Origin of the sequence: Coleofasciculus sp. E1-EBD-02 (assembly GCF_040218245.1) — a bacterium.
Taxonomy (GTDB): Bacteria; Cyanobacteriota; Cyanobacteriia; order Cyanobacteriales; family Coleofasciculaceae; genus Coleofasciculus.
Map to the genome: position 1 here is coordinate 1 of NZ_JAVJQN010000143.1, position 57671 is coordinate 57671.

General features: G+C 45.7%; 53 protein-coding genes, 1 tRNA gene and 1 pseudogene. 31 read left to right on the forward strand and 24 right to left on the reverse strand.

Annotation, left to right across the window (positions count from 1 at the left end):
- From RIC07_RS22525 to RIC07_RS22555, 7 genes are all read left to right on the forward strand, one after another.
- On the forward strand, window positions 1–251 hold a 251-nt coding region (locus tag RIC07_RS22525; protein WP_446396473.1), incomplete at its 5' end, for a zinc ribbon domain-containing protein.
- A 405-nt stretch (window positions 252–656) separates the two neighbouring features.
- Entirely contained in the window at window positions 657–2354 is a 1698-nt protein-coding gene (locus RIC07_RS22530) for a mechanosensitive ion channel family protein (protein ID WP_446396474.1), read from the forward strand.
- A gap of 336 nt (window positions 2355–2690) precedes the next feature.
- The gene (locus RIC07_RS22535) at window positions 2691–2933 is read left to right on the forward strand and encodes a hypothetical protein (protein WP_446396475.1); all 243 of its coding nucleotides are present in this window, start codon (window positions 2691–2693) and stop codon (window positions 2931–2933) included.
- A 359-nt stretch (window positions 2934–3292) separates the two neighbouring features.
- The gene (locus tag RIC07_RS22540) at window positions 3293–3559 is read left to right on the forward strand and encodes a hypothetical protein (RefSeq protein ID WP_446372960.1); all 267 of its coding nucleotides are present in this window, start codon (window positions 3293–3295) and stop codon (window positions 3557–3559) included.
- Window positions 3560–3631: 72 nt separating this feature from the next.
- Complete coding sequence (locus tag RIC07_RS22545) at window positions 3632–4003, forward strand: hypothetical protein (protein ID WP_006101408.1); 372 nt, start codon at window positions 3632–3634, stop codon at window positions 4001–4003.
- 154 nt (window positions 4004–4157) lie between these two features.
- Window positions 4158–4562 (forward strand): hypothetical protein, encoded by a 405-nt coding sequence (locus RIC07_RS22550; protein WP_006101499.1) that lies wholly within the window; start codon window positions 4158–4160, stop codon window positions 4560–4562.
- 646 nt (window positions 4563–5208) lie between these two features.
- Window positions 5209–5511: a hypothetical protein gene (locus RIC07_RS22555; protein WP_446378552.1), complete on the forward strand. Its 303-nt coding sequence runs from the start codon at window positions 5209–5211 to the stop codon at window positions 5509–5511.
- Window positions 5512–5980: 469 nt separating this feature from the next.
- Here RIC07_RS22555 and RIC07_RS22560 read toward each other — a convergent pair whose 3' ends face one another.
- On the reverse strand, window positions 5981–6589 hold the full coding sequence (locus RIC07_RS22560; protein ID WP_446396515.1) for a cupin: 609 nt from the start codon (window positions 6587–6589) through the stop codon (window positions 5981–5983).
- A gap of 285 nt (window positions 6590–6874) precedes the next feature.
- On the opposite strand from RIC07_RS22560, the gene RIC07_RS22565 reads away from it, so the two are divergent.
- From RIC07_RS22565 to RIC07_RS22575, 3 genes are all read left to right on the forward strand, one after another.
- Complete coding sequence (locus RIC07_RS22565; protein ID WP_446347319.1) at window positions 6875–7129, forward strand: hypothetical protein; 255 nt, start codon at window positions 6875–6877, stop codon at window positions 7127–7129.
- A gap of 464 nt (window positions 7130–7593) precedes the next feature.
- Entirely contained in the window at window positions 7594–7869 is a 276-nt protein-coding gene (locus RIC07_RS22570) for a hypothetical protein (protein ID WP_446396476.1), read from the forward strand.
- 152 nt (window positions 7870–8021) lie between these two features.
- Window positions 8022–8942, forward strand: coding sequence for an SPFH domain-containing protein (locus tag RIC07_RS22575; RefSeq protein ID WP_446396477.1), 921 nt, complete (start codon window positions 8022–8024; stop codon window positions 8940–8942).
- A 139-nt stretch (window positions 8943–9081) separates the two neighbouring features.
- On the opposite strand, the gene RIC07_RS22580 is transcribed toward RIC07_RS22575, so the two are convergent.
- The 7 genes from RIC07_RS22580 to RIC07_RS22610 form a co-directional block, all read right to left on the reverse strand.
- On the reverse strand, window positions 9082–10857 hold the full coding sequence (locus RIC07_RS22580) for an iron uptake porin (protein WP_446396478.1): 1776 nt from the start codon (window positions 10855–10857) through the stop codon (window positions 9082–9084).
- Window positions 10858–11334: 477 nt separating this feature from the next.
- Window positions 11335–11407, reverse strand: a tRNA-Met gene (locus RIC07_RS22585).
- 292 nt (window positions 11408–11699) lie between these two features.
- Entirely contained in the window at window positions 11700–14312 is a 2613-nt protein-coding gene (locus tag RIC07_RS22590) for a peptidoglycan DD-metalloendopeptidase family protein (protein WP_446396479.1), read from the reverse strand.
- Between the two features lie 993 nt (window positions 14313–15305).
- On the reverse strand, window positions 15306–15767 hold the full coding sequence (locus RIC07_RS22595) for a tRNA (cytidine(34)-2'-O)-methyltransferase (protein WP_446396480.1): 462 nt from the start codon (window positions 15765–15767) through the stop codon (window positions 15306–15308).
- A 179-nt stretch (window positions 15768–15946) separates the two neighbouring features.
- Window positions 15947–17092 carry a glutamate--cysteine ligase gene (gene gshA, locus RIC07_RS22600; RefSeq protein ID WP_446396481.1) on the reverse strand — a complete coding sequence of 382 codons (1146 nt, stop codon included), beginning with the start codon at window positions 17090–17092 and terminating at the stop codon, window positions 15947–15949.
- A 173-nt stretch (window positions 17093–17265) separates the two neighbouring features.
- A complete protein-coding gene (locus tag RIC07_RS22605) occupies window positions 17266–18180 on the reverse strand; it encodes a histone deacetylase family protein (protein ID WP_446396482.1) in 915 nt (304 codons plus the stop codon).
- A gap of 32 nt (window positions 18181–18212) precedes the next feature.
- Window positions 18213–18413 carry a hypothetical protein gene (locus tag RIC07_RS22610; RefSeq protein WP_446347333.1) on the reverse strand — a complete coding sequence of 67 codons (201 nt, stop codon included), beginning with the start codon at window positions 18411–18413 and terminating at the stop codon, window positions 18213–18215.
- Window positions 18414–18554: 141 nt separating this feature from the next.
- Here RIC07_RS22610 and RIC07_RS22615 point away from each other — a divergent pair, with 141 nt between their 5' ends.
- Window positions 18555–19622, forward strand: a complete 1068-nt coding sequence (locus RIC07_RS22615) for a DNA cytosine methyltransferase (protein WP_446396483.1) — start codon at window positions 18555–18557, stop codon at window positions 19620–19622.
- 27 nt (window positions 19623–19649) lie between these two features.
- On the opposite strand, the gene RIC07_RS22620 is transcribed toward RIC07_RS22615, so the two are convergent.
- From RIC07_RS22620 to RIC07_RS22630, 3 genes are all read right to left on the reverse strand, one after another.
- On the reverse strand, window positions 19650–20420 hold the full coding sequence (locus tag RIC07_RS22620; protein WP_446396484.1) for a hypothetical protein: 771 nt from the start codon (window positions 20418–20420) through the stop codon (window positions 19650–19652).
- Between the two features lie 269 nt (window positions 20421–20689).
- Window positions 20690–21832: a serine/threonine protein kinase gene (locus RIC07_RS22625; RefSeq protein ID WP_446396485.1), complete on the reverse strand. Its 1143-nt coding sequence runs from the start codon at window positions 21830–21832 to the stop codon at window positions 20690–20692.
- Between the two features lie 95 nt (window positions 21833–21927).
- Window positions 21928–22125 carry a hypothetical protein gene (locus tag RIC07_RS22630; RefSeq protein WP_446396486.1) on the reverse strand — a complete coding sequence of 66 codons (198 nt, stop codon included), beginning with the start codon at window positions 22123–22125 and terminating at the stop codon, window positions 21928–21930.
- A gap of 550 nt (window positions 22126–22675) precedes the next feature.
- On the opposite strand from RIC07_RS22630, the gene RIC07_RS22635 reads away from it, so the two are divergent.
- Window positions 22676–22978, forward strand: a complete 303-nt coding sequence (locus tag RIC07_RS22635; RefSeq protein WP_446396487.1) for a hypothetical protein — start codon at window positions 22676–22678, stop codon at window positions 22976–22978.
- A 313-nt stretch (window positions 22979–23291) separates the two neighbouring features.
- Window positions 23292–25076 carry a pyruvate kinase gene (gene pyk / locus RIC07_RS22640; RefSeq protein ID WP_446396488.1) on the forward strand — a complete coding sequence of 595 codons (1785 nt, stop codon included), beginning with the start codon at window positions 23292–23294 and terminating at the stop codon, window positions 25074–25076.
- 419 nt (window positions 25077–25495) lie between these two features.
- On the opposite strand, the gene RIC07_RS22645 is transcribed toward pyk, so the two are convergent.
- A complete protein-coding gene (locus RIC07_RS22645; protein WP_446396489.1) occupies window positions 25496–27103 on the reverse strand; it encodes an adenylate/guanylate cyclase domain-containing protein in 1608 nt (535 codons plus the stop codon).
- A gap of 363 nt (window positions 27104–27466) precedes the next feature.
- On the opposite strand from RIC07_RS22645, the gene RIC07_RS22650 reads away from it, so the two are divergent.
- Entirely contained in the window at window positions 27467–28975 is a 1509-nt protein-coding gene (locus tag RIC07_RS22650; RefSeq protein WP_446396490.1) for a protein kinase domain-containing protein, read from the forward strand.
- A gap of 25 nt (window positions 28976–29000) precedes the next feature.
- On the opposite strand, the gene RIC07_RS22655 is transcribed toward RIC07_RS22650, so the two are convergent.
- Window positions 29001–29177, reverse strand: coding sequence for a hypothetical protein (locus RIC07_RS22655; protein ID WP_446396491.1), 177 nt, complete (start codon window positions 29175–29177; stop codon window positions 29001–29003).
- A gap of 599 nt (window positions 29178–29776) precedes the next feature.
- On the opposite strand from RIC07_RS22655, the gene RIC07_RS22660 reads away from it, so the two are divergent.
- The gene (locus RIC07_RS22660; RefSeq protein WP_446396492.1) at window positions 29777–30745 is read left to right on the forward strand and encodes a glycosyltransferase family 2 protein; all 969 of its coding nucleotides are present in this window, start codon (window positions 29777–29779) and stop codon (window positions 30743–30745) included.
- Window positions 30746–30773: 28 nt separating this feature from the next.
- Here RIC07_RS22660 and RIC07_RS22665 read toward each other — a convergent pair whose 3' ends face one another.
- Window positions 30774–31952 carry an SGNH/GDSL hydrolase family protein gene (locus tag RIC07_RS22665; RefSeq protein ID WP_446396493.1) on the reverse strand — a complete coding sequence of 393 codons (1179 nt, stop codon included), beginning with the start codon at window positions 31950–31952 and terminating at the stop codon, window positions 30774–30776.
- A gap of 510 nt (window positions 31953–32462) precedes the next feature.
- Between RIC07_RS22665 and RIC07_RS22670 the strand changes: the two genes are divergently transcribed.
- Window positions 32463–32705, forward strand: coding sequence for a hypothetical protein (locus RIC07_RS22670; protein WP_446374024.1), 243 nt, complete (start codon window positions 32463–32465; stop codon window positions 32703–32705).
- Window positions 32702–34801, forward strand: a complete 2100-nt coding sequence (locus tag RIC07_RS22675) for an AAA family ATPase (protein WP_446396494.1) — start codon at window positions 32702–32704, stop codon at window positions 34799–34801. The genes RIC07_RS22670 and RIC07_RS22675 overlap by 4 nt, the downstream gene beginning before the upstream one ends.
- Here RIC07_RS22675 and RIC07_RS22680 read toward each other — a convergent pair.
- Window positions 34761–36086, reverse strand: a complete 1326-nt coding sequence (locus tag RIC07_RS22680; protein WP_446396495.1) for an RNA-guided endonuclease InsQ/TnpB family protein — start codon at window positions 36084–36086, stop codon at window positions 34761–34763. The genes RIC07_RS22675 and RIC07_RS22680 overlap by 41 nt on opposite strands.
- A gap of 54 nt (window positions 36087–36140) precedes the next feature.
- On the opposite strand from RIC07_RS22680, the gene tnpA reads away from it, so the two are divergent.
- Complete coding sequence (tnpA, locus tag RIC07_RS22685) at window positions 36141–36548, forward strand: IS200/IS605 family transposase (protein WP_446338167.1); 408 nt, start codon at window positions 36141–36143, stop codon at window positions 36546–36548.
- A gap of 105 nt (window positions 36549–36653) precedes the next feature.
- Here the strand turns inward: tnpA and groL are convergent, their stop codons facing one another.
- Together groL and groES are read right to left on the reverse strand one after the other, a co-directional pair.
- Window positions 36654–38282 carry a chaperonin GroEL gene (groL, locus tag RIC07_RS22690; protein WP_446374028.1) on the reverse strand — a complete coding sequence of 543 codons (1629 nt, stop codon included), beginning with the start codon at window positions 38280–38282 and terminating at the stop codon, window positions 36654–36656.
- A gap of 123 nt (window positions 38283–38405) precedes the next feature.
- Window positions 38406–38717 carry a co-chaperone GroES gene (gene groES, locus RIC07_RS22695; RefSeq protein WP_446339129.1) on the reverse strand — a complete coding sequence of 104 codons (312 nt, stop codon included), beginning with the start codon at window positions 38715–38717 and terminating at the stop codon, window positions 38406–38408.
- A gap of 169 nt (window positions 38718–38886) precedes the next feature.
- Between groES and RIC07_RS22700 the strand changes: the two genes are divergently transcribed.
- The 3 genes from RIC07_RS22700 to RIC07_RS22710 all read left to right on the forward strand — a co-directional run bounded on the left by RIC07_RS22700 (window position 38887) and on the right by RIC07_RS22710 (window position 40708).
- The gene (locus tag RIC07_RS22700; RefSeq protein ID WP_446396496.1) at window positions 38887–39075 is read left to right on the forward strand and encodes a hypothetical protein; all 189 of its coding nucleotides are present in this window, start codon (window positions 38887–38889) and stop codon (window positions 39073–39075) included.
- 104 nt (window positions 39076–39179) lie between these two features.
- Entirely contained in the window at window positions 39180–39722 is a 543-nt protein-coding gene (locus RIC07_RS22705) for a (2Fe-2S) ferredoxin domain-containing protein (protein ID WP_446396497.1), read from the forward strand.
- A gap of 335 nt (window positions 39723–40057) precedes the next feature.
- On the forward strand, window positions 40058–40708 hold the full coding sequence (locus RIC07_RS22710; protein WP_006101395.1) for a response regulator transcription factor: 651 nt from the start codon (window positions 40058–40060) through the stop codon (window positions 40706–40708).
- Between the two features lie 97 nt (window positions 40709–40805).
- On the opposite strand, the gene RIC07_RS22715 is transcribed toward RIC07_RS22710, so the two are convergent.
- Entirely contained in the window at window positions 40806–41417 is a 612-nt protein-coding gene (locus RIC07_RS22715; RefSeq protein ID WP_446396498.1) for a hypothetical protein, read from the reverse strand.
- Between the two features lie 19 nt (window positions 41418–41436).
- Between RIC07_RS22715 and RIC07_RS22720 the strand changes: the two genes are divergently transcribed.
- Window positions 41437–41637: a hypothetical protein gene (locus RIC07_RS22720; RefSeq protein ID WP_446396499.1), complete on the forward strand. Its 201-nt coding sequence runs from the start codon at window positions 41437–41439 to the stop codon at window positions 41635–41637.
- Here RIC07_RS22720 and RIC07_RS22725 read toward each other — a convergent pair.
- Window positions 41589–42119: pseudogene (locus RIC07_RS22725) on the reverse strand (RRXRR domain-containing protein); the annotation flags it as partial. The gene RIC07_RS22720 and the pseudogene RIC07_RS22725 sit on opposite strands and share 49 nt — an antisense overlap.
- A 243-nt stretch (window positions 42120–42362) precedes the next feature.
- On the reverse strand, window positions 42363–43556 hold the full coding sequence (locus tag RIC07_RS22730; protein ID WP_446396500.1) for a DNA double-strand break repair nuclease NurA: 1194 nt from the start codon (window positions 43554–43556) through the stop codon (window positions 42363–42365).
- 434 nt (window positions 43557–43990) lie between these two features.
- Between RIC07_RS22730 and RIC07_RS22735 the strand changes: the two genes are divergently transcribed.
- Entirely contained in the window at window positions 43991–45064 is a 1074-nt protein-coding gene (locus tag RIC07_RS22735; protein ID WP_446396501.1) for a radical SAM/SPASM domain-containing protein, read from the forward strand.
- Between the two features lie 339 nt (window positions 45065–45403).
- Here RIC07_RS22735 and RIC07_RS22740 read toward each other — a convergent pair whose 3' ends face one another.
- The 3 genes from RIC07_RS22740 to RIC07_RS22750 form a co-directional block, all read right to left on the reverse strand.
- Entirely contained in the window at window positions 45404–46285 is an 882-nt protein-coding gene (locus tag RIC07_RS22740) for a methyltransferase domain-containing protein (protein WP_446396502.1), read from the reverse strand.
- 137 nt (window positions 46286–46422) lie between these two features.
- Entirely contained in the window at window positions 46423–47211 is a 789-nt protein-coding gene (locus RIC07_RS22745; RefSeq protein WP_446396503.1) for an HAD family hydrolase, read from the reverse strand.
- 109 nt (window positions 47212–47320) lie between these two features.
- Window positions 47321–48640 carry a D-alanyl-D-alanine carboxypeptidase gene (locus RIC07_RS22750; RefSeq protein WP_446396504.1) on the reverse strand — a complete coding sequence of 440 codons (1320 nt, stop codon included), beginning with the start codon at window positions 48638–48640 and terminating at the stop codon, window positions 47321–47323.
- A gap of 276 nt (window positions 48641–48916) precedes the next feature.
- Here RIC07_RS22750 and plsX point away from each other — a divergent pair, with 276 nt between their 5' ends.
- From plsX to psbM, 5 genes are all read left to right on the forward strand, one after another.
- On the forward strand, window positions 48917–50014 hold the full coding sequence (gene plsX, locus RIC07_RS22755) for a phosphate acyltransferase PlsX (RefSeq protein ID WP_446374041.1): 1098 nt from the start codon (window positions 48917–48919) through the stop codon (window positions 50012–50014).
- 83 nt (window positions 50015–50097) lie between these two features.
- Window positions 50098–51096: a beta-ketoacyl-ACP synthase 3 gene (locus RIC07_RS22760; RefSeq protein ID WP_446396505.1), complete on the forward strand. Its 999-nt coding sequence runs from the start codon at window positions 50098–50100 to the stop codon at window positions 51094–51096.
- 437 nt (window positions 51097–51533) lie between these two features.
- Entirely contained in the window at window positions 51534–53000 is a 1467-nt protein-coding gene (locus tag RIC07_RS22765) for a DASH family cryptochrome (protein WP_446396506.1), read from the forward strand.
- 470 nt (window positions 53001–53470) lie between these two features.
- Window positions 53471–53767 carry a 2Fe-2S iron-sulfur cluster-binding protein gene (locus tag RIC07_RS22770; protein ID WP_446374051.1) on the forward strand — a complete coding sequence of 99 codons (297 nt, stop codon included), beginning with the start codon at window positions 53471–53473 and terminating at the stop codon, window positions 53765–53767.
- 176 nt (window positions 53768–53943) lie between these two features.
- The gene (gene psbM / locus RIC07_RS22775; protein ID WP_446374053.1) at window positions 53944–54060 is read left to right on the forward strand and encodes a photosystem II reaction center protein PsbM; all 117 of its coding nucleotides are present in this window, start codon (window positions 53944–53946) and stop codon (window positions 54058–54060) included.
- Window positions 54061–54150: 90 nt separating this feature from the next.
- Here the strand turns inward: psbM and RIC07_RS22780 are convergent, their stop codons facing one another.
- Window positions 54151–54999, reverse strand: a complete 849-nt coding sequence (locus RIC07_RS22780; RefSeq protein ID WP_446396507.1) for a universal stress protein — start codon at window positions 54997–54999, stop codon at window positions 54151–54153.
- Window positions 55000–55362: 363 nt separating this feature from the next.
- Here RIC07_RS22780 and RIC07_RS22785 point away from each other — a divergent pair, with 363 nt between their 5' ends.
- From RIC07_RS22785 to RIC07_RS22795, 3 genes are all read left to right on the forward strand, one after another.
- A complete protein-coding gene (locus RIC07_RS22785; protein ID WP_446374057.1) occupies window positions 55363–55926 on the forward strand; it encodes a tetratricopeptide repeat protein in 564 nt (187 codons plus the stop codon).
- 193 nt (window positions 55927–56119) lie between these two features.
- Window positions 56120–56716, forward strand: coding sequence for an SH3 domain-containing protein (locus tag RIC07_RS22790; RefSeq protein ID WP_446374061.1), 597 nt, complete (start codon window positions 56120–56122; stop codon window positions 56714–56716).
- Window positions 56717–56748: 32 nt separating this feature from the next.
- Window positions 56749–57432: a Crp/Fnr family transcriptional regulator gene (locus RIC07_RS22795; protein WP_446396508.1), complete on the forward strand. Its 684-nt coding sequence runs from the start codon at window positions 56749–56751 to the stop codon at window positions 57430–57432.
- Window positions 57433–57671: the final 239 nt, after the last annotated feature.

A 57671-nucleotide genomic window follows, 5' to 3' on the forward strand; every position in this document is an offset into this window, starting at 1 on the left:
ATATTCATCCGATAAAAGGAAAGTCTTACCGCAGTGGCAAGACTTTTAAATGTGGGCATTGTGGTTGGCATGGGGATGCCGATTTCAACGGAGCCAATAATATTGCACTTGTGGGGCTGTCTATAAACCAGCCTGGAGGCAAGGGGTTGTCGTGCAAGTTAAGTCGAACTGTTGAGTATGTTCAACTTGGCTTGTTCGATGACTTCAGGGCTACTGAAAACCCAGACCTCTGCGATAGCAGGTCTGGGTAGTTTATATAGTTAATCGTCCACTTCGCATCGGTTGACAACTCTTGATGGAGTTGTTTAAATACATCTTCAGTCACGGCTTCCGGTAAAAGCCGATTGAGCATGAGTATATATCGTCGCATCAATTCAACGAAATAGATAGTTGATGGATTAGGTTAGCACTGAGAGACTTCCCTCAAACTATCTCCTAAGATGGAGGATAATTTGAAAGTATCGATTGTTAGTATTTGCTTGTAACTGGCTCCAATCCTATAACTTTTTTTGATCAAGAATTTGTATCCGGCTCAAACACAGTCATATTGCCCATTTTGCTACCTTTTGCCTCCAATTCGCTCCTGTTAATTTTTTTTTTAGTCTATATACTTGGATGTTAAGAAAAGTAACAGGTAAACAATCAGGATGAAGAATATGCGAATTTCAGCTTGGACAATTGCCGGATCAATTGCGTTAGCCGGCTGGGTGATCTCTCCAGTTCAGGCTCAGATACCCGGTTTACCCAATGTGAACATACCGACTCCGAATCCCCTCAAGCAGTCATCCGAGGATGCCGTTATTTCCGAATGTGTCCGGCTCGACGGTCGCTGTTTATTCGAGATTGCCGCACCAACATCGCAGTTCCCCCAACGAATGCAAGAAATTGAACAACGGTTACAGGATATCAGCCAGACTTACTTCAAAAACGAGAGCGCTGAATTAGAGTTTCGCCAAGAACTAGACCAACAAAGCAATTTACCTGAAATTTACGTCTCTCTGCTAGATGAGCAAGACAATCGGTTCAAAGAAGTTCGTTTGATGAGCGTTACCGATCAAGACGCTGATCTCACAGGAGTGCCGATAGAGACTAGAGCCGACGAAATTATCGAACAGCTCGAACAACAACTACCCCAGGCAAAACAGGAACGGCAACCTGATGTTTTGACGGATCGAGTAGGAGTTGCCGTTGGTACTGGCGTAGCCATGATTGTTGCCAGCTTACTCATTTATCGTTGGGAACGCCGCTTAAAACGTTCCAAACAACTGTTAGAGCCTTCTGGATCGAACGCCGAACCAATATCCACTCAACTTACCCAAAATCAACAGCGAAATGTCAAAGAAGTTTTACATCGCCTGCTGCAACTGACGCAAGGGGTTATCTGGGTGGGGGGAAGTCTACTTATTTTAAGTCTATTTCCTTACACCCGACCCCTACAGGTTTTAATCCTTGCCAGTTTCCGAATTCCCGTGCGCGTGGGTATTGTCGGCTTAGGAACCTACGTGATCATCCGGCTATCTTATGCCTTAACCGATCGCTTCTCATCTGCCATTGCCAGAAATCATTTACTGACGCCAGAAAGCGCCCAGCGATCGCAGTTGCGTGTGTCAACGGTGTCTGGGGTAACCAAAAATATTATCACCTTGAGTTTTAGTGCGATCGGACTTTTAGTAGCGTTAGCGGCAATTGGGATTGACATTGGTCCCCTGTTAGCTGGTGCTGGGATCATTGGTTTAGGCTTGTCTTTGGCATCGCAAAATTTGATCAAAGATGCCATCAATGGCTTCTTCATTCTCCTAGAAGATCAGTATGCCGTTGGTGACGTGATTACCGTGGGAGATGTTGGCGGGTTTGTGGAAATGATTAATCTACGGATTACTCAGTTGCGGGATGCTGAGGGGCGATTAATTACGGTTCCCAACAGTGAAGTTAGAATTGTGGCAAATCTTTCAAGTAATTGGTCACGAGCAGATTTAAATATTCCCGTTACCTATCAAGCCGATGTTGATAAAGCATTGGATTTGGTCAGACAGGTGGCACACGAGATGCTTATGACCCAAATGTGGCGGGAGCGTATCCTGGATGAACCCGACATTTTAGGGGTAGATAATTTTGGCGATCGGGGTTTTATTATTCGCGTGTGGATTAAAACCCAGCCGTTGAAACAATGGGAAGTAGCGCGAGAGTTTCGCCGTCGTCTAAAAGCGGCATTTGATGAAGCGGGAATCCTGCTTTCAGTGCCGCAGCAAGCGCTCTGGTTTAATAACACGTTACCGATGCAATCGTTGTCGAATGGTCACTCAAATGGTCATAGTCACCACGACGTTCAGCCAGAGTATGCTGAAATGGAATAGAGTATCGATTCAGCAACACAATTAACGGTCAAAATACATCATTCATTCTTATACAGACGTAGCCATGCTACGTCTTTTATTTTTTTTATATAGCAACCGCCATCGCTGTTAGGACACATCCGCGTCGTAGAGACGTTGCATGCAACGTCTCTACCATGGTGCGGACAGTTCTAATCGATGTGTCTACTGCTATACAATGGAAAAACACACCCCCCAATATGGCTAAACGTAAACGCAATCTATTTCGCCTGTATGCGCTAATGCCCATACCCGCTACGCGAACGGCGACAAGCTTGCCCCTGCGGGGGGCTGGGTTCGTAGTCATGTCGAAAAGTTTTGAAAGAAGGTTGGTTTTCGGTGACTGTTATGGACAAAACTCACTTAAATAAAAAAGTGATAGCTAAGATAAAAATCTTTAGACAGTTTGGCTATCGTGACGTGTTTCTTGAAAGACCCGTTGAAGAAGGCACAACTGGCATAATAGTTGATTTTGGTGTTATAAGGGGCGACCCTTACGTGAAATGGGATACAGGGCAGGAGGGTTATGTCTCTTGGTTTTGGATTGCTCTGGTGAGTTAGTGCTTAGAAAGGTTTGTTTCATTCGTGGGACTAAGGCAAAACGGCAGATCTCAATCGCGATCCCGTAAGTTTTGTGCCTGGTCTAGAGCGCCAGTTCAGTACTTGAAATCGATACGAGAATCTCAAAAAAATCGTAACAAAAACGACAAAAATTACCCTTTAGTAGAGACGTTCCGGCGGAACGTCTCTACTAAATGATGTGTCCTAACCGCTTTGGCGGTTGCTATATCAGTGAAACCCGGCCCTACACCTCCAATCCCCAAAACCCCTCGCCATTACAGTACAAATGTACTATAATAGAACTATCAAAGATTTTACGCCGTGAACGCCTGATCCCTAAACCATTCAAGATTGTCGCCATGATTAAGCATTACATCCTCAGCATCAACCCCAACGCCGAGTACGAGTGGGAACAGCGCATCCTGCGTCACCCGATCACCGCAGAACGCCCGGATTTTGCCAGTTTAATCGCCCAAGCCGTGGGAGATGAAGCGGGATCGTACTTAGTGGAGGTGAATATTGAAGTCAACCTTTTAGAGAAAGCCCCAAATCCTCAGCCTCAGAGGAATTCCCTGGATGGAGCCACCAAGACAGTCAAGTCCCAAGCTTCCGAATGGGTGGCGTAGTCGGTTAACTGTCTAGCGGATAACCGGATAAAGGATTGTCCAGATTGATACTTTCATACAGGAAGATTGACGATGAACATGAGTCAGTACCCCGCCGCGATCGCACAAGCCGCTCAAACCGTTAATGATTTGGACTCGCAAATTCAAGCGGTGCAACTTAATATTCATCGCCTAGAAGCCAGTATCGATAAGCAAATTGCCTTTGATTCTGAGTTAAAAAATGACTCACAACGCAAGGCGCGTCGATTTGAGCTACTAGAGGTGAATTTGGAATATCAGCACGCCCTCAACACCGTAATGCGGCTAACCAATCAAAAGGCGAACGCTGTGGCGAACTTGGAATACTTGCGGAATCAGTTCAGTGTTGCCAAACTCGAAGCTCGACTGGCAATCGCCCGCCAGCTTAATGGTTCAGATATTGGTGATCTGTTGCTGGGCGTGTAATAGCGTAGTCTTTTTGAGTGTTGAGAGTGTAGGAGAGTGTAGGGAACTCTTGATCAAGGGTTCCCTACAGATGGTAGTTCAACGGTGCAATAGACGAAAATAGTTATAGTTGCAAAACCCTGTTCCAGGCTGGGTAAGTTGCCCAAAATAAACTATGACTATTGTGACCTCTCAAGAAATTGCCCGATTCCGCTCTCAGCTTTCCCATAACCCCGAAGCCATGCAAGCGCTGGATGCGATTGAGGATTGCGAGGGAGATTTAGAAGACGCCGCGATCGCACTCGCGATTCGAGCCGGACAACAACCCCAAAGCGATAATGCTCGATGGTTAGACGATTTAGCCAAAAAATGCCGTGCGGTTATTTGTAAGCCGGAATTTCGCCAAGAATTGCTCAATGGCTCTTATTCTCAGGTGATTGAATACTTAGCAGGGACACCCCTACTTCCGGCGATTCTAGCAACACCAGTCCTGATGTCTGCTCTGAGCCAAGGCGTGACTAACTTTTGTGAACCGATTGATGCTCACTTTGAACAGGTTTATGGCGATCGCTCTCCTTAGTCGGTGCATCCCCATGCCAGTCAACGCAACACCAGTACAGCAGTCAAGGGAGTGAGGAAACAAGTTCTGTGATATCGCGATCGCACCAGGTCACTTTAAAATCACTAGAACACTGTGAGCTAGACCAATACTCTCCCATTTTACAGTCGGTAGTATAAAGGCGTTGCACTAGACTAGACGACCCACGACCTCCAGTGGGTCTTTTTTGTGTTCGTTCATAGTTTCGCTTGTAGTTGCGCTTTAGCGCCAGTTCATAATTGCGCGGTCTTTACCATAAACCGCCCTATTCCTTTTATTTCTTCTCAACCTGTTGTATCACAGCTAGCATAACTAGCGACAGATATTCCGATTCATGCAGAAGCATTTGTGCCAGCTACTTCAATAATTTACTGATTCAATTCATTGAGCATCAAGTTGACCAAAATAAGATTCAAGTTGTCCCCACAACGCACTCACCCCAATTACTTAGACTTCTCCGTATAACAATAGCCAATTGTAAGCGAATTTATAGTTGTGGCAATAGTCATTAAGTCGCTATCGGTAAATCCGCGATCGTTTGGGAGAATCGATGTAATTTGTCTTATGGGGTAACAAATTTTATAATAGATCAAGCTGATGAGTATAAATGTGGAATTTTATGAGAACTATGATATTGGATGAATTTACTCAATTAACGGCGAAACATGAAAAATGTCCTTCTGAATTACCCAAAGCGCTGCAAGCGTTGTGGTATGACAAAAGAGGGGATTGGCACCGAGCGCATGATATCGTGCAGAATGCCAGCGATAGTGATAGTGCATGGGTTCATGCTTATCTTCATCGCGAAGAAGGTGATTTAAGCAACGCCCGTTACTGGTACAGACGCAGTGGACAGTCACAATTTAACGGTGAATTGAGCCAAGAATGGGAATTCATCGCGTCTAATCTGTTGGATAAAGTCAACGCCTAAATTCTAGGGCTGGGTTTAACCACTGTAGGGGCGGGTTGAGCCATTAAATTCAAATATTCACCGATAAATGAACAACAAAACCCGCCCTAATTAAGGTTCGTACTAAGAGCTAAAGCTCTTAATCCTGTTGGGTTTTCTTGACAGCTTACTTCTTTCACCCTCAAGACATCATTTGGCATAAACTCAATTCACTGTTTTTGCCCAATACCTCAAACCTTTATAATTGCCTTTTCATTTGAGAGGTAAACAATCAACCCAAAGAGCCAACGTGATCGCCTCCAGTCTTCACACCCTTCAACCGAGAGCTGAAAGCCTCATTCTACCATCGCTCTCTGTCTCCTGATGGGTACAAACCAGCTTAAGTTGACACCAATGGGCAATGCCGTGTCCCTACAATAGGTTGCTTGCGCCTGATTTACCTGATTTAACTGTCAAATCTATGCCACTATTTTAGCTGTGCCACGCCAGATTAGAAGTTTTTAGCTGTGTGAGTAATCGGATCAAACTCAAATCGTTGCTGATAATCTGTTTTTCCATAAAGATTAAATGTAATCGTCGGTTCCTCTCCCATCACTTCTACATGGTGAATCGCATCAGGCATAAAGCTGATAATATCGCCAGGAACCAGAACCTGTTCACCTACCTTTTCGATGCGATCGGGAAATTCTGAATCCGTAGTCCGTCGCCAAAATGTATTTTTTTCTTCACCACTAATTAACGCTACCACTCCCCAAGCGGCATGATTATGAATCGGAGAGACTCGTCCGGGTAACCAAACCACCGTCTGCACGGTTAAGGAGAACTCTGGTTCATCATACAGCATCAAGACAGACCACCCTGTATCGGGATTCGGTTCGCGATATTCCCCCTGTAACCAGTAGGAACTCGTCAGTAAACGGCGGACTAACGGGCGAATTTGTTCTAGGCGTTGGCGATCATCTTTGGTGGATTCGAGAATATCTTCTACATCGGTGAGAAATCGATAAAGTCGATAATAGCCTGTAGATATTTCACTCTCTTGGAGATTACAGGCTAGACAGTCTCCATTCTCTGTTACTAACCAATCACTACTTTCCATCATTTATTTTATAGCTAGAGTATAAGCAGGGGCAATTTTTTATCAGGTTTCGCCATACCGTCAATTTTGACAAATTAATTTAGGGAAAATCTGAGTTTTTCCTGAGAAAATCTCGGTTTATCCTGAACCTCCCTAATCCAACCAGCAATCTTTGACCACAGTCTCAGCAAATTCCAAGCTGTTTTTAAGGGTAATTTAAGCTTCTTAGGGTTAAGTATTGCCTAAGCCCCGGCAGATTTCTGGGCGATGACGTACCAATCCTTGTATCATAGAAACCAGAAAAGAATGAAAGTTAACTACATTGCGACACTCACCATTGCCTCTATTCTAGGTCTGGGGCTAGCAACGGGCTGTGGTAATCCCTGCGCGGCAAAGCCAGGTCCCGAAGGCGGGACTGAAACTCAAGCGAATCCCTGTGCGGGTAAAGAAAACCCTTGTGCGGGTAAGGCTAATCCTTGTGCGGCGAAAGAAAACCCCTGTGCGGGTAAAGCGAATCCTTGTGCTGCTAAAGAGAATCCTTGTGCGGGCAAGACGAATTAATCAGCCTGTAGATTGACGACTTCTGTTATAAAGGCGCGAAGGTGAAGGTTCGCCGCGATTTACTCAGAGAAATGAGACTCAGACAGAACTGACACTTGCTTTACCGTCAAACCACCATCTGTAGGGGCAATTCATGAATTGTCCCTACTTTTTTCGCTTAAATAGCTGAAACGACTACTTAACCAGCGTCAAATCCTTACTATTCCCTGTTCCCTGTTCCCTGTTCCCTGTTCCCTTGTCCTCACACTCAACTTTAATTGTGTCTGACTACACTTATACCGATACACGCCTGTGAACGCAACACCGACTTGTGAGTGTTCATACACATCTGTTCGTTGTGTATGAATGAGTATAGATAATTGAGATAAGAATTAAATTAAACATTGTTTCTGGTTGTTCAAGAGGACAGCATAACCGCTGTTAATTTAGGCTAATACCAGAATTGATTATCTCCATCAAAACTCATGAAAACCCTAACAAAGTGGATAGCAATAGGCACACTCGAACTCATTTTCTGTTTTTGGATTTTAGGTAATGCCGCCAATCTAGTTAGTTCTCCCAGTGACCAAAAAGTTTGGTTAGGCGTCAGTTATTACGTCGTGGGATTACTCGTTGTACCGGGAGTTTCTGTCAGTCATGTCGCCGCCAGACTTCATAATGCTCAAGTTCGACACAAGCAGATAAAAGAAGCTTTCCCAGATTGTGATGTTTCCTTGGTTGAACTTTTGGATGTCAACTGAAGAAATCATTAATTTTATCTCTTCATCAGTTGCACGATATGTAGAGACACCTAGAATGGAATAATTTAACCAAAATTTTGTCTTGTAACCTCTCCAAAATTGTGCTGAATAGGATTGGCACTTCAGACAGGTTTATTCACCCCTTAAAGACCATGAAAAATCTACCTCGTCGTTTCTTTAAACTTACTGGAATAACGGCTGCTTTAGCAATTATTGCATCGGGTTGTGGTGCGGTGCCTGGAAGCAGTGTTAAGCGGATACCTGCTGGCTATGTCGGACTAAAAGTCGAGCTTTATGGTGAAAATCGTGGCGTCCAAAATGCAACGATTAGTACAGGAAAGGTTTGGTATAATGGCTACACTGAGGAAATCGTCGTTTTTCCAGACCACGTTCAGTATTATATCTTAACGGCTTCAACCGAAGAAGGCTCTCCAGTTGATGAAAGCATCAGCTTTGGTGTCGGTGGTACAACGGTTAATGCGGATATCTCCCTGTCGTATTTTTTCAACACCCAGAAAATTAAAGACTTTTACGGGAAGTATCTGAAAGATCCGGAACAGTTTAAAGCCACTTTAGTTCGCAGCGAAACCCGTAATTGCTTTAACCAGTCAGCTACTGGTTTGAAACCTGAAGAAATTGTGGGAAACAAGCAGGCACAATTACTCAAAGATGTCCAAACTTGCTTGAACGATAAATTTGGTGCTGTTGGCGTTACGTTTGATTCCGTCGGGTTTGTCAGTAAGCCTCGATTTGATGAGTCCATTGAAGCCCAAATAACCGCTCGTTTCCAAGCTGAACAGCAAGCCGTAGCTGCTAAAGCACAGCTTGAAGTCGCCGAAGCTGAATCCAAGCGGAAAATTGCTGAAGCGAGGGGAGAAGCTGAAGCCTCTCGGATTAAAGCTTCAACCGTTTCTCCTTTAACGATTCGTTTGCGAGAGTTAGAATTGCAAGAGGAAATGATTAAGAAATGGGATGGAATTTTACCTACGTATTTAGGTGGAACTGCACCATTTCCTTCCTTTGATCCGAATGCGGGTCATTCGCTACCGTCGGCGAGTACAGCGAAGAAGTGATTGGTCATTTGTCATTTGTCATTTGTCTAAGAGTTTGATACCCAGGGAAAAAGCCCACAAGTGATAAAGGGAGTTACTTAAGCGGATTTGGTATTAGATCCCCGACTTCTTCAAGAAGTCGGGGATCTGTCAGCAACAGTTAAAAAGTGAATGTGGTTCTCACTGTACCAATCACGGCATCGCTGTTATCTGAATTTTGGTTGGGAGAGGTTAACCAAATGATACCCGGTGTGATCGAGAGATTATCGCTCACTTGATATTTGTAGAACCCTTCGATATGATAAGCAAAATCTCGATTAAAGTTGTTGGTTCCTCCGGGAACGTCTAATCCTCTTAGTGTCGGTTCTGCACCCGCAACAATGGCAGCTAAATTCCCCTCTTTTCCTAAATCAGGAAAAACTAAACCTAACGCAAAATTCCAGATATCAGCATCACCTAACCCAATTAAACGGGCATCAGTTTTACCAACCCAGCCATTAACCAAAAAGCTAGGACTAAATTTGAGGGAGGCTTCTATTCCGTAAGAGTTGCTGACAACTGGAGTGCTGAGGGTATCGGCTGATAAATTGGTTGCATTTGCTAATTGAGCCGGATTGAGATTAGCAAAGGCTGTACCTGTTCCACCTAACAGAAAACGTCTGGCGTCATCTCCACCATCATCATAAGCATGGACGTAGGTTAATCCAATTTTAAACCGACTGCCATAAACAATTTGGGCAATTCCGGAATAATTCCCGTTGAACAACCCATTATCCTCTCCAGGATTACTGGCGGTATTGGAAATGTAGCCCAAATCTACTCTCAGATTATCACTGGGTTTCAGCGCGATCGCAGCCCCTGCGCCAAAGGGTCCAATTCGATAGATGGGATTGCGTTCAGCAAAGCGGGAAATGGCATTAGAACCCCCGGCTAAGCCTTCTAAGAAAGGGTTAACGGTATCCACGTAGTAGTGGTGTAAGCCATTATTTGCCACAATTTGTACTGTGGCTTTGTCTCCCAGGGGAAAGCGGTAGCGCAGAATGTCGATAATCACATCATTGCCGTTATCACCATCGTAGGTAAAGCGCCCTTCTTGAGTAAACTGTGATCCATCGTCAAAGGTTACACCATTTCTTGCCAGGAGTAGGGCAGCATTACCCGCCTGGAGACGAGTTTGCAGCATATCCTTCCCGGTGAAGCTAGTCAGGAAGTTGAGGCGCACGCGATCGTGAAAAACGGTATTTACATCATCACCAACTTCATCCCCAAACGCATCCGCCAAACCAAAGATAACTTCCCCTGATAGTTTTGTGGTTGTGGAAAATTGATTGTCTTCTAAAAATGCCACTCGACCTTCTAAATTATCAACCCGCGCTCCTAAGGTGGCAAGTTCTGCTTCAAATTCTTCAATTAAACGTCGTAGAGTGGGCAATCCTTCAATGTTATCGGGAACGTTGCCAATTAAACGCTCAATTTGCTGTAAACAGGCATTTAATCCAGCCGCAAATTCATAGCGCGTCATCGCCCGATTACCCCTAAATGTGCCATCAGGATATCCAGCAATACAGCCATACCGTTCAACTAGCGATCGCAAGGCTTCATACGCCCAGTCTCCGGGAGATACATCTCGCAGTTGGGAAACGTTGGTTATTTGTTCCATTCCCTGATTTTCCTGATTTTCCCTAGCGTCCAATTCTAGGGAGGGTACAGGGGTTTCCGGTGTCGCGGATGGGTTTAATGTCTCCTCTGTCTCCAGCGCTGCATCTGGAACCGGAATTTCCAGATTCAGGGGTGTTTGGGCAATTGAACTCGGCTGTTGGGTATAATCACTTCGGGTCGGTTCACTTGCGATCGCGGCGGTGGACAGCCCAATTATTATCCCTAAAATTGTCGGAACATTAAGTAAGGCAATCCTATAAACTTTAGCTTGATTCACGTTCGTCTCTCACACCAAATAGAGTTTTTTGTGAGATTAGCCAACAAAATAACTGTCCCTGGAATTTTTTGTTCCAGAGGTTTTGTCCTGTCTGGTTTAATCTCAGGTTAACCTTATCGACGCTATCTGCTTTTTTTGTATTAATTGATGCAAAGTGTCCTGTTTCTATGCAAAACTTGAATCAAATTCATCCGTTTGCTGCAAATCAAGCTCCATCAGTGCAGGTTGAGAGGTTTAAAAAATCCGATAACCAATAAAGCTATAGGAGTTATTTTGTTAAATTATCAGCAAGTTAGGAGATAATTGCTTTATTCTTCTTGTTCAAGTTCCTTCAACTCCTCTCTATACTTTTCTACTGCTGACTGCAATAGCATCTGAGCCATCGGAATAGTCAAATCAATAAAAATTCAGGGGAACAGCCCTACCGTAACTAAGGCTATTTCCCCGAAAAGCTTACTCTATAATGTTTCTAACAAATGGCTCAGGTCGGATTTGAACCAACGACCTTGGGCTTATGAGTCCCCTGCTCTAACCACTGAGCTACTGAGCCGTTTTTTTTCACAGCCTCCTTAATTTAGCATAAAGCTTACGTGAACACAAGCATCTTTTCCTACATCTATCCCCAATAAGGTTATTAATCTGGTAATGGCTTAAGACACCTACTTACACCATCAGGACTTATCCACAAACGCCATTTATGGTAGGGGCATGGCATTGCCATGCCCCTACAGGTAGCGCCTGTGCCGTCAAGAAAGCGTAAGTCCTAACCATTTAGGCTGTGTTCCGTCACAAGAGGCGTTGTCTACAACGCCTCTACACACTTCTGTCGCTAGGAGAACCCACTACCGATTCTTGGGTAGAAAAGCCATTGGATTAACGGCTCCGCGTCCTCCTGGATGAACCTCAAAGTGCAAGTGGGGTCCGGTACTGTAACCCGTACTACCCATTTCCGAAATTTGTTGCCCTTGGTCAACCTCTTGACCCCGGCGCACCAAAATTCGATGGTTGTGGGCATAGAGGGTCAAGCTACCATCCGGATGTTTGATTTCCACCAATTTGCCGTAGCCACCGGAATTCCAACCAGCGGTGACGACAACACCAGGGGCAGCTGCCACAATCGGTGTACCAATAGGAGCCGCAATATCAATCCCCTTGTGCATACGTCCCCAACGCATCCCGTAGCCAGAGGTTAAAACCCCCTTGCTGGGCCAAATATAGCCATTAAATGGGGCAGGGCTGTCCGGCAAGTACATATCCGGAGCGGACAGAGGAGGCAATTGAGGTGCAACCGTTGTCCCAACCGGGGTTTGCAGCATCGGGTTATAACTTGCTGGTGGGGCTGGGGCGGCGGCTACAACCTGCTCCTTCGGTTCAGATGGGGTTGCCGCAGGTGGCGGTACTGCGATGGGAACTGAAGTGGCTTGAGTTTCCTGTTCATACCGCTGTGGATTGAATTCCGGATTGACCCTAACGGGTGTTGATTGCTCAGCTACACTCGGCGCAACTGGCGCAGATGGAACCACCACTTCGCTCGGTGAACGGGTCTGACCCGTGGTTTGCTGACGGCGATATTCTGCCCGCATTCTCAGAATATCCGCCCTCAAACGTTCAACGTAGGGGTTGTCCCCGGCATTAGCGGGCTGATTCCGTTTCGCCTCTAACGCGATAGGAGTATTGGTTGGAGCGTTTTCACCCACGGAAGATTGGGCAAGAACAGTTGATGAAGCGGTTGGCGGTTGAGATGTTGGTACTGTTGGGGTAATCGGTGAGGCGGATGTTGCTGTGGTGGGAACAACGACTCTGGGTGCTTCAACCTCTGGTTGGACTGAGCGAGTCACCGAATTGTTGGATTGCTCCTGAATCCCTGGTAAAAACGTTACTCTTTGCTCGGATGACTCAGCCGATGGCGGCGTGGGAATGGTGAGTTGTTGATTGACCCGAATCAGGTTGGGATTATTTAAGCCGTTCGCTTGAATTAATTCAGAACGGGATAAACCATAGCGACGTGCGATCGCGTCTACCGTATCTCCAGGTTTAACCGCGTAAGTACTCGTCGCCGCTCTATTGGCTACCACCGTTTCCATCACCACGGGCTGCGGTGTTGGGGGTTGAGCAGTGATTTCTGGCGTTGTGACGGGTTCCAGCTTTGAATTGGGGAAGGTGATCGGTGTTTGGTCTTCCGATACCTCTTGTGAGGTCAAATGCTCTGGACTTGGCGTAGGAACCGGAATCACCACGGATGAGGGTGATGGCTTCGGTGTGTTTTCCTCAATCGCCAGAGACGCGGCTGTGTCTGGAGTGGGAACCGGAATCACCACAGACGATTCCGATGAGCGAGCCGCTTTGGATTCTGACCCTGAGGCGGCTTCGGCGTCTGGAGTGGGAACCGGAATCACTACAGGTGACTGGTATCCATTAACCCCTAAGGACTCCACCGTCGGTGAGGCGGCAATTTCTGGTGTCGGAACCGGAATAACGACGGGAGATTGAGATTGATTGACCGCCGTTGAGTCTACTGTCGGTGATGCCGCAATTTCCGGAGTGGGAACTGGGATACCAATAGGACTGTTAGAATTCGTCGCCGCTGACGCTGGGGCAGTACGTTCTGCCCCTGGGAGACGGGTTGCTGACGCGGATGGCGTCGCTGCTGTTGCTGTTCGGTTGATGGACTCCTCAGACCTCAACTCCGCCAGACTGTTATTTAAGCGGTTCCGTTTGTGCTTTAAATTATCAACAGCAACATCTTGTCTCGCCTTGAGCAGGTCATCGACCTGACCCGGAACGGTGACGGATTCACCTGTTTTGAGCTGACCGGATGCGGATACCCCGGTAGAGTTCCGTAACTGATTTGGCTCGACTCCGTAAGATTTGGATACGGATTCGACCGTTTCTCCCGGTTTAGCCTCGTGAACAATACCGTTCACGGTCGGGATTTTTAGCGGCTGTCCAACTGCAAGATTGGCGTTGGGTTGGACAGAATTCGACGCCGCGATCGCTTCTGGAGCTACTTTATAGGTTTGCGAAACCTCCCATAGCGTTTGCCCTTCCTGTACATTGTGTTGTACGACAGGTGTCGATTGGGCTGGAGTTGGAGCTGGTGTAGCCAGCGGCAGTTTCGAGAGCTGGGCAACAACGTCTGGTTCGCTTTCTGTTGGCACAGACGCAGGCGTTGACACGCCAACAGGCAAAGTTGTCAGCGTTGGCTCAGAGGCAATGGGTTCCAAGGCTAATGCTTCATCACCTTGTTGGGGTAACAACAAGCTGGAAGCTCCCATGGAAATTGCCAATCCAATCATGGCAGCAGAAGTCCTAGCTCTGCGGTTGCCTTCGGTCGGAATGGTTGCGCCGACTGGCGGCTTCTCCCCAGAAAGCTTCAACAAAGCCTCAAAGGAGTGGGCGGAGTTGGCTGCACACGAAGGAACCTGTTTAACCTTCTGCGTAAATGTCCGTTTCAAAAACGACCTCCTAGTGTGTGACGAGCACTGAACAGTTCCTAAATGGTTTTCCCAGTCAATGAGGGATCTCACCCTAAAATGTGATTTAGATCACGGACAGTGAACATACTTAGGCAAGAGTACCCTGCTTTTTTGATTTAGACAAGCTAATCTGACTGGATAAATTTCTAGTTGTTGACGATCACCGCTCGATTCACCCTTTATTAAGCCATAACTCGCTGTCTCTGGACGAATATATTTTCATACTTGATCAACGAGACACAGTTGATAGTCGGGCGGTTTTTGTCAAGGGTTGTGCATAGAACATACAGACTTGACGGGCTTTTCTCCGGAAGAGGGCTAGAGTTTCAAACCGAACTCTAAAGTCGGTTTGTTGCTTTCTCAGCCTTCCAGACTATCCGGTGATCGCAGGATTTAGCAACTGTATAGAGCTCAAGCTCATAGTCTAGCAACCGATAGTTTAGCAGTTAACGATTACAGACGGCACTTTACGTGAATTTTTGGTAAAGAACAACCGTACAGTCTACCCAAGCTTCCCCGGGTTAGGAACGCTGTTGTCGGTGACTTCCCCTCTGCTAAAATTGCGCTTCCTCTTGCGGAGATAGGGTTTGAGGCTCCTGAAGCAACCGAATTGGGATGATTAAAATCTATCAATCCGCCTCGATTGGGCAGGACTCTTTTGTATAGAAATTTCTTATCAAAGGAATGGCTTTTCCGTATTCTAGATAGCTGAATTCCGCCTGATTAATTTTTTGGCGGAGATAAATTGAGAACATGCCATCTGCACAAAGGGGGAACTTGTTAAATTTTAATTAATTTTAATTAAACATTGATCCGATTAAATAAAGTTATATATACGGCAGCCTACATAAATGTAGTATCTTGTTGTACGCTTAAATGCTTCAGGTCAAGCCAAGTCTCAGGAATTAGCGGCTGCTGAAGGTGGAAGCTTCTTCTTATTAAATACTTGAACGCTATCCGGGAATGGTCTTCCTAAGTCAGGTATCCCAATTGACGCCGTGCTTCAAACAAACCCAAAGCCGCGCTGACGGAAAGATTTAAACTGCGAACACCGGGTTGTGTCATTGGAATAACCACAGTTGCGCCACAACGGGTTAAAACGGATGGGGACAGCCCTTGAGTTTCGCTGCCAAATAACAGCCAGTCATTGGGTTGAAATTGGAATTGAACATAACTGTATTGCCCAGAAGTGCTGAAACCAATCCATCGCCCTCCCAGCTTTTGGGAAACCTGATTAAATGCCTCCAAGGTTTCATGGTAGTGAAACTTGACATAGGGCCAATAATCAAGTCCGGCTCGCTTGAGGTAGCGATCGCTAATTTCAAATCCCAAGGGTCCAACTAGATGTAACTCCGTGTCTGTAGCGGCACAGGTACGGGCGACATTGCCTGTATTGGGCGGAATTTGGGGGCAAACTAAGACAACCCTAAGCATAAAACCTCAAACCTCTTTTCAATCCTACCCTACACACTCAGGGAGACTGAATGAATTGGATTAGACCCATTGGAAATTGTGATAGTATATGTTTTTTTAATATCAGCTTTTGGGGAGAAGCTGATTAGATATTTTAATTTTTCGCCCGAACAGTCTTGACAAATCATCCCTCCTGGTTATTAAGCCACCAAAGCCTGACACAACTTATCTTCAAGTTCGTTTTCTTGTTCCGCCATGTCTTGAATCGCTCGGTTGAGAATTTGCTGCGTGTCAAAGCCCACAGATTGCAGTTGTAACCACTGTCCGGCTGTATTCCCTTGGCGGAGAATCTTTTTCAGGGGCGAGAGGAAGCAACTGAAGCCTTTCGCTTTGGCAATGGGTAAAACTTCTTGATAGAGTTCATCAATCCATTCCCGCGCCGAAATCGTTCTGCCATCCTGCCAATGGGTGAGTTTTGCATCTAAGCTAGAACGGGCAGCCGCCATTTCGTTAGCTTCGGTGAGGGTTACTAAGTCAGCAGCGCGAGTTGATACGTGACTCCCGTAGAGAGGGTCAAGACTCGGATCATTTAAAAGCTGGGTTAAACGGGCTTCCAGTAAGGCAGTTACCGCCAGCAGGGCAATCGGATCAACGACTAAATCACAAATTCTCAATTCCAGACGATTTAAATCATAAGGGCGTCGATTACCATTGGGACGAACCGATGACCAAAGATGGCGCACGTTACACATGGTTCCGGCTTCGAGTTGGGCTTCGGTCCACTCAATAAAATGAGCATGGCTTTCAAATAGGGGAACCTGAGACGGCGTTTGCGGAAAAATCGCCCAGCGCGTGGAGTGATATCCTGTGGCTTGTCCGTCGAGAAAGGGAGATGATGCGCTTAACGCCAGGTATAAGGGCGCTTCTACTCGTACCAGACGGCAGGCTTGCATCAACAGTTCTGGGTCAGAAATGCCCACATTGATATGAACACTAGCCGTGACCACATTACTGCCATAGGTTTGCTCAATGTAGTCATGATAAGGGTTTTGCGGATCAGAGCGGTAGAAGCGATCGCTCCCCCCTAAAGATAGGGTACTGCCGGGAATCAGGGTGTAGTTTCCCAGGGTTTTCAGATAAGTGCGGAGGTGCTGGCGTGGGCGTACCAAAGCGCATAAGAGGCGATCGTAGCAGCATAAAGGAGCGGTGGTATATTCGACATTGCGGGTGTCAGGTTCCCGCATGAAGCCATCCAAGGATGCCACAATCCGATCAGAAAGACCGACAATCTCCCCAAGGGGAGTGCCAGTATACATTTCAATTTCAAAACCTTTCGATAGCAGCACAGTATCTCCTAGAGCTGGGTAGAGCAACCTCTTAACTCTTCAAGTGTATCAGTGCCGAGCGATTGATTATAAATTTTGAATTATCCTAATCTTGAGCATAAGCAAGAGTAGGGTTTCAATCGATTGGTCAAATCTTCCGTTCCCTGTTCCCTGTTCCCTGTTCCCCGTTCCCTTCACACAAGATGACGATAAACATCATTAGCGGCACGATGGAGGAGAGAGTGACGGTAGATTAAAGCATTCATGTCATCTCCATAGCCACCCCCAATCACACTAGCGACAGGGTAGCCTGCGGCGATACAGGTGCTGAGTACCTGCATTTCACGGCGGTAAATTCCCGTATCGGTTAAGGCTAGCTTACCAAAGCGATCGCAGGCGTGGGTATCTACTCCAGCATCATAGAGAACTAAGTCAGGCTGGAAGTCAGACAAGATATCGGGGAGATAGTGGGCTAGAGTTTGTAGGTAAGCATCGTCATCCATACCTACCGGGAGAGGAATGTCAAGATCACTTTTTTGTTTAGTGGCGGGGAAATTGACCTGACAGTGCATGGAGAAGGTAAAGACAGTGGGGTCATTTTGGAAAATAAACGCCGTACCATCTCCTTGATGAACATCCAAATCAAGAATTAGGATTTTTTGGACTAATCCCAGAGTCTGGAGGACACGAGTTGCGATCGCCAAATCATTAAAGATACAAAAGCCTGATCCGTAGCTGGGAAAGGCATGATGAGTTCCTCCTGCCGTATTACAAGCAATACCATGACTCAGGGCAAGTTGAGCCGTCAGAATTGTCCCGCCAACCGCCGTACAGGTTCGCTTAACCAAGCCGGGACTCCAGGGTAATCCAATCCGGCGCTGGGCTTTCGGGTCAAGTGTACCGTTACAGTAGGCTTGGATGTAGTCAGGGGTGTGGATGAGTTGAATCCATTCTCTGGGTGGGGGGTTGGGAGTGTGGATTTGTTCAGGAGTGACAATCGTATCGGCGAGGAGGAGTTCACAGAGTTTGCCGAATTTGGACATGGGAAAACGATGTCCGGGTGGAAGGGGGGTAACGTAGTCGGGGTGATAGACGATTGGCAGGTTCATGACGGTAGTCAATAGTCAGTCATGAACTATTGTCATTGATTGGTTCCTCCCCGTTTCATTGATCGCTGTACAGGCTTATTTCTCGCCTCTTGCGTTATTGTTTCCCAGTCGGCTTGTTCCAATACTGCATCTAACACATCGGAAATGTTGCAACGTTGCTCAAAAGCAATGCGTCTTAGAATTTCATGGTGTTTTGGCTGTACGTATACTGGCTTTCTTTGCGTTTGTGCCATTAACCCAATGATTAAGTAAGTCCCGTTAGGCTAATTTTACCCTAGCTAAACAGCTAACTTGACAACTGGATAATTAGCTAATTAAATATTAATACTAAAACCAATACTTTTCAACTCTTATACAGGATGTAAAGCGTCAAGATGGAACAGCAAAATTTAAAGAAAAAAGCGATAGTATCTCTATTTTCAGGCTGCGGTGGACTCGATCTAGGGTTTCGTAAAGCAGGCTTTAATGTGGTATGGGCAAATGAATATGACAAAGATATGTGGCAAACCTATCAAAGTAATCATCCAGATACATTTCTTGATCGGCGTGATATTCGACAGGTTCATTCTGCGGACATTCCAGACTGCTTCGGGATTATTGGCGGTCCTCCCTGCCAAAGTTGGAGTGAGGCAGGTACTCAAAAGGGAATCAATGACGATCGCGGCAGATTATTTTTAGAGTATATCCGGATTTTGAAAGACAAGCAACCTCGCTTTTTTTTGGCGGAAAATGTTTCTGGAATGCTACACACAAAGCACGAAAATGCATTACACAACATTATTGCAGCCTTTGAGGAAGCTGGCTACGTCATTTCCTATAAACTTTTGAATGCTCGGTACTATAATGTGCCTCAAGATAGAAAGCGAGTCATTTTTATTGGTTATCATATTGACTTGAATAAATGCTTTGACTTTAACGCTTTAGTGCCTGGATATCGTATTCTTACCTTACGAGATGCAATCTGGAATTTGCGGGAATCAGCAATCCCGGCATTGAGCAATAATAAGACACGCGGGGAAGACTGTCTCGTTGCTAATCATGAATATATGGTTGGCGGATTTTCCAGTATTTATATGTCTCGTAACCGGGTTCGTTCCTGGAATGAACCATCATTTACCATTCAGGCGGGTGGTCGTCATGCACCAATCCATCCCCAGGCGAATAAAATGATTCATATCGGAAAGGATAAATGGATGTTTGACCCTAAATCACCCAATCCTTACCAACGTTTATCAGTTCGAGAATGTGCGAGAATTCAAACCTTTGACGATGACTTTATTTTTTACTATGAACGATTAGCGGCTGGGTACAAAATGATTGGTAATGCTGTTCCAGTCAATTTAAGCTATGCTTTAGCCAAAAGTATATACCAAGATTTAGTAGCCGCCGACTCCCAAAATAAGCCAAACCAGATCAAGGTTCACCCCATAACAATATCTTAGTTAAGCGTTATATTTTTATCGCGCCACCTATTTTTTCTTTTCAATCATTAAAAAATAGACGGTTTTTCTATCGGCTTCATCAATATCATTTCTCCATCCTCCTCTTGGAGTTCCAACTACGTCGTCAAAAACCCAAGGCAAGTTATCTGACTTTTTGGCAAGACTAATCGCTCTCCCATGTTCGCTCTTACTTGTTTGTCCTATCCATTGTCGCCTGATGGCTATGTGTAATTTTTCCTTGTAACGATTAAAATACTCATCAAACGAATAAATTTTGATAATATCTTGACTGATCTGAGTCGCTGGCGCTTCTAAAATTAATTCGGCTGGGTGTTGTGAAATACCTAAATTAGGACTCCCTAACATCATTAAAAAATTTAAAATTGTTTTGAAATCATTTTCTGAGAAAAAATTCTGCCAAGGGCGATCTCTGCTTGAAAGGAGTCCTTGATGGAATCGGTGAATTTCTTGATCAAGCTGAGTTAAGATGGTCTGAGGAGCAGTTAAGCCTAACCGTGAATAGACTTGAATCAGATTAGCTCTCTGCAAGCGATTAAATGAAAATGAACTCCCGGCTTGTTTGAGAGAAACCCCTTTACCATTCAGATAAACGTCTGCTTTTTTCCTTGAATCTGTTGTTGATAGGGTCGATATATCACTTAGAGATTCTGCTAGACGATAACCAGGATAGTTTTTGTCAGGGATTCCTATTTGTCGAAGTGTACCAATATGCTTGAGATTAATGCACCCTATATTTGAGAATAGAAACTCGCATATAGCTTTTTCATTTCCTGCCACACTAATGTCTCCACAAAACTTTTAGTAGCTATCTATTTTTAGTCAAATGTTGCTGACATTAAGAGCCTGGAAATAAATTTCCGGCTCAAAGCTAAAGTAAGCTAAACCTTACTGGGGAAGCGTTTGATATCATGTCCTGACGATTGCCCAGACGACTTGGTCTGTCGCTAATCTTTTCTTGAAGTTGATAGCGATTGTGTAAGATATGGTTTTGCTTTCTCATGTTTATTTTCCTTTATATTGATTAGATGTTTGCTCATTTAAATAATTTATTTTTTACATGATTCTGCTATAATCTTACAGGCTATCATTGAGGTTCCAATAAAAAAAGGAAGCATCAAAAACATAAGGATTCCTTCTCCGGCTCGACAATCTTGCATACAAAACCCGATGTATATACTCAAAAACATCCCACATGGAATCACAAGCGACGCGATAAAAATGATTATAAAAGACAAAATCTTAATTTCAAATATTAGTGGAATAGCCATTTTAATTATCCATGACCAGAAGGTGTTAACAGATGACCTAACCAAATTTTTCTTTCGATTAATGCGATGTTTATTAGATAGATAGTATCGATTAAGATTATTAAGTGTGGAGATAGCTTGAGACACACAATTAAATCGCCGCTCTAAATTTGGCTCAGTGAGGGATTCCAGCCAACTCACAAAACTAGGACTTAAACTGACTCGATCGCGAAAATGAATACGTAAATTTTGCTGCGGTAAATCGGCGGGTGCTGTTCCCGTTAATAAATGAATTAATGTAGCGCCCAACGCATATAAGTCTGAGGCGGGAACTGCTTTACCCCAAAATTGTTCGAGGGGGGCATAACCGGCTGTATCCACAACCGTAAACGTGACTCCTTCAACTACGGTGGGGTCAGCGACTGCGCCAAAATCAACTAAATAGATAGATGCACCTTTATCTGAATCGACATCCTCTTGAAAAATTAAATTACTAGGTTTAATATCGCGATGCAGTACAGGTGGATTCAACCCATGTAAGTAGCTCAAAATCTCTAAAACTTGAATAGCAATGGAACGTACCTGAGCAAGTGTGAAATGCTGTCCCTGATCAAGTAATTGCTGAAGCGATTGACCGGGAATATAATCCTGTACTAAACAAAACCAGCACAATCCTTGACCCATCTGTTCATCTAAGGAAAAATAATCCCGGTGTTTCGGGATGCGGGGATGGTTGAGCGCTTTGAGAACCTGCGCCTCGCGTTCAAAGAGTTTAAATTCGTCCCACTCCATCTGAGGACTAAACGCCAGTAGCTTGACGATTATCTGTTGCGGCGGTGTTTGGGTGGTATCCTCAGCTAGCCAGGTTTGACGCCCCGCATTTTGGGATAAGCATTGTTGCAGTTGGTAGCGATTCTGTAAGAGTTGTTTGGCTTGTAGCATAGGATGGGCGCTTCCGGAATGGGGTTACTCAGACCTATCTCTGAATCTAGGAAGCTTATGCAGTTTGTAGAGACGTTCCATGGAACGTCTCGCCTCTACACCAATCCTTTGCTAGCCTTTTGGAAGCGCCGAAACCCTCTCATTTGTTTGGCGATTTCCGGATGAGACGGCTGAGACTCCCGCCGCTGAAACCGCAGCGGAAAGAAGATGCGTTCTCTGAGATTTTTATCGGTAATATCTCGTGGAAATAACTGCTGGTTGATATCGTGCAGAAAGTTTTGATTGTAATTCATAGTGTTAACCCTCGGTTTTTGACATTTTCACCCTCATCCCCTAACCCCTTCTCTATCCCCCTCCCATCTCCCTTCAGAGCCTAACTTTTTAGGGGAAGTCTAGAAACCTGAATCGAGGCGGGTTTAGTCACATCTGGATGCAACCAAAAAGATAGTAGTGAAACCCACCCCTACACAATCTCTCACTCAAAACAAGTTTCCCTTGAACGAAGCAAAGGGTCAAAAATTACCTCCCTTCGTTGTGTCACATACCATTAAAAGTTAGCTGCTTAATCCCTTTTTGTTCCCCTCTTTCTCCCCTCTTGCTCCCCTCTCCCCTTTATTCCCCCCTTTCAAAGGGGGGTTAGGGGGGATGGAGAGGGGCTGGGGGTGAGGGCTGGCTTAAGCTGATGGTGAGGGGAATTGTGGCTTATGTCTACTGCTATAACTGCAATTTACCACCACACCAATCAATTAAATAACTTTTTCTAACTATCTAATTCCAGTTTTCAATCTATTTTCTCCATCGCCACACTAGACCTCATAACCCAAAATTCAACGAGGTCAAACCATGAAATTCCCAACATTCAAAACCAGGAAAAAGAAACTCTGGCTATTAGCCGAATTCCTAATTCCTAATCTCATCGGCTGGTTATTCAAATCCAACCTAGAACCCGGAGTCAGTCTTTGCTTCCTACTGTGGAATTGGCTAATGGATGAACAGACGCAATCCGATGAACGCCAACGCCGCAAATCCTGGCTCACGTTTTTAATTCTGTCTGGTATGGCATTAGCGATATCCTTCAGCCAACCCTCACCCCCGGTTGATTGCCAAACACCTGTCACCCTCCAGTCTCCCCAATCAACCCTATAGACAGATGCCAGGGAACCTCTCTACACTAATCCTTACCCGTAAGACCAATGACAAATGACAAAGGACAGCGATACAATCATTTATCTCGACTGTCGCTAACCCATTTAAGACGAATGCCACTGACTTTAGAGTTTGTAGCGCTAAAGCGCTTCTGGCACGCTTCGTGCCTACTACGAACCCAGCTTAAGTCAGTGACATTCCATTTAAGACAAAGGACATCGCTTGCTTCTCGCTATAACGAATGACAAATGACAAATGACAATTCTCGCCGTTAACGTTACTCCCACCTACTGACTCATCCCGTTTTCTGCTTATGCAACTGTACACATCCCGGCGTCGAACCAAGATTGTAGCCACGATTGGTCCTGCTACCAGTCATCCAGAGATACTCAGAGATCTGATTAAAGCAGGTGCGACAACGTTGCGGCTCAACTTTTCCCATGGCACTCATGATGACCATCAGCGTAGCATTCGCCTGATTCGCCAAATCGCCTTTGAACTCAATCAACCCGTAGGTATCCTGCAAGACTTACAAGGACCCAAAATCCGCCTAGGCAAATTTGAGAACGGTTCGATTACACTAGAACGAGGCGATCGCTTCATTTTAACCAGTGAACCCCTAATCGGCACTCAGGAAATCAGTTCTGTCACCTATCAACCCCTCGCTGATGAAGTCCCCGATGGTGCCACGATTCTCTTGGATGATGGCAGAGTGGAGATGCAGGTGGAAGAGATTAATCGAGAGAAACGCGCCTTACATTGTCGGGTAATTGTCGGCGGGACGCTCTCCAATAACAAAGGTGTTAACTTTCCAGGGGTCTACCTCTCCATTCGCGCCCTCACGGATAAAGACCGCCGGGATTTGATGTTTGGCTTAGACCAAGGAGTTGATTGGGTCGCCCTTAGCTTTGTTCGCAATCCTCAAGATGTGCTGGAGATCAAAGAACTGATTACCAGCGCCGGAAAAGATGTCCCCGTTATTGTCAAAATTGAAAAGCACGAAGCCATAGAACAAATGGATGCTATCCTCTCCCTCGCCGATGGGGTGATGGTGGCGAGGGGTGACTTAGGGGTAGAATTACCCGCTGAGGATGTACCTATCTTACAAAAGCGGCTGATTACCACCGCCAATCGTCTGGGAATTCCCGTAATTACCGCCACCCAGATGCTGGATAGCATGGTCAACTCTCCACGCGCTACCCGTGCAGAGATTTCCGATGTAGCGAATGCCATTTTAGATGGGACTGACGCCGTAATGCTGTCCAATGAAACCGCCGTGGGAAACTATCCCGTAGAAGCGGTATCCACGATGGCAAAAATTGCCACTCGTATCGAACAAGAGGAAATTGTGCGGAACATGGAAGATACTCGCCGCTCAATTCCCAACGCGATATCCCAGGCGGTGGGTCAAATTGCCGAACAGTTACAAGCCTGTGCGATTATGACCTTAACCAAAACGGGTTCCACAGCACGAAATGTCTCCAAGTTTCGCCCCTCGACTCCAATTCTGGCGGTGACACCCCATGTGGATGTAGCCCGACAACTGCAACTGGTTTGGGGAATTCGTCCCTTATTGGTGTTGGATTTACCGTCAACGGGTCAGACATTCCAAGCCGCGATTAATGTCGCCCAGGAAAAACAGCTTGTCGCTGAGGGGGATTTGGTGGTGATGACGGCTGGGACATTGCAAGGGGTGCCGGGTTCGACGGATTTAATTAAAGTGGAAGTGGTCACGGCTGTCCTGGGTCAAGGAATTGGCATTGGTAAAGGTTCAGTGAGTGGTTTAGCGCGGGTCGCCTATAATGCGGCAGAGGTGAACAACTTTAATCCGGGCGAAATCTTGGTGGTTCCGTCAACCAGTGCGGATTTTGTTGATACCATGCGTAAAGCATCAGGGGTAGTGACGGAGGAAGATAGTTTAACCAGTCACGCAGCGGTGATTGGAATGCGCTTAGGGGTTCCGGTGATTGTCGGCGTGAAAAATGCGACTCAGCGGATTCGAGATGGGGCGATTATCACCCTGGATACCCAGCGAGGTTTAGTTTATTCCGGGGCGATGGCGGCGAGTCCAAGTAGCAGTGGGGCGGTCATGGTTTAATTGCTGTAGGGGCGGGTTGAGGGACTTGCGTTTCGCGATTGATGATCACCTTTGTACAAAACCCGCCCTGACCCATTGAATTAACACACCTTCGAGTTAACATCGGTGGGTTACGGCGAATAGTTCATTGAAGGGCTATCGCTGCTGTGAAAATACTGCCTAACCTACCCTATCATTGAATCGGGCGCAAGGCTTTGCGCCCCTACGGTTTCCGGACGTAAGGTTAATCCATCGAATTAGTTGTAGGTTGGGTTGACGCAGGAAACCCAACACAATTCAAGGATAATTACCTGACATATTGATGAAATGATACACCTGCCAGTTAACATCGGTGGGTTACGGCGAATAGTTCATTGAAGGGCTATCGCTTCTGTGAAAATACTGCCTAACCTACCCTACCCCTGTACCTCTATTCCAGGCTATCGCTGGGTTTGATAAACTTGTACAGGTCGATCAATCCCTTTAAAGCGATACTCGTCCATTAGTTTCAAGTCTTGCTTGTGCGTCAGTAAGGCATAGGTATCTTCACTGATCACACATTCCCCAGGCGGACAAATCGCTTCCATTCGCGCCGCCAGGTTAATGGTTGCGCCTAAGGCGGTATATTCTACCCGTTGAGAACTGCCCACATCTCCCACTACGGCTTTGCCACTATTCACAGCAATCCGTAATTGTAAGGGTTCCGGTAATACCCCATCGGCATTCAGTTTATCTAAACGATTCAGCATTCCCTTCGCAGTCGCCAAGGCGCGGTCAGCATGATCCGGTTGAGATTCAGGAGCGCCAAAAAATGCCATAATGCAATCGCCAATATATTTATCGAGGGTGCCATTAAAGGCAAAGAGTTCTTGCAGCATCTCCTCAAATAAACTATTGAGCAATTGAGCAATCTGGACTGGACTTAAGCGTTCTGAGAGTGCTGTAAAGCCGACAATATCGGCAAATAGGATACTGATTTCGCTTTCAGCGGCGGGTAAACGACCATCGGGTAATGTGCGATAGGCAATCAGTTGCTGAACCACGGCGGGGGAGTGATAGCGTTCTAGCCGTTGGCGAATCATTTCTTCGCTGGTGAGTTTCTGGGTTAAGAGCCAGCGTTGTACACTCGATGCCACGAGGTTGGCTAAGGTGGAAAAAAAGCTGAGGTCTTCTTCGCCTTCTTGCGTCCAATGGGTTGACGAGTGATGGGCATCGGCATATAATACGCCAACTACCTTATTTTCATCCCAAAGGGGAACCGCGATCGCACTGCGAATTCCTTTGTACAGAATACTGACTTCTCCCTCAAAGCGTTGGTCAGCTTGAGCATCGGCGGTTTGAATCGCGACTTTTTCGGTAAAGACTTTTTGACAGATACTCCGACTAATCCAATGGCTGGACTCGGCTAAACTTTGCTGCTGATTGATGTTTCTGGATGCCGCATTGAGTAACTCTAATTGCCGTGAACCCGTTACATCGACCAATAAAGCAATCCGTTCGATGCTTTCGAGATAGCGAAAGACTACATCCTTGACCCGTGAGAAAATCGCTTCGATGGATTCCGCCGCACTTAAACCCTTGGCTATCTCGACCAAGTCCTTCAGCCGAGCAATGGTTGTTTCCTTGACGCTCAGTTCATCCCCTTTATCCTTTGCCTGTATCCATTGCTGTTGCAATTCTTTGACACTGCGAAGGATTGTGGCTTCTGCGGGTATCTGTTCGACGGGGATGGTTCGGGTTCGTCGCGACGAGTCCGCTAAAACAACCACGAGGCTGACATCCCCTAACCAAATCACATCCCCGTTTTTCACCAGTTGCGGCGAGGTAATCTGGCGTTCGTTCAGTAGCGTCCCGTTTTTGCTCCCCATATCCTTAATCATCCAATTGTCGGTTGCCGTTTTCAACAGGCGGGCATGATATCGAGATACTCCCTCGTAGGGTAAGGTTAGGTCACACTCCGGTAAGCGACCAATAGTAAATACATCCTGATTGACTGTCACCGTTTTTTCGGTATTTCCTTGGTGCAGGCGCAGTTTGAGTTCAGCCATACTTAAGATACGTCCTGGAAGCGAATATGGGGCGCAAAACGTTTTTCGATAATCCTCATCCCGTAGATTAATCTTAGTGTATTGATTTAGGAACACCCATGAGGGGTGATCAAGCCGTCATAATTATCAGTTATCAGTAGAGACACTTCCACAGAACGTCTGTACCCCGTCATAAAATACAGTATTTTCTCCCATGAGTTACTTGTTTTGGATAGAGACATGCCATTCTATGTCTTTTTAGCATACAGTCAAATCCCCGTTCCAATCGAATGAGATAAAACCTCCACAATCCGGATACCATCGCTTTTGCCTGAACAACTGATTAGGCTATACATTTACGTCCGGGCAGCAATCAATATTATAATGATAGGCGCATTACTAGACCAACGTTACCAAGTGGTTCAGGTTCTAGGGCAAGGTGGATTTGGTCATACGTATCTGGCACAAGACACCCACCGACCTGGTAATCCGACTTGTGTGGTTAAACATCTCAAACCTGCCACCAGTGAACCGGACTTTCTGCAAACCGCCAGACGTCTGTTTAATGGAGAAGCTGAAACCCTGGAAAAGCTTGGCACTCATGACCAGATTCCCCGGTTGTTAGCTTACTTTGAGGATAACCAAGAATTTTATTTAGTACAGGATTTCATTGCCGGACATCCCCTGAGTGTGGAATTGCAGCCCGGTCAACGTTGGCAGGAAGACCAGGTGATTCAACTGTTGCACGAAGTTTTATCAATCCTGGAATTCGTCCATAGTAATCATGTTATCCATCGAGATATCAAACCGGATAATTTAATCCGCCGCACTATAGATAACCAGCTGGTTCTGGTTGACTTTGGCGCGGTGAAGCAAGTCAAAATGCCATCGATTATGGCTCAAGCCGCCGTCAGTGACACGGTGGGAATTGGTACGCCCGGTTATATGCCTAGCGAACAGGGACAAGGTAGACCCCGTCCTAACAGTGATATTTATGCTTTAGGTATGATTGCTATTCAAGCGCTGACGGGGTTAAGTCCCACTCAGTTGGTTGAAGATCCGGAGACGGGGGAGATCATCTGGCAACAATATGCTCAAGTGAGTCAGGGGTTAGCCATTATTATGACGAAGATGGTGCGTCACTATTTTAAATATCGCTATCAGTCGGCAACTGAGGCGCTGCAAGCACTCCAGGCACTCACCCATCCTCACACACCCCAAAATTGGGCAGTCCTGGTTAACCATAAGGGGCGTTTTTATCTGACTGAAACGTTTCGTTTTCTGGGGAAACTGACAAAACCTGCTGCGAATGTATCCAATAACGCTAACCCTGCTAACCCTTCCCCATCTTCTACCATCCCAGCACCTCAATCCGCGAATTCTGATCAGAATACGGTAACGGTGGCGCCGGTGAATCGTTCCCGATCGCCAGTCGGTTCCTCATCTCACCCGAATCCGATTACTCACTCGCCTCGCACCTTATCCATATTAATCGGTGTCGGCGCGTTTACTCTAGGCGCGATCGCGATTTCGGGGATTAACCGATTATCAACTTCGCCGACGACGCCGCCAAATAACGTGGAACTTGCCCAGAATCAACTTCAATCTGAACCGACAACCCATCCACCTGAATCTGAATCCCCAAGCCATTCACCCCAACCTGAACCGACAACCCATTCACCCCAACCTGAACCCGCCCAGAGTTGTGTCATTGTTACTACACCCACCAATTTACGTTCCTTGTCTGGACGCCAGAAAACGGGGACTGTTCTGCAAAAAGATACTCAACTAACGGTAACCGGAAAAGAAGAAAACGGTTGGATCGAAATTAGTGAACCCGATCCGGGTTGGATCTGGAAGCGCCGGACAAAAAATACTTGCCCGTCCAATTAAGGTGTTTTTCGGGTTAATTGGCTGATTATTGCTCTGGAGAATCGGTGTGAGTAATAAAAGCTCCATAATAGGTGCTAAAACGCCAGAATTCTATTACAGGAGCAATTATAAATTTATTAATTTTTTCTAAAATATAGCGTTGAATTGGTTCAACTCTGACAGAACTCGTCGCCGTCATGTCAATCGATGTAAATACTTTCATGATTTAGCCTCCAAGGTTTTCTGAAGAGAGCCGACATCTGTGTATCCCTGTCAGGTGGTTGCTCTGGGCGTGCTAGACGTGAGTAATCAGGGATAGAGTGCGTTATCTAAACCCCCTTATTTTATTTTAGGTTACATTCGTTACTTTTTTTTTTCAATCTATCGACTATTGGGGAGCAGGGGGAGCAGGGGGAGCAGGGGGAGCAGGGGGAGCAGGGGGAGATAGGGGAGATAGGGAAGGTTAACTCAAAACTCTACCTTACCTATTGCCGATTGCCGATTGCCGATTGCCCATTCCCTGTTCCCTATTCCCTTGTCCTCATGCTCAACGTCAATGGTGTCCGGCTACTTAATTCAGCAAAATGGCGGATGCCAATTGAGTCAAAAAAGGATAAGTTTATTATTCAGCCGTTGAAAAATCAGTAATTTCACGTAGATAGATCGGTGGGGATCGGGAGTATTTTATGGTAAGAGATAAATACGCTTAAGTATGAGTATCAATAGGTATTGTGGAAAATACCTAAATCTTTATCCTGGCTTTATGGGAATTTAAGAAAACCTGTTAGATAATGGTCTATAAGTCGAGGCGGATCTTGCATTGTGTTTAAATTTACGATTGTCATCACCACCTATAACCGTTTGTCTCTATTGCAACGAGCCGTAGAATCAGCATTAGCACAAACGTTACCCTGTGAAGTGATTGTTGCTGACGATGGTTCCTCAGATGGTACAGAGGCATATATCCGTAGTTTAGGCGATCGCGTGGTTTATCACCGCAATCCAGTTAACGTGGGGCATTGTGCCACAATGAACGCCGCCGTTAAGCTAGCGCAAGGGGATTGGATTAAACCCATTGACGATGATGACTATCTTGCCTCTAATTGTATTGAGGAATTAACTAAGGCGATCGCCAGATATCCTCAAGCGGTTCTCTGTTCAACTCAGGCGATACAAGTCAACGAGAATGGTAGAGAAGTATCACGTACCCAACCAATTAACAATGCTCCGATTAACTATGTGCCTCAGTCTGAGATCCATTATCGGATGCTTTTAGAGCAACTGCCCTTTGGGACACCTGTACAAGTTGCCTTTCGCAAAGATGCCTTTGTCAAATCCGGGGGATGGGATTCCAGCTTTGAAGTGAACTATGATGATATTGACTCGTGGGTGAAAATTGCCCAATATGGAGATGCCATCTTAGTAAATCAGCATTTAGCCTACCGGACATTATGGCATCAAGGGAATCATCTCAAGTTTTCCCTGCAACAGCGCCTACAAAAGCATATCTCGATTAAAGAAAAAATTTATAAGTTTGTCCATCCCAAATACCATGATTCTCTGCCCTCGTTGCAAGATATTCAGGATTTTTTAAGCTTGTACTGGAGTTTAGTCGGCTTCAAGCAAGGGAAATTTGATCAGGCATTTCCCCTCTTATTCCCCGCTCTGTTTTCTGGGAAAGGTTGGCAACTCTTAACTCAAGTGATTTACGCCCGCAAATTTTATCAAACGTCTCAGCAAGATTGCCAAGCACCCCTTCCCAAGCAGATGCCTTTATTATCTGAAATATAGAGACGTTGCAGCCAACGTCTCTACATGATTACTTGCTCTCCTTTTTGGTTTTCGAGTTTGCCTGAGATCTCTTGAATTGCTTATGAGCGAACCAACCGAGTCCCAACAATCCAAAAGCGGCAGACGAACCCGGTTCAGGAACCGACTGGGGTTCTGAATCTAGGGCTTCTAGTGCATCGTCGGCGAGTTGTGCATGGGCAACTGTGGTTGGGTGAATACCATCCCAGAACAAATACTCATCTGGGTTGTCACAGACTTCAAACTCTTGTGTTCCATCTAATTTACCGTCATCCTTGAGGGGATGAATGCAAGAGTCGGTGACATTCGTAAAGCCAAATTCTTCGGGATTGGCAATGGTTTTATTCAGGAGCGAAAAAGCATCAAGCTGTGCAATATTGATGTTATCCAATTGGCTCAAGTTAGCCAGACTTGTGTCTAATAGAGTGTTATGGGTTTGAGATAAGAATGTCAGGATATTGGATACATCCTCGCCAGCATCAAGTGCGCGAGGAGTTTTACCCAAATCGGGCAAGTTCGGGACGAGGAAATTACGCGCTCCTAAATCATAGAGTGTTTGTACCGCTTCGGCTAAATTCCCTACTGTTTCTATCGGGTCAGGTTCAGATACAAGCTGGTAATCGTTAGGACCCCCCCATACAATATAGAGTGCATCCTCATCAGCTTGTTGATCCGCTACCTCTAGATCATCTTCAAACCACTCAACCTGATCTAACATTCCCGGTATCAATGCGCCAAACTCACCCACGCCTTGGGTACCTGTTTGAGCCGCACCGAAGGCAAAGTTGACGCTGTTGTTTGCCGTTGCACCATTAAAATAGGGACTAACTTGAGGTTGACCGTCATCCGTAAATGCAATTGGGGAAGGTATATTAGAACCGGGAAACAGCACGGATAATTCCGTAGAGGGGATCAGGTCTATGCCCAAATCTTGCGCTAAATAATCGCTCCAGACTAGACCATTAGAAAAACGTCCGTCCTCATCGTAGGGAGGAACAGAGGGTTCAACTGGCGGTACGTCAATATTAGTCGGTATACTATTGGCGGCGGTTGTGGCATTGAAGATATTACCGGGATCAGAGAGACTATCACCAAAAACATACATTTTGCTAAATGTAGCGGCTAAAGCCTCCGTGGGCAACATGAACGAAAAGACAGTAAATCCGAGAGCGACAATTGGTGTTTTCATGAGAGGTCTTGACCGTTGTTTCTAATTTGGACAATGAGAGTGTGGCATAGACTCCTTGGGAAACCCAGGGATTGTCTGTGCCTCAATTGGTTTGTATTCAGATGATTTTGATGAATCTTGATGCGGTTATAACCAACCCAGCCTACCCACCATTCAGTCTGGGATTGTTATAGTAGAGAGTGATATCTATACACGGTACAAGGATGATCAAGCTTAATCATCACCCTGTTGTAGTAAAAATCTTGTGTCTGTGACTCTGCACAAATTACTGAATATGAGTAAGAGTCTCAAGTCAGTTTTTAACTTTACTCCCTAAATGCAAATGTAGAGGCGATCATTTAGATAAATGCATAATTCTTTACTAACACACACCCTGCTTAATAAAAGTACACATTAATATTACATTAACTTACGAGAGTTGTAAAGACAACACCAACAACAAAACTTCGACAATTAACGTAAAGTCTTAAATCATAATAACAATTTCATTTTTAGTCAACCCCCGATGTGATGACTTTTAAATATCCAGACATAGCCACGCAAGCGATCTCCAGAATTTTATCGGAAAAGCGTTCCCCCTATAATCGAAATGCGGCACTCTTTGATGTACAAGAACCTATTACCAGTGCGTCGCCAGAGGTACGTCGGATTATAGAGAGAGTGTTACAAGCGGAAAAAGATAAACTTTATATGAAGACCCCCCGCCATATCAATGATGACATCTTGAGAATTGTCAAGGAAGAAGTTCAATGAAGCTGAGGTCAATCCGGCTGTGCAACTTTCGCCAGTTTTACGGGAAGACACCCGAAATAACTCTGGCAACTGGCGATCGCAATACAACGGTGATTCATGGTAACAATGGTGCTGGAAAGACGACGCTATTAAATGGCTTTACCTGGGTGCTGTACGAGAAATTCACGGCGGCGTTTGCGTCTCAAGAACAATTGGTGAACAAACGGGCAATTAGTGAAGCTGCCCTAAAGGAATCCGTAGAATGTTGGGTCGAAATTGGGTTTGAGCATCAGAATAAACGCTATCAGGCAAAGCGACTCTGCCGCGCTTACAAGACAGAAGCGGGCGTGGAACAGGGTAAAAGCGAATTATATCTACAAATTGCCGATGATGATGGTCGCTGGCTGCTACCTCAACAACTTCCAGAAGATATCATTGGGCGTATCTTACCAGCAAGCTTACATCAATACTTCTTCTTTGATGGGGAACGCATCGAGCAAATTGCCCGATCTGATAAAAAAGCCGACATTGCGGAAGCGACGAAGACGTTACTCGGTGTTGAGGTATTAAATCGCTCAATTAAACATCTCAAGGAAGCCAGAAAAAGCTTAGAATCTGAATTATCGTTAATCGGCGATTCGGAAACCAAAAAACTGCTCAAAGAACAAAAGCAACTGGAACAAAAGAGTCACAATCTGGTCAATCGGCAAGTCGAAATTGAGCAGGAATTAGCCCACCACGATGAATTAAAGCAAACCTTGAGTAGTCGCTTATTAGAACTCGGTGGCGCTCAAGAGTTGCAACAGCTACGGGATGAACTGGAAGCGCAACAAACATTACATCGAGACCAGCTTAAACAGGCAAAAGATAACCTTAAACGCACCCTGTCTACACGTAGCTATACTGTATTATTATCCCCAGTAATCACAGCGTTTCAGTCCATTGTCGAAGACTTGCGATCGCGCGGCGAACTTCCGGTTGGGATTAAACAGCAATTTGTCCAAGATTTATTGCACAGTCAGCATTGTATTTGTGGCACTCAACTACAGGAAGGAACCCCAGCCTATCAACAGGTTGCCGCTTGGATGGATAAAGCCGGATTAGCCGATGTGGAAGAAACGGCGATTCGCTTAGGGGTACAGGTTAGTGAAATTGAACGGCAAATCCCTGATTTTTGGGCAGATGTGGATCAGCAACAGATAATTCTAGCTCAAGAACGAGCGGAGCTTTCTCGCATTGAAACTCAATTGGATGATATTAGAAAAAAGCTGCTCACGTTTCCAGATGAGGATATTAGCCAACTACAAAAGCGCCTAGATGAAATTGATGTCACCCTTCGCGATTTAACCTTAGAAAATGGAGCAAATCAGCAGCAAATTGAACAGTTAGCCACTGATATCCAAGCCATCGTCAAGCAAATTTCTAAACATCAAATGAATGAGGCAAAGCAAGCCTTGGCGCAACGGCGGATTGCGGCAACTCAGGAGGCGGTTGAACGATTGATTGAAGTGAGAACCCGACTAGATAATCAGTTTCGCACGTCTTTAGAAAAGCGAGTTCAGGAGATTTTTACCGGGATTTCGTTTACCCCTTATCTGCCTAAACTGAATCAGAACTATGAATTAACCTTAGTGGAAAAAACCTCTGGAAACGAAGAACTCGTGGCAGCGTCTACGGGAGAAAACCAAATTCTCAGCCTGTCATTTATTGGCGGAATTATTGACCGGGTGCGGGATTGGATTCAAGAACAGGCGATGATGGGACCTGATAGTAGTACCTTTCCTATTGTCATGGATTCACCCTTTGGCAGTTTGGATGAAATTTATCGCCGCCAAATTGCCCAAACCCTGCCCACGTTAGCTAATCAGTTAGTCGTGTTAGTCACTAAGACTCAATGGCGAGGAGAGGTGGCGCAAGAGATGGAACCCTATATTGGTCGAGAATACGTTCTGGTTTACAATTCACCGAAACCCGAGTGCGATCGCGATCGCATGGAACTTGGAGGCGTTGGCTATGATTTAGTCAAACCGAGTCCGAATGAGTTTGAATATACAGAAATTGATGAACTACCCAGACCTACTTCGTTGAGGTCTGGGTTTCTACAACCAGACCAGTAGGGCTGTGTTTCCGACGCTTCGCCTGCCCTAGTTGCTTCATGCTTCCCGTTCGCTTGCGCTTACAAGTTTCTGAAGTAGAGCTAGAGACATCTGCGTCTACGAGGCTCGTTCCAAACCCCGGTAGCTTTCCTAATGCCCACAAAAGCATGACTAAGGCAGCGGCTAAGTCCCTATCCATGGTAAATCCGCATTTATGGCAATGATGAACTCTTTCGTCTAAGGTCTTTTTCTGCTGATTTCCACAGTTAGGACAGGTTTGGGATGGTTTAACTTTGCGAGTGGGAACTTCAACAAAAACCCCACCCGCGTCTTTTACTTTATATTCAATCGCTGACCTTAGCATTCCCATGCCCACATCTAAAATGGATTTGTTTAGTCCGGCTTTTTGCTTTTTGCGCTTACCTTTTTTGGCTTGGCGGGTCATTTTAGAGACTTCTAGTTTTTCTGTAGCAACGAAGCTATTACAGCGTACAATGTCTGTTGCTACTTGGTGTACCCAATTTTGACGCTGATTAGCGACCTTACGGGTTACTTTGCTAATTTTAGCTTGGGTCTTTTTCCACCGGCTAGAGCCTTTCTGTTTCTTCTGTCTATTGGGAGCCGTTTTACGACGCTTTCCCTTAGAAAGATGCTTGATTTTTGCCTCAGCTTTTCGCAAAAACTTAGGGGCTTCAATAAAAGAATGGTTTTCCCCATCAGTTATCGCCAACGCTGACTTGCAACCCAAGTCGATGCCAACTGAGCCAAAATCTGTTTGTCTTGTTGCCGCCTGTAGCTCGGTTAAGTTAACGGTGATACTGGCGTACCATTTGCCATTGCGATAAACAATGGTACAAGTTGTCGGAGTCCCCCAAATCCGGGCTTTACCGCGCATCTGGATAGAACCAATTTTGGCTAATTCCAGATAACCGTTATCACCTGTTGTGTGTACCTTCCAACCTGTTTTACTCGGATACGTCCAGCCCGAATAATGCTTAATCGACTTATATTTAGGTCGCTTGGCTAACCCTTTAAACCACCGATTAAAAGCGTAATCAACACGCTTTAACGTAGCCTGCAAAGTCATGCAATTACATTCTTTGTACTCTCCCCAAACTTCCTTGAAAGCAGGCAAAGAGTTTTGCTGCTCAAAGTAATCAACTCGGTGATTAAACCTTTGATACTGGGTAAATCGATTGCAGACAGCAGCGTTATACAGGTCTTTATGCAACTTACGGTGATACCGTAATGCTGAAGATTGCTTTTTATTGGGGTATAGCCGAAAAGTTACACGTCTTGTTGGCATTGCCGCTTCCTCCTGTTAACATTAATCTAACAGACTCAGGTGGGGGTATGTCAAGTGAAAGCCAGAAAAGGTTCTCATTCCGTATTTTCTGTTCAACTGCATATAGTGTTCGTAACTAAATACAGACGTAAGGTTATTACATCGGGAATGCTGGAGCGATTGCATGAGGTGCTTGCAAATATTTGTATTAAGACAAAGTGCCGCCTTGTCGAGTTCTCAGGAGAAGCCGATCACGTACATCTATTGGTAGACTTTCATCCTGACAACAAACTTTCATCTCTAATTGGCAGCATGAAGTCTGCTTCCAGTCGAATCATCAGAAAAGACTTTGCTGTGGAACTATCACAAACTTATACCAAGTCAGCATTCTGGTCAGGCTCTTATTATGTTGCCTCTACTGGTGGCGCTCCCATTGAGAGAGTCAAAGCTTACATTAAATCCCAAGAAGCACCTCAAGATTGATTGCCTTCGTTCCTCCGGCAATCCGCTATCCCTCCCCACCCTGCTAACGCTGAGGGTGGGGACTCCCGCGATACGTTGAAACAATCGCCCCCACACCATCAGCGATTAGTAATCGAAATCGCCCATACCAGCGCCAGCACCAGCACCTTCCTTAGGTTCAGGCTTGTCAACTACGATACATTCAGTAGTCAATACCATACCCGCGATTGAGGCGGCATTTTGTAGAGCGGAACGAGTCACCTTAGCGGGGTCAACGATACCAGCTTCAAACATATCAACGAACTCATTCGTCGCGGCGTTGTAGCCAACGTTGAAGTCTTTCTCTTTCACCCGCTCAGCGATAACCGCACCATTTTGACCCGCATTCTCAGCAATCCGCTTCAGGGGTGCTGGGAGCGCACGGGACACAATCATCGCCCCAATCAAACCTTCACCGCTCAGGTTTTCATTTGCCCACGATTCCAGGGTTGGGGTGAGGTGAGCCAGAGTCGTACCACCACCGGGAACAATTCCTTCTTCTACCGCCGCTTTAGTCGCGTTAATCGCGTCTTCTAAGCGCAGCTTGCGGTCTTTCATTTCGGTTTCGGTAGCCGCCCCGACTTTGACCACAGCAACGCCACCGGACAACTTCGCCAAACGTTCTTGCAGTTTCTCCTGATCGTAGGAGGAATCGGATTCTTCAATCTGACGACGGATTTGTTCACAACGAGCTTTAACACCCGCTTCGTTGCCTTCCGCCACAATCGTGGTGTTGTCTTTGGTGATGGTAATGCGACGTGCCTTACCCAGCATCTCTAGCTTGGTGTTTTCCAGCTTCAGACCCGCGTCTTCGGTGATGAGTTGACCACCGGTCAATACGGCGATATCTTCCAGCATGGCTTTACGGCGATCGCCAAAACCCGGTGCTTTAACCGCCGCGACATTCAGCACACCGCGCAGGCGGTTGACCACCAGAGTCGCTAGGGCTTCTTTTTCAATGTCTTCAGCCAGAATCAGCAGAGGGCGACTGGAACGGGCAACTTGCTCGAGTACAGGTACTATGTCCTGAACCAGGGTGATTTTCTTGTCGGTGATCAGGATGAAGGGTTCTTCCAGAATCGCTTCCATCCGCTCCATGTCGGTAGCGAAGTAGGGCGAAATATAGCCCTTGTCAAAGCGCATCCCTTCGGTGATTTCTAATTCGGTGGTCATGGATTTCCCTTCTTCTAAGGAAATCACACCTTCTTTGCCCACCTTATCCATAGCTTGGGCAATCATCTGACCGACTTCTTCGTCATTACCGGCAGAGATGGAACCAACTTGAGCAATGGCTTTAGAATCTTCAACAGGACGGGCATTTTCGGCAATCTTGTCTACTAAGAAAGCAATGGCTTTGTCAATGCCTCGCTTCAGGGCGATCGCATTCGCACCAGCCGCCACGTTCCGCAAGCCTTCTTTAACCATGGCATGAGCCAACACGGTAGCGGTTGTAGTACCGTCACCCGCTGCATCATTAGTCTTAGACGCAGCTTGACGAATCAGGGCGACACCCGTGTTTTCAACGTGGTCTTCTAATTCGATTTCTTTAGCAATGGTCACCCCGTCATTGACAATTTGAGGAGCGCCAAACTTTTTCTCCAGAACCACGTTGCGACCTTTTGGACCGAGGGTAACGGCAACGGATTCTGCCAGAATATCCATACCCTTTTCCAGGGCGCGACGAGCATTTTCGTTGTAAATGATGCGCTTAGCCATAGATTTCCGTGATGTTGAGTCTGATAGGTGAACTGTGAGTTGTGACTAGTTGTTATGAGTTCATCATTCAGGAGAGTTACCAGTGATCTGGCTTCTATACTCCTGAACGTTTAGCGATCACGACTAGGAAACGACAGCGAGGATGTCTTTTTCTGAAAGCAGAACATACTCTTCGTTGCCTAGCTTGATATCAGTACCGGCATACTTGGAGTAGAGAACCTTGTCACCAATTTTGACTTCCAGTTCCGAGCGAGAGCCATCATCGTTGCGCTTGCCAGGACCGGTGGCGACAATTTCCCCAATTTGAGGCTTCTCTTTGGCGTTGTCAGGTAACAAAATGCCACCTGCCGTTTTTTCTTCAGCGGCACTGACCTTGACAAAAACGCGATCGCCTAATGGCTTGACTGTAGAAACACTCAGAGATACGGCTGCCATTGAATTCCCTCCTAATTAGCGTAGTTTAGTCTCACTTTGCACTTTCTGCTGTCGAGTGATTAGCACTCTCTGCTTCTGAGTGCTAATTTACTCAACTTAGGCATGAAACTGCAATCAATTTCCGGGTACGGGTTCCCGAACTAAAGGATGGGGGTTTGGGATTTGGGGTTTGGGATTTGGGGTGTGGGGTGTCGGGGGAGCAGGGGGAGCAGGGGGAGCAGGGGGAGCAGGGGAAGCAGGGGAAGCAGGGGAAGCAGGGGAAGCAGGGGAAGCAGGGGGAGAGAAAGTTATCTGTTTGAATGCAACTCCGTATAAGTACCTAGACATAAATTCTGTCCGCTGCACTCAGAAATGTTAACAAGCAGCAAATCCTTACTGTTCCCCGTTCCCTGTTCCCTGTTCCCTAGACGTGTAGTGAAACGCTACCCTACAGGATAGTGGGAATGTTTAGCGGGTAAGACGATGAAAGGGAATAGAGCCTCAGACAAAACACTGTTAGCCAAAAATGTAAATAGCCTCGGACTGAATCAAATTCAACGCCATGTTTTGCTATGCGCTGACCAGACTAAACCGAAGTGCTGCTCTAAACAAGCGGGTCTGGATTCCTGGGACTACTTAAAAACTCGTCTGAAACAGCTTAAGCTGGATCAACCCACTCCAGAGCGACCAAGCTGCATCTTCCGTACCAAAGCTAACTGTCTGCGCGTCTGTGCGAGTGGTCCAATTCTGGTGGTTTACCCGGATGGTGTTTGGTATCGTAACGCGACGCCAGAGGTGATCGAACGCATTATTCAAGAGCATCTCATTGGCAACAAGATTGTGGAAGACTATGCTTTTCTGGTTCATCCTCTCCCAGAAACCGATCAATCTCCTATTTCCGACGCAGCAGGAGTTAAAAAAGCCGACAGTCAATCCCAACCGCCGATAACTCCTGAAAAAGTTGCCAGTGTAGATCAACCGAAAAACCTTTGGAGCAAGATTGTCCAGCGCTTCTGGAAAGACTAGCGCAGCATGACGCAAATACGTGAGCAGCTCGTTCTCAGGCGGGGAAGCGGGGAAGCTGTTGCTTTTTTTACCACAGTGTATGAGTTCTTGCCTATTTAGTTTTCGGGTTCGCTAGACTAACATAGGACGAGATATATCTAGACTTCAAAATCCTTGCCGATCGCTCGCGTCAACAAACACAGGCTATAACATTGACAGCTAATCCTTGGACTCAGCCAGTATCCTTACAGCAGCTCAGGGTTAGCTGCTCAATAACGTCCGGTTAGCAGGCGTGGAACCAGAACAACGAAATTTTTAACTATCCACCTAAACTTCCGAATGACCAGTATCAACGTATGAAAGACAACGGTGTCAGAACTAACAAGCGACTGCTGCTGATTGACGATGACCCTAATCTGATTTTGCTCGTTAAGGACTACCTCGAGTTTCGCGGATATGACGTGATCACAGCGGAAAATGGTCGAGAGGCGTTGGACGTTCTCGCTCAAGACATTCCGGACATGATCATTTGTGATGTAATGATGCCAGAGATGGACGGCTATGCTCTAGTTGAGTATGTTCGGCAAGATCCGAGCATGAACTGGGTTCCTGTCCTATTTCTCTCTGCCAAAGGACAAAGCAATGATCGGGTGAAGGGACTCAACACCGGTGCTGATGTTTACATGGTCAAACCCTTTGAGCCAGAAGAATTAGTCGCCCAAGTTGAATCCTCCCTGAGACAGGCTAGCCGCTTAACAACTCGCCCTCAAACACCTGGAGGAGAGCCGCCATCTAACATTCAGGTTCCCGCCAATGTGGAATTGACACCAACCGAACTTAAGGTAGTACAGTTTGTCGCACGCGGGTTGGCAAATCGGGAAATTGCCCAGGAACTTAATGTGAGCCAGCGCACGATTGAAAGCCATGTGTCTAATATGCTGGGCAAAACCGGATTACATAACCGTACTGAATTAGCGCGTTGGGCGATTGAAAGTAGTCAGGCTTAGTTGTCATGGTTCGTTGGTCTTATGCCAAAAACTTCTATCCCTCAGTAAGGGCTCTCGCGAGTTAAGTTCGGGGTTTTCTCCTGAACGTTATTGGTGATTAACCCACTAATTGCAACCCAGCATGTTTGACAAAGGCATACCAATCTTGATTGAAACCTTTAAATTCAACGTCCTTTAGGGTAAATTTTATGTGAGAATCTTCAATTGGCAACGATACCATATTATAGGCATCAGGTTTATTGGTTAATAGCACCAGTTCAGTACCTGCGGGAATCGGTTGCAGAGCATTTGGACTGAGATACATCGATTGAACAGGGGCACGCTTAATTACAGTATCCACGTTAAATACAATTTTGAGTAATCCCCCTTCAGGTGGCAAACTTTGTCGGTAAACCATCATTTTTACAACATCTTTTTCTATTTGCTTCGAGAGCATCTGTGCCACCGTTTCGGTTGGTCTCAGGGGTTCTTTGGTGATTTGAACATGATCAATAAACGCATACCAATTTAAACTTCTACCCTGAAATCCAATATCCTGGAAACTGATCCGAATATGTCGGGTCAGATCGGGGGGCGCGTAGGATTGTAGAACTAATAATGTGCTAGCTGGAATCGGCTGAAGTTTATAGCTTGGCAGTAAACTGGATTGAATAGGTTCTTGTTTAAGAATTGTATCTTGGGTAGACAACATTCGGACTAAGTTAACCATAGTTTGATAGTTCCTTTAATTGTTATTGGTCATTGGTTATTGGTCATTGGTCATTGGTCATTGGTCATTGGTCATTGGTCATTGGTCATTGGTCATTGGTCATTGGTCATTGGTCATTGGTCATTGGTCATTTGTCATTTGTCATTGGTCATTTGTCATTGGTCATTTGTCAGCACGTTTGCGTTGGGTTTGGTCTACATCGGCTCTAACTCGCTCATAACCAATTGCAGTTACCGGGAATATTGCCGCCAACTCTTTGACTACCCTTAACTCCAGTTGCCGTGAGGCTTTAATAGATGGGGGGAGTTTACACTGTTTACGATTATCAAACCTGCATTGGCGGTGGTTACGTTGCTTGAACGGAACGTCCCGGTTAATTCTTCTACCTCGCCGAGACCGTCGTAGCATGGCACGGGTCTCCATTCGCTTTTTAACCCGCCCAAATGGAAGGATAAGGTGCAATTGTAGCAGGGTGCATTTAGCCGACTGGACACCGATACCGGAATACGATTTTCCTGGATCTACTCCGACAGTAATCGGTTGTACTTTCTCTGCCTTGGCGAGAGTGAGTTGAACGTAATAGATGCCCAAGTCCGACCACTTCCCAACCGCTTTGCCTTCTTTGACCCATCGTCTAGCCCTAGATGGTTTAGTGGGCATTAGTGGCTTTCCTTCTTTGCTAACTACTGGGACACGATTCATAGAGATAATCCACTCGTGTAAATGTTTATGTCTCTTAAGGCATTGGTAAGGGTGTGTCCTGGATTTAGAGGGTGTTCAGAGATTCCTGAACCTACATTTAAGCCAAGCTAGAGAAGCGCTCTTGTTGTGATTATCCCTTACCAACTCATGCCCTATTCATGACTTCTTGGCAGGTTATCTCTACCAATCCCCGTCCTCACGAAGTAGGGCGGGGTTCATGAAAACTATTCTCTCCCTCCCTTTTTAAGAAATACTGCCACGCTTACGGGCTTCTTTGTAGGATGTTCCCACATTTCGTAACCCAGCGCGAATCATCTGCTGTTCTAATAGGGTAAAAAAGCGGGCGCGATCGCCTCCCCGAACCACAGCCTGATTATGGGCTTCTGCTATAGCAATGGGATAGCCATAGCCTTTGTAAACCTGTGCCAGCATTAAACTTAGGGCTTGATTGAATAACATCGTATCCTGGGCTACCCATTCTGGAACCTCGACGCGGGCAATTTCTGTACCAACGTGAACATAGCAAAAGTAAATCCGGTGATGATCGTATAGATCTAAAATTCGTACCGAACTGCGAAATAAAGGACTACGTTGTCCGGGTTGCAGTAAACTCGACCAGAGCATCGTATCACGTAAGGGTTCCACCACCTGACAAGGCAATTTATCGGTAACAGAGGCGCAATGGCTGAGACAGTTTGGGGTGTCATAAGGACAGGCTTGTAAACGGAGAAAATGCAGGGCTTCGTTGCTGCGAGACGCGCTCAAATAGCCCATCAGTGGTACATTTACCGATCGCAACTGATCCCAAGCGGCTAAAATCGGGGGTAGGATGCGATCGCGGGCTTCTGTGGGTAAGGACTCCAGAAACCAGTAAATCAGTGATCCATCCACCATCGCCAGATTGGGAATATCAAAGTGAGAACCCGGCGGATTGACCCAACGACATGCCATTTCTGCCAATATCGACACCTCAGATACAGTGCGACGATACCCCATCCATTCTTCGGTACGAATCCCCCATTGGCGAGATATGTATAAATCTTCGGGTCGGTAAAAGACTTCGGGTAGGTTATCCAAAAGCGGGTGTAAACTCTGCCCATAGTGCAGCATCACCCGACCGACATTAATTAAATAACAATAGGCGATTTCGTGATGGGAGGGAGAAATTTGAGACCCATCGGTAGCGAAAACCGTGTGGCTGGCGGGAGGGGAGTCCAGATCAAGGCGAGTATCCAGGGATTCGACAGGAACAGCCGCCGTAAAGGTTATGCGATCGCGCCATTGCTGGTGGGATTGAATCAAGTCATCCTGTCGGGTATTAGTCTCCAGCAGCAGCTTTTGCGCCAGTTCCCAGCGTTGACGACTTGCCAGCGCCTCCCCTTTCAGATGCTGGCTAATTCCAGGGATTTGTTTCGCGAGTTTCGTGAGATCGAGCATTTAATTATAGTACCCGATGCAGGATATGTATAATTATTTTATCTTTATTTAACGATTTCAGTAGTAATAATTAAAACGATTGCTTAAACAAGGTAAACCTCCGACTTCCTTGGAAAATATTGTAACCATTTTTACAGTTGGTGACTTCCTTCAAACATGGATTGTAAGATTCAAACCCCAAATATTAAGTTATATAAAATAAGCTTGAATTTATCTCGGTAGCTGTCCTAGATTCAAGTCAATCCAACTGGCATTCATGAGAGTATTGTGTAACCCAGATGAGGAAAGCTAGATAACTGTGACTTGATTTGGCTTAAAGCTGTGTGGGGAATAAGCTGAAAAGTGTTTCCCATGAATAAGGAAATTTAAAGAAAAAGGAAATTGGATGCCGTTGGCATAAAGTTTGTTAATCAATAATACTGACGAGGTACATTATGGATGTTGCAACCCTTTCCAAACTTGGTGTAAAACATGCTGAAAATGCCGTAGCAGAATCCCTACGGATTAAAACTGGATTAGATTGGACAAAGCCAGTTACGTTTTACGGGATTATCAATGAACGTTGTAATGCAAAATGTCGCCAGTGTGAGTATTGGCGACTCCCTGAAAACAAAGAGGAAATGACGATTGAAGAATGGAAACGCGCCCTCCTCAGTATAAAAGACTTTGTGGGTGAGTATTCCATCAACTTTAGTGGCGGTGAACCCTATATCAAAAAAGGATTTCTCTACCTACTGGCGTTTGCCAACAGCAATGGTATTCACTGCGGTGTGACCACAAATGGCTCGTGCATGACCCAGGAAAATGCTGCCAAAACTGTAGCAGCGCGTCCCTTTAATGTAAATATGTCAGTGGATGCACCCAATGCAGAACTGCATGATTACCTACGGGGTTATCCCGGTTTATTTGCTAAACTTTCTAACGGCATTAAGTATCTACGCCAGGAACAAGAAAAACAAGGTATAAGCTTCCCGATTATTGTCAAACCGACATTAAATCGCCTTAATTTCCGCTTAATGCCTGAACTGGTAGAATGGGCGCAACAAATTGGCGCGACTGCTGTTAATTTCCAGCCCGTCAATCTTTGGACACCAGAAACTTATCATGAACTGTGGCTGAAAGCCGAAGACTATGAAGACTTTACCCAGGTAATTGAGCGCCTGATTGAAATGAAGCAAAACGGTGCGCCGATTATGACGGGTGATGATGTTTTGCGGCTTTTCTTACCTCATTTCCGTGAAGACAAAGCACCTGAATCCGTTCGCCCCTGTCGAGTTGGACTTCGCAATTTCTGGATTGAGACAGATGGGAATGTGAAACTCTGTAATGATTATCCGGTGATTGGTAATGTTAAACACCAGAGTGCCAAAGACATCTGGTATGGGGAAAAAGCCAAAGAGATTCGCCAGCAGACATTGGACTGCGGTAAACTTTGTTTGATTACCTGCGTGTCGCAAAAGACGCTTAAGGATAAAGTTTTGATGGGAATGAAGCTACTGAAGAATTGATCCAAAATTCCGATTATCCCTCGCCTGGAGAACTAGACTATGCTCTCAGGTAGAGGTACGAGGGATTTCATTTGGGTTTCACATAAAAGGTTCGATAGAGACGTCCCGTACTTGGGATGATACAGCAGATTTCAGGTTAATGAGGTACAGTCATCTAAGCAAGATCCCCGACTTCTTGAAGAAGTCGGGGATCTGTTTGTGTACCTCACTTAGTTGAAAAGCGCTGTAAGCACCTGGACATAAAATCTGTCCGCTGTACTAAGAAATGTCAACAGGCGTCAAATCCTTACCCCACTACTTAAGCACATCTTATTAGAATTACAAGTTTGCATAAAACTTTTACGCAGGTTTCATCAAATACGCCCGTTGCATATCCCTAGCGTTAATGGAGATTCTTACTTGATTTAGATTAGATTTTTTGGAAAAATCATTGAGTTTATCTTTGATTAGTTTATTCTTACTCATAACACCAAAATTATAAAAAAGCCTGTCTAGGGTTAGTGAACGACCAACATAGTCTAACTTCAGCATTGTAAAGCCAGCTTGAGTTGCCATTTTTTCTAGAGTCTGGCTAGTAAAAAAGTAAATATGTCCATTGCAACTTAGGCTTCTTTCTCTTTTGCCCAACAATTTGAACACTAACGTGTCGTATCTGGGCGTTTCTACAACAAAGACACCACCTGGCTTCAAGAGGCGATAAACTTCTTTAAACGTCATATATGGATCAGGTACATGCTCTATAACATGCATCATTAATACTACATCGATTGAATTATCGCTAATTTCTGCTTTTTCTAAGGTGCTAGGAATAGCTTTTATGCCAAAATGAGATTCTGCATATTTACATTGACCTAAGTTAGGTTCAACTCCCATTACCTGCCATTCATCTTTTTTAAAAAAGTTTAATAAGTAACCAAAACTACTGCCTATCTCAAGTAGTTTGCCTTTTTTTGGATAATATTCATTCAGGAATTTTTGGGTTGATTCATAATCTTTAACCTGAAGTGATTCTTTTTCTAACTTTTGTCGATCTGGATTAGATAGAACCCAATCTGGATTCCACGTCTCGATCCCTACATGATCCGCATCTTTTGCCCTAGGGTTAGCATACATCAAATTACAACAGTTACACTTAACAATTTGACTGATTTGAGCTACACCAGGTTCAAATAAAATAGTGTAGTCGTCGCTACCGCAGAGATTGCATCTAACATATTGCATACCTCATCGTTCCTTACTTAGCTCTATTTTTAATAAGATTATATATGAAGTTGCAATAGATGTAACGTTCTTAAGCTAAACTTTAGCTTTTTGGCAAGGGTGCAAAACATCAGTTTCAGGAAACCATAATTTGAACTCTAGTTAGACCAAGCGGAGAAATCCTGAGCAAACTCGGATAGAGACAATAACTGAATTTTTGGATGATTGCGAACCTCGTCTCGATGCGCTGCCGTATTATAGCCCCAATCTGCTAAATAGAGTCTCACCTGAGCCAAGTCTGACTGCTGTTCCACTGATAGTAAGGTATTTAACCGATCTTCTACAAACCAGAGACTTGCCGATTCATCTGTAAAGTCTTGTATCAGTTGTCGTAGTGTTTGGTGTTTGGGACGTTTAATTTCTTTACCGATAATTCTATCCTCTGATAATTCGATACCTTGTTGTTGTAATAACTGCTTGGCAAAGCGCCCTTCTTTCGTGGTAACAATAAAGACTTGTGTTGGCGTTTCTAATATTTGCTGTAGGCGCTCAATTACCCCAGGATAAAAGCGGTGCAGTGCTAACCAGCCTTCTAAATCATTAGTAATCCATTCATCGCGAATTTTATCGACTTGTTGACCTAAGTCGCTTGGCTGCAAGTTGTCGGAGTCGATACATTGGTGTAAAACGGTTGACCAATCTTGTAAAATCTGGGTTTCTGAAACGCCTAAAAGTAACGCTCGTAGTAAAACAGGCATTTCCCACCCCGCTTCAATCACAGGGCGCAAGCGGTAAAATTTATCAGCTAAGTCTGGCGGGGGTGTTGTGTTTTTAGGTTGCCAAATTTTGCAGTAGGTACGCCAAGCAGTTTGGAAATATTCCAGAAGTCCATCACAGATAACGCCATCAAAGTCGAGGGCGAGAATGGTGGGTGCATTAGTTGACATAAAGTTATTTGAATGATGAATAATGATCTCGCTGATTTAAGGGCTGGTGGGCATTGCCCACCCGACGGGATATGAAGGGTTTCGGCGTTCCAACAATGCAAATTTTCACTTAATTGGCAACAACCTTATTGCGCTTGGGATCACCAAGTTTGGAACGGGATTGAGAGCTTTTCGGATTGAGGCTGGGTTGATTGCCCCAGTTTTGGGTAAGCTTGTCTAGAAGTTGGTCTTGCTGTTGGCGAAATTCCCAGACGTTATTGCCCCCATTAATAATCGCAAACCAAACCCGATCGCGCTCTTGCGTAGGCATGACTCCGGCTAAAGCACTGACTTGACGTAGGGTTCCGGTTTTCATCGCGGTTCCCTCTGGCAGGTTGCGAGCATAGATTGTCCCGTGTCTATCGCGCCCTGCTAGGGGGAATACATCAATTACACCTAAGTTATGAGGGGTTAATAATTTTTCCAGGGCGATTAGCATCGCGGTAGCTGCACGGGGAGAGATTTGGTTTTCTGTTCCTAATCCTGATCCATTAATCAGTTGAATTTCCGCTTGAGGTACATTGGCTAACTTGGCGGCTTCTTTGGCAACAATCTCAGCCCCACCAACGGCATCGGCTAAAATCTGAGCCATGCCATTGTTACTATAGATGTTCATTTCTCTGAGGATTTCCGTCAAGGGTAGGGATTGGTGGCGTAATAGTATTCTGGTATCATCAGGCGGAATTTTTACCGTTTTGATTTGACCGCTAATCACCAGTTCAGGTTTGGGAGTTCCGGGAGACATTCTGCCATGGTGACGGATAACGGAACGAGACCAGGTTTTGCCATTTAATCCTGTCTTTAGCAACTCACCCGATCGCGTCGGATCTTCTTCGTAGTTCATCGAAAAATTGCCAGCAATGACTAAATTGCCATTGACGCGGCGAATCCCAAGCTGGTTGAGACTATTTCCCAGCGCGATCGCTTCTTCCCAGACAAACAGCGGATCACCACCGCCTTTAATCACTAAATCTCCCTCTAATACGCCATCGCGGATATCCCCTGTAGCACCCACTTGGGTTTCAAACTTATAATCAGGTTTCCATTGACTTAACGTCACCAATGTGGTAGCAATCTTAGTCAATGAAGCCGCAGGACGGGGAACTTTGCCCTGATGTTCTGCCAGCACATTCAGCCCTGATTGTATCCAGATACCTTGATTGTCTGCGAGTGAACCCTTGTTTCTTAGGTCTTGGAGATATTGATTAATCGTGGCTTCGGCGCTCGGGTCAGGCTTGGGTAGAGTAAATAAGGATGTTTCTTGCCATGGCAAGGGTTGGATAGTCTCAACCTTATCTAAATCCAACGTGGCAGCCTGCATTCCCACAATCTTGACCAATAACGCGGCTATCGATGAAGCAATTAATCCAGAACCAATTCGTTGTAACATTCCGTTTCTCCTCCACGGTGCTTTATTGTACGAACTGGATGGCACCGATGAAAAGGTTTCTTCAAGGGTTTTTCTGGGAGATCAGCACTCTTGAGCAGACGGGGTGTGGGGTGTAGGGTTTAGGGTGTAGGGTTTAGGATGTCGGGTGTCGGGTTTGTTGCAAAATAAGCTAAAACAGGATTACTCAATCAACGTTCTCTAAGTGAGGGTCAGTTTGGTAGAGGTTTTCCGTAACGGCTTCTGTTAAAATCTTTAAGGTTTCTATCTCTTTGAGCAATGGCATCTCGCGAACGGATCGCAATCGACGCGATGGGAGGGGATCACGCTCCCTCAGAAATTGTGGCTGGAGCTATCCGAGCCCAAGAAGAGTTGGGCGTAGAGGTTATATTGGTTGGCGATCCTCAAGCTATTGAAGCGTCCCTGAAAGAACACAGCAGTCCGCGCCAGCTAGAAATAGCCCCGGCGGAAGACGTAGTTTCCATGGAAGAGGAACCCTTGGTGGCGATTAAACGCAAACCCAAGGCGTCAATCAACGTGGCGATGGATTTAGTGAAAACCAAGCAGGCACAAGCTGTGGTGTCGGCGGGTCATTCTGGCGCGGCGATGGCGGCGGCATTACTGCGTTTGGGACGGCTTAAGGGCATCGATCGCCCAGCGATTGGTGCTGTGTTCCCCACTCTCATTGCTGGAAAGCCAGTGATTATTCTAGATGTGGGGGCAAATGTGGATTGTCGCCCCAAATATCTGGATCAATTTGCGGTGATGGGGACGGTATATAGCCAGTATGTGTTGGGAATACCAGAACCCAAAGTTGGGTTGCTCAATATTGGTGAAGAAGACTGTAAGGGCAATGATTTAGCCATTCGGACTCATCAACTCCTTCAGAAGAATTCCCGAATCACCTTTTTGGGTAATGCTGAAGGGAGAGATGTCCTTTCCGGGCAGTTTGATGTGATTGTCTGTGATGGCTTTGTGGGTAACGTTTTACTCAAGTTTGCTGAAGCCGTGGGAGACATAGTTCTGCAAATTCTGCGGGAGGAATTGCCCCAAGGTTTACATGGACAAATAGGGACAGCGATTCTCAAGCCGAATCTGAAGCGGATTAAGCAGCGTATTGATCATGCCGAACATGGGGGTGGGTTGCTCTTGGGAGTGGATGGAGTCTGTATTATTAGCCATGGTAGTTCTCAGGCACCGTCTATTTTTAATGCGATTCGCTTGGCAAAAGAAGCGATTGATAATCAGGTGCTGGAGCGTATTCAGTCTACTGAGATCAAAGCGGCGAAACAATCAGCAACCCGGAGTGGGGGGAGTGAATCGTTAGATGTGAATCAGCCATCTGAGGTGAAGCCTTCGGACGATACGACAGGTTAGCGTGGTGCGATCGCGACTAGAATGCCAGCAGAGGCGAGAGTGGGTGGGGCGTGAATTGGCGGTTTCTTTGATGGAGAATCATTTTGAATCAACTAGGCACAGGGATTGCGATTACTGGCAGTGGTTCGGCGACACCCGATGGTGTTTTGGATAATCATCAACTCAGCCAAATCGTTGAGACATCAGATGAGTGGATTACCAGCCGTACAGGAATTCGTCAACGGTGTCTAGCTGACGCTAAAGCCAGTTTGAGTGGGTTAGCGGCTGAAGCGGCGAAGCGGGCGATCGCGATGGCGGGAGTTGAGCCGGATCAGGTACAGCTAATTATCCTGGCAACGTCTACACCGGATGATCTGTTTGGTACGGCGAGTCAAGTTCAGGCGTTACTCGGCGCATCGAATGCTGTTGCGTTTGACCTCACGGCGGCTTGTTCTGGCTTCGTGTTTGGTTTAGTAACCGCCGCCCAATTTATTCGGACTGGCGTTTATCAGAATATTTTATTAATTGGCGCGGATATGTTGTCGCGCTGGCTGGATTGGTCCGATCGCGGCACCTGTGTGTTATTTGGGGATGGTGCGGGGGCTGTGATGTTACAGGCAGATTCACGCGATCGCTTGTTGGGATTCCAGATTCGCAGTGATGGCACTCAGAATAAATGTTTACAGCTAGCTTACGAACCACAAAGTCAAGAACTTGTCAAGGGAATTGAGGTTGGTAAAGGAAATTTCGCCGCCATTACCATGAACGGTAAAGAAGTCTATCGATTTGCCGTGCAGAAGGTGCCAGAAGTGATTGAGAAAGCGCTATTTCAGGCAAATCTTACCGCAGATGATGTAGACTGGCTGCTATTGCACCAAGCCAATCAACGGATTCTGGATGCCGTAGCTCAACGGTTAAAGATTCCTAGTCATAAAGTTTTGAGTAATCTGAGTCAGTATGGGAACACATCGGCGGCGTCGATTCCCTTAATTTTAGATGAAGCCGTGCGATCGGGAAAGATTCAACCCGGTGATATTATTGCTAGTTCTGGATTTGGTGCAGGATTAACTTGGGGATCAGCTATTTTTGAATGGGGGCGATGAGGGGTTATAAGGGAACTGCGTAAAAATAAATGTCCTAGGACTTAAGCAAAGCCTCTATGTGTAGGGTGTGTTAGCGAAGCGTAACGCACCTTTGCCACTACTTATCTTATATCATGTTCGGTCAAACACCTCTAATAAAAACGCCTGAAACCCCTGTTATTACAGCATTGCAATTATGGGCAATCGTTAGGACATGATATTCAGGGCACGATAATATCGTGCCCCTACTGAATCAATTCGCTCGCTGGCAATGGTAGGGGCATGGCATTGCCATGCCCTATTATCAATAACAAGAACAAAGGTACTAGCATAACACCAATAATTCTACCGGGGGATTACTGAATCCTAACGTTCCTATGTTTTGACCCTCACGTAATAAAACGATAAAAAAATAAATAGGGTGAAAAACTATCCACCGATAACAGGTTCAACCAACTGTGAGTGAAAAACGAATTCTCCTCTGGTATCGCAATGACTTGCGCCTCCATGATCACGAACCCCTACACCAGGCGCTTCAGACAAAGGCGCAAATCGTTCCCCTCTACTGCTTTGACGATCGCCACTTTAACACCACATCCTTTGGATTCCCTAAAACTGGGGCATTCCGCGCTAAATTCCTACTGGAAAGTGTAGCCGATTTGCGAGAGAGTTTGCGATCGCGTGGAAGTGATTTGCTAGTGCGTCGGGGTTTACCGGAGAACGTCATTCCCACATTGGCAAAAGAACTTGATATCACGGCGGTTTACTTTCACCAGGAAGTTACCTCTGAAGAAGTGGCGGTAGAATCTGCACTCAAAAACGCCTTATCTGAGATTGACATAACCGTACAAACGTTCTGGGGAAGCACCCTCTACCATCCCGACGATTTACCGTTCAGTCTCTCAAAACTTCCCGAACTTTTTACCAATTTTCGCAAACAGGTGGAGAAAAAATCCACAATTTATCCCACCTTTCCCACTCCAAAATGTTTATCGTCTCTTCCCTCTATCGATGTTGGTGAATTGCCCCAACTCGCTGATTTTGGACTAGAACCCCCTATATTTGACGAACGGGCGGTATTACAATTCAAAGGGGGAGAAACCGCCGGATTAGCCAGACTCCAACACTATTTCTGGAAAAAAGACTGCCTTAAAATTTACAAACAAACCCGCAATGGTATGTTGGGAGCAGATTACTCCTCTAAATTTTCTCCCTGGCTAGCCTTGGGGTGTTTATCGCCACGTTTGATTTATGAACAGGTTCAGCAATACGAACAGGAACGAATCAAAAATGATTCAACCTATTGGTTAGTATTTGAATTAATTTGGCGAGATTTTTTCCGATTTATTTGTGCTAAGAATGGGAACCGAATCTTTCGCCAATCTGGGTTACAGGGTGTACCCATTCCCTGGAAAGAAGACTGGGAGCGTTTTAGCCTTTGGCAGCAAGGAAAAACAGGTTTTCCCTTAGTTGACGCCAATATGCGGGAACTTGCCGCCACCGGATTTATGTCCAATCGGGGACGACAAAATGTTGCTAGTTTTCTCACCAAGAACCTCGGAATCAACTGGCAAATCGGCGCGGAGTGGTTTGAATCGGTGTTGATTGACTACGATGTTTGTAGCAATTGGGGCAACTGGAACTATACGGCGGGAGTGGGAAATGATGCTCGTGGGTTTCGTTATTTCAATATTCAAAAACAGTCGAAAGATTATGATCCCCAAGGTCACTATGTCAAACATTGGCTACCCGAACTGGATTCCTTACCCGCTGCTAAAGTACACCAATCCTGGACATTAACCCCAGCCGAGCAAAAACAGTTTGGGGTAAGACTTGGTGTAGATTATCCCTATCCGGTTGTGGACTTAATGCAGTCGGTTAAAGCAAACGAGAAAGTTTACAACGCCGCATTGAACCGTCGATAACATTGCCGATTGGGAGACTGCTTATCAACGTTTTAGGTCGGGTTTCGTTCCTCAGGATACTGGGTGTGGGGTATGGGGTGGGGGGTGTGGGGTATGGGGGAAAGCGAGCAATTTTGGGGAGCTATGTATTAAACGGAGCCTGTTTGGAAAAAACATTGTGGATGAATAGGTGAGGTGAATGGTGGTAGGTGTGAGGTTTTTTAGCCGACAACAGACAATTCCATCCCGACACCCGACACCCGACACCCGACACCCTTGCTCAACCGAGCTTTCACCTTAAGTTGACACCAATGCGGTAAAACCCGCCCCTACACAATCAAAACGATATGCCGTGAAAAGTCAGAGACCCCACGACTGTCTTTATAATTCGCTAGCCTAGAAGAAGGTCAAGTCGATGTGAATCAGAGGATTAAGTATCCTGAGTGCAAATTCTTCTAGGATATATCAGGAGTGACGTAGCGGAGAACTAGATGGCTAATATCAAATTTGTCAAGGAAGACCAGGAAGTCATTGCAGCAGATGGGGCGAACTTACGGGAGAAAGCCCTGCAAAACAAGATTGACCTGTATACCTTGAAAGGAAAATTGATGAACTGTGGAGGCTATGGTCAATGTGGCACCTGCGTTGTCGAGGTTGTCGAAGGGATGGAAAATCTCTCACCTCGAACTGACGTAGAACAGCGTAAACTCAAGAAAAAACCGGAGAGTTACCGATTAGCCTGCCAAGCCTTGGTCAATGGACCAGTCAGCGTGAAAACTAAGCCCTGAAGCGGCGAGGAGCAGGGAAAACAGGGGAAGCAATACACAGACGTGATGACAGAAGCGTCTGGGAGCAGAGGAAATAATGTAGCTGATCAATATTTGCAGTCAACCTGCACTATTGGCAGAAGCCAATGATATTCTAAGAAGAGCGGTTTAAAACCAATTGTAGAGGCACTAGTTCAATGCAAGTTAATGAGTTAGGGTTTGTTGCCAGTCTTCTGTTTGTGCTGGTTCCCACAGTTTTTTTGTTGATTCTGTATATCCAGACAGCTAGCCGAGAAAGCAATCGAAATTCTTAGCATTGGCTGTCTACCCTCCGCCCATGAGATCCCCGACTTCTTCAAGAAGTCGGGGATCTGGCATCTGTTCCCCTACAGGAACAAAAGTGGTTAATCCGGTGTTCGAGTTAACAACACGGGACAATTCGCATACACCCGCACATAGTCAGACAGGGAAGTACCCAGCAATCGGTCTAAATCAGGGAGAGACTTCGCAATGGTGGGACGGCGTTCCGGAGAACCCAAAACCAATAAGTCTACATTCATTTCATCTGCCAAGCGGCAAATCTCTCGTCCAGCCTGACCCTTACTATTTATGCATTTATAGGCAACGCCTTGTTTTTTCGCTTCAGCCGCCGCCGATGCCAAAACGGGATCGGTTTCAGGCGTGGTTATCAGTTCACCCGATGGTGTTTTTTGGTCAGGGTTGACGTGAACCAAATACAGTTGACCGCCTTTGACATCCCGAATCAGAGACAGTGCCAAATCCAAGCTTTGCTTGGCACTCTCGGATTTATTCATAGACACCATGACTCGTTTAATCCGTTTGACGTAGATCTCGTCTTTCACCAATAACATGGGACGAGAGGACAATTGGAAAACATATTGGCTGACCGAGTTTTCCAAGATTGATTCCAATCGTTTGAGTCCTCGGGAACCCATAATGATCAGGTCAGATTGCTCTTCCTGAGCTACTTGTAGCACTACGTCTTTGGGATCTCCCTGTTTGAGTCGGGGTGTGATTCTGTTGGGATCGATTTTGAGAGACTTAACGGCATCTGCCAAAATCTTGCCTCCCTCTTCCAGCTTGGCTGACATGGCGTCAGCACTAACTTGGGGTGTGACTACATGGAGAACCGTAACCGATGCTTGTTGCATGATCGGGATTTCGGTCAACATATTAAACATTTCTTCACATAATCCCCGACCAGCAACAGCAAGCAAAATTTTTTCAATCATGGTTTCAATGGTTTCAATCGTTGTGAGTGGTTAAGATGAGACTTTCGCCATTGCAGGAGAGTCGGAGCCATATTGGGGTAAATTCCGCAAGCCCCGGAAGTAGTCGTTGTTTCCCTGACAATGCATCAGTCCTGAACGTTATCGTATTTGCGTCTTCTAAAACTAAGGATACTGGGAATCGGGGTTTCAAAATTTGACAATTTGTCAACAACTGGAGGTTTCGGGGGAGATGAGGGAGATGAGGGAGATGGGGGAGATGGAGAAGATGGAGAAGATTAAGACTTCTTGGCGGATGGTTAACAAAGTTTCTCGGTCAACGTTAACATTCGTTAGGGTAGAACAGTCTATTGAGAATATATTTCCATGAACCTTTCAAGACTCTGGCAGGTAATTATTACAGTAGTATTAGTGCTGGGACTCTATATGCCCCCGGTGACGGCGGCTGAAACCCTTTCCCCTAGAACTGATACATTTAATGCTTTGGTGCAGGAATGTCTGGAACTCCAAGGGGAGACATCTCTGAGTGCTTGTGATCAAGCCATTGAAATGCATCCAGATGACGTGATTCCTTGGTATGGGCGTTCTCGCGTGTTATCGGCTTTAGGACAACAAGAAGAAGCCAATCAGTCTTATGCGCGGGTGCGGGTGATTCAAGCGTACTACAATGCGATCGCGCAACTGCTTGCTCAACGGGAACAGATTGAGTCGTTGATGCAAAATGACGAGCAATTCTCTCAACTCGAAGCCGCGATTAATAGTGAGGATATGGAACAAGAGCAGTTGGAACAACTGCAACAGCTTAAACAACAGATTCTCACACTCCGGGAGAATCCTAGCCTCCTTGATGAAGAAATAGCGGATGCGATGCTTCAGGTACGCGATCGCTTGGCTGATATTATTGGACAAATTTCCGCCACAGCTTCATAACTGGGCGCAAACCGGGCGGAATTTCTGGGCGCAAGCCTTGCGCCCCTACGAGGAGAATCTTTAAATTTAGATGTAGCTCTTTCCTATTCCCGTTCCCTGTTCTCTTTATATTCCACTTAAGATAGATGAGATTACTTCAAGTTTATAGAAAATTAGGGGGTATATAGAAGTATTAAAGGATAAAGTAGATCTAATGAACTATCCGAAAAAAACGTGGCAACTCCTAGGATTTACAACCATCTATTCATTAGCACTGACCATTTTCCCAAAAGTTGCTAGTGCGAATCAACCGCCATCTGTACAGCGTTCTGATGACTATAAGATTGCCCAAATGAACGATTGCCGAGAGGTTGATGTTAATACAATGCTGAATATACGACAACAGCCGAATGGACGGGTTGTTGGGGCTTTGGAAGATGCACAAACCGTTAATATTATTGGGGAACCTGAGGATGGATGGGTACAGATTGACGCCCCGATGGATGGTTATGTTGCGGCGAGATATCTAGAATATTGTACGGGCGCAGTACCTCCATCCCAACCCACCGGTCAAACACCGCCAACTACCCCCGGAAATGAGCAGGTTTCCACTGTACCCGGTGATAACTGTCGTCAGGTGGTTTCACCAAATCTATCAGTGCGATCACAACCGAATGGCGAAGTAATTGGTACGCTAGAAAAAAATCGGACAGTTTATATCGCCAACGAGGGAAACAATGGTTGGGTGCCAATTGAAAGACCAATAGACGGCTATGTTAGTTCAGCAAATCTGGGCTACTGTTATCAGTAAACCGTTTTCAGCCACATAACACATTTTGCACCGTGAGTCAACCCTCTCAACAGCGTGACTTTCTCGCCAATACCCAACTCTGGCGAGGTTTACCGGATGAGCAGTTAGACGCGATCGCGACCATTGCGATCGCTAAATCGTATCATAAAGGTGAGGTGATTTTTGTTGAAGGGGAGGACGGTAGCGGATTCTTTGTCGTTAAATCCGGTCGAGTAAAAGTATTTAAGTTATCGGCAGAGGGGAAAGAACAAATATTAGAATTTTTTGGGGTGGGAGAACATTTTGCCGAAGTCCCCGCTTTTGATGGCGAATGCTTTCCCGCATCGGCTACAGCATTAGAGAAAACCGAATTGCTATTTTTTGGGCGTGATGCTTTCTTAGAATTGTTGGAGCAACAGCCAACGATAGCGATTAATATGTTAGCCGTTTTTGCGCGGCATTTGCGCCGCTTTGCCCGGTTAATTGAAGATTTATCCTTAAAAGAAGTACCCGGACGGTTGGCGGCTTATTTGCTCTATTTAAACGCACGGTCTGAGCATCCCAATCACGTAGAATTAGATATTACCAAGACTCAGTTAGCCTCTTTATTAGGAACGATTCCTGAAACTTTATCACGGGTATTTGCCAAGTTGAGTCAGGAAGGATTGATTTCAATTCAGGGTTCAAAAATTCAGATATTAAATCCAGAAGGATTACAGATTTTATCGGAACGATAGCCACGCCCACATTTTTTTTACGCCTATAAAAACAGAAGTTATCAAATTAATTAGTAGTGGCATGGCACACCTTATTTGATGAATTAGAATTACGCCCGGAAACCGTAGGGGCGCATGGCGTGCGCCCGATTCAATGGTAAAATCTATCCCACCATTTTAGGTGTGTCACGCCAGTAGGATAGTTTTAATTTGTATTAAATAAAAGTACTGCCACACTGGGGAAGGGCGGGTTTTGTTGA

Bases quoted from the DNA above. Each gene is read 5' to 3' on its own strand.
- RIC07_RS22530 (WP_446396474.1), top strand. From the start codon at position 657: ATGCGAATTTCAGCTTGGACAATTGCCGGATCAATTGCGTTAGCCGGC.
- RIC07_RS22540 (WP_446372960.1), top strand. From the start codon at position 3,293: ATGATTAAGCATTACATCCTCAGCATCAACCCCAACGCCGAGTACGAG.
- RIC07_RS22545 (WP_006101408.1), top strand. From the start codon at position 3,632: ATGAACATGAGTCAGTACCCCGCCGCGATCGCACAAGCCGCTCAAACC.
- RIC07_RS22550 (WP_006101499.1), top strand. From the start codon at position 4,158: ATGACTATTGTGACCTCTCAAGAAATTGCCCGATTCCGCTCTCAGCTT.
- RIC07_RS22555 (WP_446378552.1), top strand. From the start codon at position 5,209: ATGATATTGGATGAATTTACTCAATTAACGGCGAAACATGAAAAATGT.
- RIC07_RS22560 (WP_446396515.1), bottom strand. From the start codon at position 6,589: ATGGAAAGTAGTGATTGGTTAGTAACAGAGAATGGAGACTGTCTAGCC.
- RIC07_RS22565 (WP_446347319.1), top strand. From the start codon at position 6,875: ATGAAAGTTAACTACATTGCGACACTCACCATTGCCTCTATTCTAGGT.
- RIC07_RS22570 (WP_446396476.1), top strand. From the start codon at position 7,594: ATGAAAACCCTAACAAAGTGGATAGCAATAGGCACACTCGAACTCATT.
- RIC07_RS22575 (WP_446396477.1), top strand. From the start codon at position 8,022: ATGAAAAATCTACCTCGTCGTTTCTTTAAACTTACTGGAATAACGGCT.
- RIC07_RS22595 (WP_446396480.1), bottom strand. From the start codon at position 15,767: ATGCTTAGGGTTGTCTTAGTTTGCCCCCAAATTCCGCCCAATACAGGC.
- RIC07_RS22605 (WP_446396482.1), bottom strand. From the start codon at position 18,180: ATGAACCTGCCAATCGTCTATCACCCCGACTACGTTACCCCCCTTCCA.
- RIC07_RS22610 (WP_446347333.1), bottom strand. From the start codon at position 18,413: ATGGCACAAACGCAAAGAAAGCCAGTATACGTACAGCCAAAACACCAT.
- RIC07_RS22615 (WP_446396483.1), top strand. From the start codon at position 18,555: ATGGAACAGCAAAATTTAAAGAAAAAAGCGATAGTATCTCTATTTTCA.
- RIC07_RS22625 (WP_446396485.1), bottom strand. From the start codon at position 21,832: ATGCTACAAGCCAAACAACTCTTACAGAATCGCTACCAACTGCAACAA.
- RIC07_RS22630 (WP_446396486.1), bottom strand. From the start codon at position 22,125: ATGAATTACAATCAAAACTTTCTGCACGATATCAACCAGCAGTTATTT.
- RIC07_RS22635 (WP_446396487.1), top strand. From the start codon at position 22,676: ATGAAATTCCCAACATTCAAAACCAGGAAAAAGAAACTCTGGCTATTA.
- pyk (WP_446396488.1), top strand. From the start codon at position 23,292: ATGCAACTGTACACATCCCGGCGTCGAACCAAGATTGTAGCCACGATT.
- RIC07_RS22645 (WP_446396489.1), bottom strand. From the start codon at position 27,103: ATGGCTGAACTCAAACTGCGCCTGCACCAAGGAAATACCGAAAAAACG.
- RIC07_RS22650 (WP_446396490.1), top strand. From the start codon at position 27,467: ATGATAGGCGCATTACTAGACCAACGTTACCAAGTGGTTCAGGTTCTA.
- RIC07_RS22655 (WP_446396491.1), bottom strand. From the start codon at position 29,177: ATGAAAGTATTTACATCGATTGACATGACGGCGACGAGTTCTGTCAGA.
- RIC07_RS22665 (WP_446396493.1), bottom strand. From the start codon at position 31,952: ATGAAAACACCAATTGTCGCTCTCGGATTTACTGTCTTTTCGTTCATG.
- RIC07_RS22670 (WP_446374024.1), top strand. From the start codon at position 32,463: ATGACTTTTAAATATCCAGACATAGCCACGCAAGCGATCTCCAGAATT.
- RIC07_RS22675 (WP_446396494.1), top strand. From the start codon at position 32,702: ATGAAGCTGAGGTCAATCCGGCTGTGCAACTTTCGCCAGTTTTACGGG.
- RIC07_RS22680 (WP_446396495.1), bottom strand. From the start codon at position 36,086: ATGCCAACAAGACGTGTAACTTTTCGGCTATACCCCAATAAAAAGCAA.
- groL (WP_446374028.1), bottom strand. From the start codon at position 38,282: ATGGCTAAGCGCATCATTTACAACGAAAATGCTCGTCGCGCCCTGGAA.
- groES (WP_446339129.1), bottom strand. From the start codon at position 38,717: ATGGCAGCCGTATCTCTGAGTGTTTCTACAGTCAAGCCATTAGGCGAT.
- RIC07_RS22705 (WP_446396497.1), top strand. From the start codon at position 39,180: ATGAAAGGGAATAGAGCCTCAGACAAAACACTGTTAGCCAAAAATGTA.
- RIC07_RS22710 (WP_006101395.1), top strand. From the start codon at position 40,058: ATGAAAGACAACGGTGTCAGAACTAACAAGCGACTGCTGCTGATTGAC.
- RIC07_RS22715 (WP_446396498.1), bottom strand. From the start codon at position 41,417: ATGGTTAACTTAGTCCGAATGTTGTCTACCCAAGATACAATTCTTAAA.
- RIC07_RS22730 (WP_446396500.1), bottom strand. From the start codon at position 43,556: ATGCTCGATCTCACGAAACTCGCGAAACAAATCCCTGGAATTAGCCAG.
- RIC07_RS22735 (WP_446396501.1), top strand. From the start codon at position 43,991: ATGGATGTTGCAACCCTTTCCAAACTTGGTGTAAAACATGCTGAAAAT.
- RIC07_RS22740 (WP_446396502.1), bottom strand. From the start codon at position 46,285: ATGCAATATGTTAGATGCAATCTCTGCGGTAGCGACGACTACACTATT.
- RIC07_RS22745 (WP_446396503.1), bottom strand. From the start codon at position 47,211: ATGTCAACTAATGCACCCACCATTCTCGCCCTCGACTTTGATGGCGTT.
- RIC07_RS22750 (WP_446396504.1), bottom strand. From the start codon at position 48,640: ATGTTACAACGAATTGGTTCTGGATTAATTGCTTCATCGATAGCCGCG.
- plsX (WP_446374041.1), top strand. From the start codon at position 48,917: ATGGCATCTCGCGAACGGATCGCAATCGACGCGATGGGAGGGGATCAC.
- RIC07_RS22770 (WP_446374051.1), top strand. From the start codon at position 53,471: ATGGCTAATATCAAATTTGTCAAGGAAGACCAGGAAGTCATTGCAGCA.
- psbM (WP_446374053.1), top strand. From the start codon at position 53,944: ATGCAAGTTAATGAGTTAGGGTTTGTTGCCAGTCTTCTGTTTGTGCTG.
- RIC07_RS22780 (WP_446396507.1), bottom strand. From the start codon at position 54,999: ATGATTGAAAAAATTTTGCTTGCTGTTGCTGGTCGGGGATTATGTGAA.
- RIC07_RS22785 (WP_446374057.1), top strand. From the start codon at position 55,363: ATGAACCTTTCAAGACTCTGGCAGGTAATTATTACAGTAGTATTAGTG.
- RIC07_RS22790 (WP_446374061.1), top strand. From the start codon at position 56,120: ATGAACTATCCGAAAAAAACGTGGCAACTCCTAGGATTTACAACCATC.